Below are 56892 nucleotides of genomic sequence, written 5' to 3'. Positions count from 1 at the left end.
TCCTCGCCCTGCCCGCCCAGTGGCCCCGGAGTGGCGACGGCACTGTGGCGATGGCCGCGGCGCCCGCTCCCGTCCTGGAGATCACCAAATCCGTCTCCCCCGACCCGCTGATCATCGGCGCCGACGCCGTCTACACCGTCACGGTGGTCAACTCCGGCGACGAGGACGCCGAGGGCGTCACCGTGACCGACACCGTGGACGCCGACCTCACCGTGGGCGCGCTGCCCGCGGGCTGCTCGGCGGCCGGTCAGACCGTCACCTGCGGCGGTGCCGGCCTGACCGTGCCGGCGGGCGGGTCGGTGAGCTTCACCATCCCGGTCACCGTCCGCCCCGACCTGGCCGACGGGACCAATGTGGTCAACCGCGCCGAGGTCGAGGCCGAGGACGCGCAGGGCGCGTCCACCCAGTTGATCAGCCAGACGCGCACCGAGACCGATGTCGAGATCGTCAAGACCGGCCCGGCCGAGGTCGGCCCGGACGGGACCATCACGTACACGATCGCCGTCACCGACCACGGGCCCTCGCAGGCGGTGGACGTCACGGTGGAGGACCCGACGGACGGGCAGCTCACCAGGATCACCGAGCTGCCCGAGGAGTGCCCGCCCAGCGGCCTGACGGTCACCTGCCCGCTGGGCACGCTGGCGCCCGGGGAGACCGTCACCTTCAGCTTCACCGTGCAGGTCGACCCCGACCTTCCGGAGGGCACCGAGATCGACAACTGCGCGACGGTGTACACCGGCAGCCGCGAGGAGAACACCGGCAACAACGTCTCGTGCGTCACCACCGAGACCGACGGCACGCCGGAGCCCAGCCCGAGCCCTGAGCCCTCACCGAGTCCCAGTCCGGAGCCTTCACCGAGCCCGGAGCCGTCGCCCAGCCCGAGCGTGAGCCCTCAGCCCAGCCCGGACCCGGATCCCGAGCCCACCGACGAGCCGACGGACGAGCCGTCCCCGACCGGTGAGCCGACGGACGAGCCCACCGACGATCCCTCGCCCGGCCCCGAGCCGACCGGCTACCCCGAGTACCCGGGCTACGGCGGCGGCCCGACGCTGCCGGTGACCGGCTCGGCCGTGGGCGGGCTCGCGCTGGCCGGCGCGCTACTGCTCGCGACGGGCTTCCTGGTCCGCCGCTACGACGGCGGGCTGATGGACCTGCCCGGCGACCGCGCCTGACCCTCGCGGGGGGCCGGCGACGGCGCCGACCCCCCGCGGGCTCACCCCGTCCGCGCGGCCCGGCGGGCGCGGCGCCCCCGGGCCAGTACCACCGCCATCAGCGGGTACGCCAGCGCGAACACCGCGAACAGCATGCCGTGGCCCGCGGCGGCGGACGCGGCACCGTAGCCGGCGTACACCGCCAGCGTGGTCAGCTCGGTGCCCAGACCGGCCAGCGAGGTGACGGTCGCCCGGCTCGACCCGGTGATCCGGGCCTGGAGGCGCGCGTCGGCAACCACCGTGGCCAGCTGGAAGGCGCCGAAGGCCGCCGCGACGCCGAGGATCCCCAGCGGCGAACCGCTGACGGCGCCGGCGGCCATCGCGGCGCCGCCCGCCGCCAGCAGCGCGGCCAGACCCCGGTCCGTCAGCCGCTCACCCGCCCCGGCCAGCAGGCCGCCGACGGTGACACCGCACCAGATGACCAGGATCAGCACCGGCACCATCGAGGTCGGCACCTCGGTGTCGGCGGCCAGCAGCGGGACGAACTCGTCCAGTGCGCCCCACACCCCGTAGACCAGCGCCGACAGCAGCACGGCGCCGCGCACCGAGCGGTCGCGGCGCACCTCGCGCAGGCCGTCGCGGAGGGTGGCCAGGTAGCCGCGCTCCTCCTCCGCGCCATCGTCGCCGCCGGATCCGTACGGTGCGGCGGGGCCGCCGCGGTGCTCGGGCAGCGCCGCGGCGGCCAGCGAGCACAGCAGGCAGGCCGCGACGCTCGCCGCCCCCACCCAGGCGAAGCCGCCCGCCGCGTACACCGGGATGGCGGCGGCGGTGGCCACCGCCACGGCGACGATCCCGGCCGCCCGGGCCCGGCCCATGACGCGGGCGTACCGGTCGGCGGCGCCGACCCGGTCCAGTTCCTCGTAGACCAGCGCCTCCAGCGCGCCGGACTGCAGCGCGCCGCCCGCGCCCCACAGCACGAAGCCGAGCGCGAAGGCCGGATAGGAGGGGAAGAGCAGCCACAGCGCGAAGCCGGCCGCGGTGAGCAGCGGGCCGAGCACCAGCAGCAGCCGGCGCGACACCGCGTCGGCCCACACTCCGGAGGGCACCTCCAGCAGGAGGCCGGTGACGGACCAGATGGCGAACAGCGACGCGATCTGCGCCACCGACAGTCCGGAGTCGGCGAACAGCAGCGCGTACAGGGGGTAGAGCAGGACGAGTTCGTCCAGGGCGCAGTAGGCGTACAGCGCCGCAGCGACGCGGGCGGCGCGCGGATTCGCCGCGCCCGGATCGCGTGGATTCAGCAGCTTCGCAGGGTTCATTGAGGTCTTTCCGCCGTTCGGACAGGACTCGGGGGGCGCGGTGGCCCCGGGGGTCCTCGTCCGCCGTCAGCGGAGCGACCTCGGGTGCTGGATCAATGTCGCCAGGTCATGTCCGGAGTATACGGCCCGCGCGGCCGGCCCGCGCGGCACGGGCCGGCCCCGCCGGGCGGATCGCCCGGCGGGGCGGCCGGCGCCTCAGCCCGAGGAGCCGCGCATCGAGCGGATGCCCACCGCCAGCCCGACCGCGGCCAGCACGGCCGCCGCCAGGGCGCCCTGCCAGACGCTGGGCTGGGAGAAGTCGCCGGCGAACAGCGCTCGCTCGGCGTCGACGATGTAGGTGAGCGGGTTGAAGTTCGACAGCGCCCGCAGCCAGCCGGGCCCCGACTCCAGCGGCAGCATCATCCCGGACAGGATCAGCAGCGGGAACAGCAGCGTCTGCTGCACGCCGTAGAACAGCCATTCGCGGTTCTTGGCCGCGATCGCCAGCGCGTAGGACAGCGCGCCGATCCCGACGCCGAACACGGCCAGCAGCAGCATCCCGGCCAGCGCTCCCAGCGGGTAGAGCCGGAAGCCGAAAGGCATCACGCACACCACGATGATCGCCGCCTGCACGACCAGCGGCGCGATCTCCTTCAGCGCCCGGCCGACCAGGAGGGCGGCCCGGTTGAGCGGGGTGACCAGCAGGCGCTCGTGCGCGCCGGTCTGCATCTCCCACAGCAGGTTCGCGCCGGACATGGAGGTGCCGAACAGGCCGATCATGATCAGGATGCCGGGCACGAACCACTGCCAGACCGAGCCGCCCGCCGCCTGCTCCATGCCCGGTACGCCGGTGAGCAGCGGTCCGAACAGGGCGAGGAAGACCAGCGGCTGGCCCAGGCTGAAGATGAGCGAGAAGGGGTCTCGGATGACCGGGCGCATCTCGCGGACGAAGACGATCCCGGTGTCGGTGACGAGTTTCATCGCGGCCTTTCCTGGGGTGGCGGAGGGGGTGGGAGCCGGGTCGAGGACCGTCGCGGTCACGCCTTCCCCCCGTCCTGCTCGGCCGTGCCGCTCTCGCGCAGGCTGCGCCCGGTGAGCGCGAGGAAGACGTCGTCCAGGGTGGGCCGCCTGACCTCCGCGGTCAGCGCCTTGAGCCCGCCGGCGTCCAGCGCCCGCAGGTACTCCGGCAGCACCGCCTCGCCGCGGGTCACCCGCAGCCGCACGGCGGTGCCCTCGACGGTGACATCGTGCGGCGAGGCGATCCGCTCGGCGGTCTGCGCCGCCTGGGCCGCCTCCTCGCCGTCCTGGACGGTGATGGTGATCAGGTCGCCGGCCAGGTCGTCCTTGAGCCGGGCCGAGGTGTCGTCGGCGATGACCCGGCCGTGGTCGATGACCATGACCCGCTCGGCCATCGTGTCGGCCTCCTCCAGGTAGTGGGTGGTCAGGAAGATCGTGGTGCCGTAGTTCTCGCGCACCTGCTGGATGTGCTCCCACAGGTTGGCGCGGTTCTGCGGGTCCATCCCGGTGGACGGCTCGTCCAGGAAGAGCAGTTCGGGGTGGTGCATCAGGCCCAGGGCGATGTCCAGGCGGCGGCGCTGCCCGCCGGAGAGGTTGGACACCGTGCGCTTGGCCAGCGAGCGCAGATCCAGGGAGTCCAGCAGTTCGTCGGCGCGGGCGTGGCAGGCCGTGCGGTCCATGCCGTAGCTGCGCCCCTGGCAGATCAGCTCGTCGCGGACCCGCTGGCTGTGCCCGGCGCCGTTGCCCTGGCCGATGTAGCCGATCCGGCGGCGCACCCCGGCCGGATCGGCGACCACATCGCGCCCGACCACGGTGGCCGTGCCGGACGTGGGCGGCAGCAGGGTGGTCAGCATCCGCAGGCTGGTGGACTTGCCGGCTCCGTTGGGGCCGAGGAAGGCGACGAGTTCGCCGCGCTCGACGTCGATGTCGACGCCGCGCACGGCCTCCACGGTCTCCCCCTTGACCCGGAAGGTCCGGGTCAGACCCTTGGTATGGATCATGCTGCGACTCCTCTTGGGCATCGTGCTGGGCTGGGCGGGGACGGCGGCCCCGTGGCCGTCCCCGGCGGATGTCGGCGACCCGTCTTGACACAGGTCAACCGCTGGTTCGTCCCGAAGGTAACCAGGATGTAGGTCAGGTACTGTCCGGCTTCTACCGAGCGGCTCCACGAGCGCCAGAACGTCCGGCACCTCGACCGGAGCGGCGCTTACTAAAATTTGAGCCCCGCCCGAGTATGACCCACCGCCCCCCAACTATGCAAACTTGAATACCCCCGAACCGCCCCTCAGCCCGCCCCGGTCCCGCCGGTTCCGTCCCGGCGCTCGCCCGCCATGGTGAGGGCGCCGCTCTCCAGGCGCTCGATGAGGCCGCGGGTCCAGTCGGCGCCGGAGGCGGCCGAGCGGGCCCAGCGCAGGTAGAGCTCTCTGATGTGGGCCGGTTCCGTCCACGACGCGGCCAGTTCGTCCATGCGGGCCCGTTCGGCCTCCAGCAGCCGCAGGCGTTCCTTGAACAGGGCGACGGCCTCGTCCCTGCGCAGGGAGGGGAGCAGGGCGAGGCCGGCCGAGAGCAGGTCGAGGCGGTGCGCCGGCTGGCGGAGCGCGTCCTTGAGCATCCGGGCGTACTCGTCGCGGCCGCGGTCGGTCAGGGTGTAGTCGGTGCGCCCGCCCTCGTCCGGGCGCTCGACGGCGGTGAGCAGGCCCTCGGCGGTCATCTTGCGCAGGGCGTGGTAGATCGAGCCCCACTTGACGTTGGCCCACTCGTGGGCGTGCCAGGAGTGCAGCTCGACGCCGACGAGATAGCCGTGCGCCTGCCCGTGGCGCTGCACCACGCCCAGCACCAGCAGCCGCGTCGCCGACATCGACATCGAAGACCTCTGATCCGTTCGTCCTGGCCGAGCGCGTGACCGGTCGCGTCAGTGCCGCACAGGTTATCCGGGCCGCCGGGGCCGCCAGGCGAAGACACCCTACGGCCGCGCCACCGCGACCAGGCCCGACTCGTAGGCGTGGATCACCAGCTGCGCGCGATCGCGGGCGTCGAGTTTGGTGAGCAGGTGGCCCACGTGGGTCTTGACCGTCGCCATGCTCAGCCGTAGCCGGTCGGCGATCTCGCCGTTGGACAGGCCGCGTGCGATCAGCACCAGCACCTCGCGCTCGCGCGCGGTGACCCCCTCCAGGCCCCGGGCGGGCGGCGCCGGGGCCGGGCCGCGTGCGAACTCCGCGATCAGCCGCCGGGTGACCGACGGCGCCAGCAGCGCGTCGCCCGCCGCGACCACCCGCACCGCGGCGAGCAGGTCGGCGGGCGGCACGTCCTTGAGCAGGAAGCCGCTGGCGCCGGCCCGCAGCGCTGCGTAGACGTATTCGTCCAGGTCGAAGGTGGTGAGCATCAGCACCCGCACGTGCGGGGTGCGCGGCGAGCCGCAGATGCGGCGGGTCGCCTCGATCCCGTCAAGCACCGGCATCCGCACGTCCATCAGCACCACGTCGGGCTGCTCGGCGGCGGCCAGCTCGGCGGCCTCGGCGCCGTCGCCCGCCTCGCCGACGACCGAGAGCCCCGGGGCGGTCTCCAGCAGCACCCGGAAACTGCCGCGCAGCAGCGCCTGGTCGTCGGCGACCAGCACCCGCACCGGTTCGCCGCTCACCGCGCCGCCCCGCCGACGGCCGCCGCCTGGTAGGGCAGCCGGGCCGATACCGCGAAGCCGCCGCCGGAGCGCGGCCCGGCCGTGAAACTGCCGCCGTACACGGCGACCCGCTCGCGCATCCCGATCAGGCCGTGCCCGGGTCCGGCCGCGCGCTCGGGCGGGGCCTCGCGCGAGGGCCGGCCGCCGGGGCCGTCGTCGGCCACGTCCACCGCCACCTGCCCGGCGCGGGCCGCCACGGTGACCCGGCAGCGGGTGGGCGCGGCGTGCCGGACCGCGTTGGTCACCGCCTCCTGCACGATCCGGAACACCGCCAGCCGCAGGCCCTCGGGCAGCTCGGGCACGCGCACGTCCAACTCGACCCGGACCCCGGCCCGCGCGGCGCGCTCGGCCAGCTCCGGCAGGCCGTCCAGACCCGGCGCGGGCGCCAGATCGCCCCCCGGCCCGTCGGACTCCGAGCGCAGCACCCCCAGCATGTGCCGCATCTCGGTCAGCGCCGAGCGGCTGGCCGTCTCGATGACGCCGAGCGCGTCGGCCGCCTCCTCGGGCCGCTCCCGCAGCACGTGCCGGGCCACACCCGCCTTCACCGCCACCAGGCTCATGCCGTGGGCGACCACGTCGTGCAGTTCGCGGGCGATGCGCAGCCGCTCCTCGGTGACGGCGCGCTCGGCCAGCCGCTCCGCCAGCCGCTCGGCCGTGCGCTCCGCGTAGGCGCGCCGCTCGCGCACCGCGCGGCCGATGGTCCAGGAGCCGCCGATCAGCACCAGCCCGATCAGCACCATGCCGATGCCGCCCGTGCCGACCGGGCTGCCCATCGTCGTCATCGTGGCGGCCAGCACCACGCAGCCGACCGCGATCGCGACACTGGGCTCCCAGCGGCGGCGCGGGGTCGACAGCGCCACCGGGTAGAGCGCGAACGCGACCGCGAGGAAGGGCTCGCGCACGCCCAGCAGCGCGACGGACACCGCCGTCGCCGCCAGCACCGCGCCCAGCACGGGCAGCGGCCAAAGCCGCCGCACCGCGAGCGGCGCCGCGGTGGCGGCCACCAGGGGCCACACCGCCCACAGCGGCAGCTCGCCCCACGAGCGGGCCGCCAGGTCCTGGCTGAACGGGTAGGCCAGCAGCACCACCGGGTACGCGAGGGCGGCGAGCGCGTCCAGCGCGATCAGCTCCCGCCGCCGCAGCGGCCGGGCCAGGAACGCCGCCCGCCCGTCGTCGGTGTCATCGCCCGGGCCGGGCGCCGCCCCACGCTCATCCACGCGCTGACGATACCCGCCGGTCCGCGCCGCCGCCTCCGACCCGGGCACGTCATCCCGTGGTCGGAGGCCGGCCGGTTCGGAGCGCGGCGTGCGGCCCGGGGCTGAGGCGCGATCCCACGCCCCGGCCCGACGCGCGAGGGGGCGGCCGCACGGAAGCCTTGCGGACGCGATCCACGACCATCCGGCCGATCAGGCCAGTTTGGAGGAGCCAGTGCGCCGAACACTCGAACGGGCCGCCGCGGCGGGAATGCTCGCCGCGGCGCTGCTGCCGTTCTCGCTCGCGGCCGCGTCAGCGGCCGAACCGCAGGCGTCCGGGGGCGGGCGGCTCGACTGGGGCGCGTGTCCCGACGGCGATGCCGGCACCGGCATGGAGTGCGCCGAGCTGCGGGTGCCCGTCGACCCCGAGCGGCCCCGCGGACGGCACATCACCCTGATGCTGGCGCGGCTGCCCGCCACCGGCCCCGGCGGCGCCGAGGGCTCCGTGCTCATCAACCCGGGCGGACCCGGCGCCTCCGGGATCACCTACCTGCGCGACTACTTCGCCGAGCCGATGAGCGGGCTGCGCGAGCACATGGACCTCGTCACCTGGGACACCCGCGGCTACCCGGGCCTCAGCGACGAGCTGCCGTGCGACATGTACGAGCTGGTGCTGCCGCGCACGCCGGCGTACCCGGCCGACCAGGCGGGCCTGGACCGGCTGGCCGCCGAGAACCGGGAGCGGGCGGCCGCGTGCCGCGACAGGGACCCGGTGCTGTTCGACCACATGGACTCCGCGAGCCACGCCCACGACATGGAGGCGATCCGGCGCGCGCTCGGCGAGCGGCGGCTGAACTACTACGGCGCCTCTTACGGCGGCATATTCGGCCAGGCCTACGCGCGGCTGTTCCCCGACCGCATCCGCACCATGGTGCTGGACGGCACCGGCAACCACAGCACCGGCGACTGGGAGGCCGAACTCGACGCCATCGCACGCGACAACGAGTCGGCGCTGCAGCGCTTCTTCGACTGGTGCGCGGCCGACGCGTCCTGCGCGATGCACGGCCGCGACGCCGAAGCCGAATGGCGGGCCCTGGTCGCCGCCGCCGACATCGAGCCGATCCCCGCGCCCGCCCGCGACGTCAGCCTCACCGGCCGGGAACTACAGGCTCTTGAGCAGTCCATCCAGGGCCCCGCCGCCTGGCCCGCGCTGGGCGAGGCGCTGCGGCTGGCGGTCGACGAGGGCGACGCCTCGGGCTTCGCCCGCCCGCAGGGCAACCCGTATCCGATGATCGGCACGCCCGGGCTGACCGAGTGCCTGGAGTACCCCTACTACGACGACCACGAGGAGCTGGCGGCGACCGTGGAGCGGATCGAGCGGATCGCGCCGAACAACGGGGCGTCCTTCCCGCTCATCGCGCACGCCTCGACCGCCTGCGCGGGCTGGCCCGCCCCGGTGTCCAACCCGCCCGCGCCGCTGCCCGACGAGGTCCCGCCGCTGCTCGGCGCGGGCACCTGGCTGGACTTCGCCGGCACCGAGCGCGTCGTCGACCAGGTGCCGGGCAGCCGCACGGTCTACCACGACGGCCCCGGCCACGTGCTGTACGGCATGGGCAACGAATGCGCCATCGAGCACATCGACCGCTACCTGGTGACCGGCCGCCTGCCCGCCGCCGACACCGAGTGCTGAGTTGACCCCCTCCCCCCGCCGGGCGCGGCCCCACCGCACCCGGCGGGTCCATGCGGCCGTTATCCGATGGCATGATGTCTCGGTGCCTAGCGATGCCGGATCCTCATGGCGTCAGGTCGTCTCCTGGCTGGGTGTGCACGCCCCCGGCACGGCCGCATGCCTGCGACCGCCCGTGCGGCGCGCGGATCTGGACTTCGTCTCCGCCCTGCTGAACCGGCCGCTGCCGCCGGATCTGGTCGCGTGGTGGCGGATGTCGTGCGGGGTGACGGGCCATGTCGGCGGCCGCCTGATACCGCCCGGCTACGCGCCGCATGACATCGATGGCGTCGTCGACACCCGCGAGTCCCTGCTGGAGACGTGGATGGAGGGCGTGCCCGAGGACGACATCGCCGCGCTGCTCGCCCAACCCGCGGGCACACCGGTCGCCGGCTGGCTGCCGGTGTGGCTACCGGTCGCCGGCGACGGCGGCGGAGGCGAACTCTTCGTCGACCTGCGCTCCGGCCCGCTGAACGGATGCGTCATGCGGTGGGACAAGGTCGAAACGGCAGAGTTCGACCCCCTGTGGCCCAGCGTCTCCGCGATGCTCAGCGACATCGCCGACGCCCTCGAACGCGGCGTCGAGATCGACGGGGTGAGGGCCGTGGTGGTGGAAGACCGGACACTGGACTGGCACTGACCTCCGGAGAGGACCGGCCCCGCCTCACCGACCCCGTCGCAGCGCCGCGTCCAGGTCGGCGAGGTGGTCGGCCACCGGGCCCAGGGAGACCAGGCCGCTGCCCGCGCCGGCCAGTTCTCCGGCGGCCGGGGCGAGGGCGCTGCGGGCGCGCTCCATCAGTTCGCGGTCGCCGACGGCGATGGCGGCGCGGGCGGCCAGGCACCACATCGCCTCCAGCAGCAGGTCGTGCGGCGGGTCAGGGAGTTCGCGCAGCGCGGCGGCCGCCTCGGCGCGGCGGTCGGCGGCCAGCAGCAGTAGCGGGCGGGTCCACGGCTCGTAGGGGCCCCAGTCGGCGGGGCCGTCGGACGGGGCGCGGCCGCGGCGCAGGCGCAGGCAGAGCCGGGCGAGCGCGGGCAGGCCGCGCTCCAGGCCCGGCATGCCGGCGCCGTCCAGGAGGGCGATGGCGTCCCGGTAGGCGGCCTCGGGCTCGGCCGCCCGGTCGGCCTCGGCCAGGCGCAGTGCGCGGTACCAGCCGGTGAAGACGGCCACCAGCGGCAGTTCGTGCCGTTCGGCGAGGCGGTCGGCGGCGGCCGCGTGGGCGTCGGCGCCGTCGAAGTCCGCGAGCGCGCCGCGTGCCTGGAGGCGGACCAGGTGGCCCAGCACCTCGGCGGTGACCAGGCCGTGCCGCGCGGACAGCGCCACCAGTTCGGCGCCGATCGCGTCCCGCCGCGGGGCCAGGCCCGCCCGGTGGCAGCTCTGCATGAACCGGCCGTTGAGCGCGAAGGCCAGCAGCGCGGGGTCGTCCAGGCGGCGGGCGATCCGCTCGGCCTGCTCGGCCGCCTCCGGTCCGCGCGCCGCCCGAGTGCCGCGCGACTCCAGCGCGATGGTGGCCAGCAGCCGCGCCCGCTCCGCGTCGTGGCCGCCGGGCGGGAGGGCGGCCAGCGCCCGCTCGGCCGCGGCGACCACGCCCGCCGCGTGCTCGGGGTCGTCGGAGCGGGTCCAGATCGCCGGGACGTCGTAGGCCCCGATCACCCGGGCGGTCAGCTCCGCGTCGCCCAGTTCCTCGGCGGCCGCGATGGCCGCCGACCGGTGCCGCCGGGCCGCCTCCAGCCCGCCGCCCCCCGTCACGGCGAGGCTGCGCAGCAGGCCGACGGTCGACTCCAGCCGGGCCCGCGCGCCGGACGCCACCGTGCGGTCGTAGGCGGCGGCCGCCCGCGCCCACACCCGCGCCGCCGCCCCGCCCGGGCCGGACGGGTCGTCCAGGTGCGCGGCCTGGTGCAGGATGTCGTCCTCGGTCCGCCGCAGCGCGGGGCCCGGGTCCACGCCCAGCTGCTCGACCAGCAGGGTCCTGGCCCGGCGCAGCACGGCGAGCGCGTCGCCCTGCCGCCCGGTCCGGTACAGCGCGAGCGCCAGCAGCCGCCAGGCGTCCTCGCGCCACGGGTGCTCGGCGACGTGCGCGTCCAGATCCGGCACCGCCTCGGCCGCCAGCCCGAGGGCCAGCCGGGCCTCGGCGCGCCGCTCGACGCCGCGCAGCCGCAGCTCGGCCAGCCGGGAGCGCTCCGCGACCGCCCAGGGCGCATCGGCGAACTCCGCGTAGGCGGGGCCGCGCCACCAGTCCAGCGCCCGGTCCAGCCGCGCGAGCGCGTCGCCGGCGGGCAGGCTCGCCGCGGCCGCCACCGCCCGCTCGAAGCGCCAGGCGTCCACCGCGTCCGGCTCCGCGCGCAGCGCGTAGCCGGGGCCCTCGGTGGTCAGCAGCCGCGCCGAGGCGCGCGGCGCGCGCTGGGGTTCCAGGGCGCGGCGCAGCGCGGCCACGAAGGTGCGCACCGCCGCCACCGCGCCCGCGGGCGGCTCGGCCCACAGGTCGTCCACCAGCAGGTCGACGGGGACGACGCGGCGGCGGGCCACGATCAGCCGCGCCAGCACCGCGCGGTGCCGCGGCCCCTTGAGCGCGATCGGCTCCCCGGCGGCGTCCCAGGCCGCCACCGGCCCGAGCACACCGAACTCCACCCCCATCCCGCGCCCCCTTTCCGTCGCTTCGCCCCTGCTCGCGGTGGAGCGCTCATCGGATGCTCATCCGCGCCCGGCACGCTCGAAGCACCGGTCCACCGACGAAGAACGGACACGAACCATGGCACTTTCCATCCCCGGATTCGACTACCGGCGCGTCCCCGTCGCCGACGGCGTGTCGCTCAACGCGGCCGTCGGCGGCTCGGGCAGCCCGATCGTGCTGCTGCACGGCTTCCCGCAGACGCACCTGATGTGGCGGCACGTCGCCGCCGACCTGGCCGCCGACCACACCGTCATCTGCCCCGACCTGCGCGGCTACGGCGCCAGCGGCAAGCCCGCCGAGACCGACGGCACCGTCTACTCCAAGCGCACCATGGCCGCCGACACCGTCGCACTGGCCCGCGCGCTCGGGCACGAGCGCTTCGCGCTGGCCGGGCACGACCGGGGCGCGCTGGTCGCCTTCCGCGCCGGGCTCGACCACCCCGGCGCCATCACCCACCTGGCCTGCCTGGACGTGCTGCCCACCCTGGACATGTGGGAGGCGATGCGCGGTATCGGCGGCGCCGTCGGCTTCCACCTCTACCTGATGGCCCAGCCGCCCGGCCTGCCCGAGCGGCTGGTCGCGGCCGCCCCGGACGCCTTCTTCGGCCACTTCCTCGACATCTGGGCCAAGGACCCGGCCGCGATCCCGGCGGAGGTGCGCGCCGCTTACCTGGACGCCTGCCGCGCGGCCGTGCCGTCGATCGTCGCCGACTACCGCGCCTCGGCCGGCGCCGACGCCGAGCACGACCGCGCCGACCGCGCCGCGGGCAGGCGGCTGGCCATGCCCGTCACCGTCCTCCAGCAGGACTGGGGCGCCGCCCTGGGCTTCGACGCCGCAGCGCTGTGGGGCGCGTGGGCCTCGGACCTGCGCCACGGCACGGTCGACCACGGCCACTTCATGGCCGAGGAGGCGCCGGCCGCCATCGCCGCGGCCCTGCGCGAGCTGCTGGCCCGCTGAGCGGACCGGTCCCGGCGGACGGCCCCGCCGGGTGCGGCCGAAGCATTTATCCGGGCAGGTCGCAGCGGCTAGGGTCGGTGGGCATGGCCGTCCCCGCGCTGCGCGTCACCGCCGCAGGACCGGGCGAGCTCGACGCGCTCGTCGCCCAGGTGGCCGGGCTGTTCGCCGAGGACGGCGCCCAGCGCGACCCCTTCGCCGACCCCGGCTGGCCGCTGCGGCACGGCCACGCGTACTACGCGCCGCTGCTGGAGGCCGACGACGGCCTCGTGCTGCTCGCCCGCGCCCCGGAGCCGGTCGGCTACCTGGTCGGCCGGCTGCGCGGCGCCGATCCGCTGCGCCCGGGCGCCAGGGTCGCGGAGCTGGAGAGCATGCGCGTCGCACCCGCCCACCGCGGCACCGGCTTCGGGTCCGCGCTGGTGCGCCGCTTCCTGGCGTGGGCGCGCGCCAGGGGCGCCAATGAGGCGCGCGTGTCGGCCTTCGCCGCCAACACCGCGGCCATCGGCTTCTACCAGCGGCATGGTTTCGCCCCCGCCCGGGTCGAGCTGGCGAGCCCGCTGCACACGGGCCCGCCCGCCGGGCCAGGCTGAGCCGAAACCGTCGCCTGACGTCAGTATGGCACCACTCACGGATGACACTTGATTGCTGTGGTGCCATAACTGTGCCACAGTGGCGTCATGCACAGGCGGGCGCCTCTGGTCGGAGCGCCGCCGCCCGCGTCACTGCGATCGATGGCGGCGCGGCTCCCGCGAGCCCGCCGCCAGGAAATGAGGAACGGCCATGGGTGACCCCCTCCACACCGTGACGACGATGCCGACGTCCCGCCGGTCCGGCTGCCCCTTCGACCCGCCGGCGGAGCTGCTCGACGCCCGGCGGCACGGCCCCATCAGCCGCTATCCGTTCCCCGGCGGCCGGCCGGGCTGGCTGGTCACCGGGCACGAGCTGATCAGATCGGTCCTGGCCGACCAGCGGTTCAGCTCCCGCAAGGAGCTCATGCAGCACCCGACCCTCGACATCACCGGTATGGAGATCCCGGCGGCGCCGCCCGGGGAGTTCCTCCTGATGGACGAGCCGCTGCACAGCCGCTACCGGAAGCCGCTGGCCGGCCGGTTCACCGCGCGGCGGATGCGACAGCTCACCGAGCGGGTGGAGCAGATCACCGCCGACCGGCTGGACGCCATGGAGCAGGCCGGGCCGCCGGCGGATCTGGCGGCCGGCTTCGCCAAGCCCATCCCCGCCATCGTCATCTGCGAGCTGCTGGGCGTGCCCTACGAGGACCGGGACCTGTTCCAGCAGCAGATCGAGACCTTCCTCAGCGGGGAGGCGGGCGACGAGGAGCTGTACGCCGCCTACACCGCGACCCAGGAGTACCTCGCCGGGCTGGTGGCGGCCAAGCGCGCGAAGCCCACCGATGACGTGCTCAGCGAGCTGACCGGCACCGATCTGACCGACGAGGAGCTGAAGGGGATGAGCCTCATCCTGCTGTCGGCCGGCTTCGACACCACCGCGAACATGCTGGCGCTGGGCACCTTCGCCCTGCTGCGCAATCCGGAGCAGCTGGCCGCACTGCGCGCCGAGCCCGCGCTGATCGACGGGGCCGTGGAAGAGCTGCTGCGCTACCTGAGCGTCGTCAAGACGTCCATGCGGACGGCGCTGGAGGACGTCGAGCTGGGCGGCCAGACCATCGAGGCCGGTACGACGGTCATCCTGTCCTACAACACCGCCAACCGCGACCCCGAGCGCTTCGCCGACCCCCACGCGCTCGACCTGCGGCGGCAGGCCGGCGGACACCTGGCCTTCGGCCACGGCGTCCACCTGTGCCTGGGCGCGCAGCTGGCGCGCGTCGAGATGCGGGTCGCCTTCCCCGCGCTGTTCGACCGCTTCCCCACCCTGCGCCTGGCCGTGCCGGCCGACGAGGTCGACCTGCGCTCGGAGACCGCGGACGTCTACGGGGTGAAGAGCCTCCCGGTCACCTGGGACCGGTGACCGGGCCGGCAGCGGGCAAGTCCCCGATATCCGTCACGATCAAGGCTCCGCAGCAGCTCAGATCCCAATTGGAATTCATGAGTCATGCATGTTAGCCTGAAGTGTGGCTGATTCGGCTCGGACGGCGAACCTGCTGGGGGCGGCCGCGCTGGCGCTGACGGACCTGGCGCTGAGCGACGCCACCCGTACGGCGGGGGTGAGCACCAGCGCCGCCGCGGCGCTGGTCACCCTGGCCGCCGACCCCGGGGTGAGCGTCACGGAGCTGGGGCGCAGGGTGGGGCTCACCCAGTCCGCCGCGGCCCGGATGGTCGACGCGCTGGTCGCCGACGACCTGGTCGAGCGGCGCCCCACCACCGGGCGGTGGGTCACGGTCCACCCCACCCGGGCGGGCCGCCGGGCCGCCCGGCGGCTGCTCGCGGCGCGCGGCGGCCCGCTGGCCGAGGCCGTCGCCGCCCTGGACGACGACGACCGCCAGGCGCTGGCCGGGCTGCTGGCGAAGCTGCTCGCGCGCCTCTACGAGCAGGTCGGCGACGCCCAGTACCTGTGCCGGCTGTGCGACCGCGCCGCCTGCACGGCGAACGCGTCCTGCCCCGTCGGAGCGGCCGAGCGCCGCGACCGCGCGGCGCGGGAGGAGGCGCCCACCACCGAGCCCTGAGCCGGGGCGGCGCCCGCCGGCCCCGCGGAGCGCACCGGCCCGGCCGGACGGCCGGAGCCCGACGGGAGCAGGAGGCACGGGGACATGCGCGAATGGCGGCTGACCGCCCGGTACCCCAGCGGCTCGGGCGAGGTCCACTGGGACCGCTTCGGCGATCCGGACGGCGAGCCGGTGGTGCTGCTGCACGGCACGCCCTTCTCCTCCTACATCTGGCGCGGCACCGCCCGCGCGCTGGCCCGCCACCACCGGGTGTACGTGTGGGACATGCCGGGATACGGCGCGTCGGAGAAGTCCGCGGGCCAGGACCTCTCGCTGGCCGCGCTCGGCGGCGTCTTCGCCGCCCTCCTCGACCACTGGGGCCTGGAGCGCCCGCTGGTGGTCGCGCACGACTCCGGCGGCGCGGTGGCGCTCGGCGCCCACCTGCTGCACGGCGTGCCCTACCGCAGGCTGGCGCTGGTCGACGCCGTCGCCCTCTCCCCCTGGGGCAGCCCCTTCTTCCAGCTGGTCGGCGAGCACGCCGAGGTCTTCCGGCGACTGCCCGCCGCGCTGCACTCCGCCCTGCTCCGCGCCTATGTCGAGTCCGCCAGCGGCCCCGGACTCCACCCGTCCGTCCTCGACGCCCTGGTGCGGCCGTGGCTCGGCGCCGACGGCCAGGACGCCTTCTACCGCCAGGTCGGCGCCCGCCTGGGCGACCAGCGCTACACCGACGCGATGAGCGGCCGCTACGGCGGGATCGAGCCGCCCGTCCTGGTCTGCTGGGGCGAGGCCGACAGCTGGATCCCGGTCGACCGCGGCCGCGAGCTGGCGGCCCGCATCCCCGGCGCGCGGCTGCGCACCCTCCCGGACGCCGGCCACCTGGCCCCCGAGGACTCCCCCGCCGAACTCACCGCGCTGCTGCTCGCCTTCCTACGCGGCCTGGACTGACCGGGCGGCCCGGCGTCCACCGCGGGCTCCCGCCGTCCTCGCAGCGGCCGTCGCGAACACCGACGGTGACGACGGGCCGCCGGCCACGGGTGCCGGATCCGATCCGGCAGCGGCCCGGTCCGGACTTTTCCGCACCGCTCCCACCTGGGTTTCTACTGGGCGGCTGAGGCGGTCGGGAAGAACAAGACTGTTGTCCGCGAATTCCCTCGTGCACAGTTGTCGGCGTCTCCATCACTCTCCGACAGGAGATCCACCATGTCCGAAACCGTGCCGCTGCACCTGGCGGGCAACAACGCGCCGGTCTCCGAAGAGGTGACCCTGGAGCCGTCCAGGGTCGTCGGCGAGATCCCGGCCGAGCTCAGCGGGCAGTTCTTCCGCAACGGGCCCAACCCCCGCACCGGCTGGTCGCCGCACTCCTTCGCGGGCGACGGCATGATCCACACCATCGCGCTCGACGGCGGCAGGGCGCGCTGGTACCGCAACCGGTACGTGCGCACGCCGCTGTACGAGCACCCCGGCGAGTCGCGCTTCGCGCTCGCCTTCGACCAGGAGACGGGCCGGATCGACTACCGCGTCACCACCGCCAACACCCACCTGATCGCGCACGCGGGGCGGCTGTTCGCCCTGGAGGAGGGCGGCTTCCCCTACGAGCTGACGCCCGACCTCGCCACGATCGGGGCGTACACCTTCGACGGAGCCCTGCGCACGCCGATGACCGCGCACCCGAAGACCTGCCCGATCACCGGAGAACTGCTGTTCTTCGGCTACCGCCTGCGCCCGCCGTACCTGAGCTTCCACCGCGCCTCGGCCGCCGGCGAGCTGGTGCAGACCCGGGTCGTGGACGTGCCGCGGGCGACGATGATGCACGACTTCGCCATCACCCGCGGGCACGTCGTCTTCATGGACCTGCCGGTCGTGTTCGACGCCGCCCAGGCCGCGGCGGGCGGGCCGCCGTGGCGCTGGGACGACGCGCACCGCGCCCGGTTCGGCGTGCTGGCGCGGACGGCCGGCGAGGACGCGCCCGTGCGCTGGTTCGACGTCGCCCCCTGCTACGTGTGGCACACCATGAACGCCTTCGAGGACGCCGCGGGCGACACGATCACCGTCATCGGCACCCGCGTCCCCACGCTGTGGCGCGGCGGCGCCGACGACCTGGCGGGCGGGCTCCCGGTCGTGTACCGCTGGACGCTGGACCTCAGGTCGGGGGCGGTCGCCGAGGAGCCGCTCGACGACGCGCCCAGCGAGTTCCCCCGGGTGGCCGACTCCGTGCTCGGGCTCCCCCACCGCTACGGCTACACGACGAGCTTCAGCCTGGACGCCGAGCCCGAGCGCTCGCGGATCTACGCCTACGACCTCGCCGGCGGCGGCGTACGGGCCGAGCACCGGCTGCCCGCGGGCCACACCTGCGGCGAGGCCGTCTTCGCGCCCCGGGCGGGGACCGGTGAGAACGAGGGCTACCTGATGACCTTCGCCCACGACCGCGGCGCCGGCACGAGTTACCTGGCGATCCTGGACGCCGCCGACCTCGCCGCGCCGCCGCTCGCCGAGGTGCACGTGCCGGTGCGGGTTCCCGCGGGCTTCCACGGCAACTGGATCCCGGTCCCGGCAGCGGAGCAGCCGTCCGCCGAGCGCTGACCGCGCGCCGGGGGCGGGTCAGCGCCTCGCGGGCCGCCGCGCGGCTCGGACGAGGGCGTCGAGCAGCCCCGGGAAGGCCCGGTCCATCTCGGCGCGGCGCAGGGTGTTCATCCGCGAGGTGCCGGCGTAGTGCTGCCGGATCAGGCCCGCCTCGCGCAGCACTCTGAAGTGGTGGGTGGCCGTCGACTTGCTGACGGAGAGGTCGAACGAGCCGCAGGCGATGTCCTCCCCGGCGGCGTCGAGCTGGATGACGATGCTCCGGCGCACCGGGTCGACCAGGGCGTCGAGCACCCGCTGGAGGTCGAACTCCGAGACGTCCGGATGGGCCGGTGCGCGTTCCATGTCCACATAGTACGATCGCCGTCGAAGTTCGATGGTGATCGTACTATGTGGTCCCGGCGCCCGCGGGCGCCGAGGAGGGGGCGGGCGATGGCGAGGACCGTGCGGTTCCACCAGACCGGCGGACCGGAGGTGCTGCGGCTGGAGGACCTGGAGGTCGGCGAGCCGGGGCCCGGCGAGGTGCGGATCAGGGTCGACGCGATCGGGCTGAACCGGGCCGAGGCGCTGTTCCGCAGCGGCCGCTACATCGAGCCGGTCAGGAGCCTGCCCGCCCGGCTCGGCAACGAGGCGGCCGGGGTGGTCGAGGCGGTCGGCGCCGGGGCGGCGGGCCTGGCGGCGGGGCAGGCGGTCAGCGTCGTGCCGAACTTCTCGCACAACGACTACGGCGTGTACGGCGAGCGGGCGATCGTGCCGGCGTGCGCGCTGCTGCCGCGCCCGGACGGAGTGGACGCGGTGTCCGGCGCGGCCGTGTGGATGGCCCACCTCACCGCCTACGGCGCGATGGTGGAGCTGGGCGGGGTGCGCGCGGGCGACGTGGTCGTGGTGACCGCGGCGTCCAGCGGCGTCGGCCTGGCCGCGATCCGGACCGCCCGCCGGATCGGCGCCACGCCCGTCGCCGTGACCCGCACGCGCGGCAAGCGGGCGCGGCTGCTGGACGAGGGGGCGGCCGAGGTGGTCGTCTCCGACGAGGAGGACGTGGTGCGGCGCCTGGCGGAGATCACCGGTGGCCGCGGCGCCGAGTTCGTCTTCGACGCCGTGGCCGGTCCGGGCGTGGTCGAGCTGGCCCGGGCCACCGCCCCCGGCGGAACCGTGTTCCTGTGGGGCGCGCAGAGCGGGCGGCCCACGCCCTATCCAGGCTTCGACCTGGGCATGCCGGCGCTGAACCTGCGCACCTACACCATGCTGGAGGTGACCCGCGACCCGCAGCGGATGCGCCGCGCCGCGGCCTTCATCGGCTCGGGCCTGCGCGCCGGCTCGCTGCGCCCGGTGGTGGACCGGCTCTTCCCGCTGGAGCAGATCGTGCCGGCCCACCGGCACATGGAGTCCGGCAGGCAGTTCGGCAAGATCGTGGTCACCGTGGACCACTGAGCCCGGTGCGCGGGCGCGCCGGGGGCTCGGCCGCGGTCCCCGCGTGTCGGCCGCCGCGCCGCTCAGTCAAGGTCGCCGGCTCGGCCGAGCAGGTAGCGCTGCTCGACCCGGTTCGCGGTCAGGTCGGCCGCCTGGCGGTAGAGCGCGGCCGCCCGCGCGGTGTCGCCGGTCATCTGGAGCAGGTGGGCGCGGACCGCGTGCTCCCGCTGCCTGGTGAGCGGGTGCCGGTCCAGGTGGGGGGGCGACCGGAATACGTGACGAAGCGGCAACAGAGCTTATGTCCCCTGGTGAGGCTCCTCCACCGGCACGCCGTCCGGCTGGCCGTCGACGACGGTGAGAAGGGCACGACGTTGATCGCTGTTCAGCGGCGTGGAGCGCGCCGGTTGTACGGGTCGTGTTCGGCGGTGATCCGGGCAGCGGTCTCCTCGCCCAGGCGCACGTACTTGCCCAGGGTGGCCAGGTGGGCGTGGCGTGATTTGGCCTGGAGTTCGGGGGCGCTGCGGCCTTCGGCGGCCAGGTGCTTGAGGGCGGAGTGGCGCAGTTGGTGCAGCGTCCACCCCTGCCCGTGCGGGTCGTACTTCTTCGAGGCCTGCTTGAACAGGTACTCCGCGCGCGGGTAGGACAGCCGTCCCCGGCCGGTGGTGGGGTCGACGTCGGCCAGGGCGCGGGCTCGGGCGCCGGCGGTCGGGGAGCGGCGGTTGGAGCAGAACACCGGGCCTGTGGTGCGCCCGTTCAACAGCCGGGGCAGCAGGCGGGCGGTGGGGGTGGCCCAGTGCACGTACTCGATCGCACCGCCCTTGGAGCGAACCCGGGCCCGGCGCATGGCCATGTCCAGGTCACCCACGTCCAGGGTGAGGATCTCCTCAGCGCGGGCCGCGGTCTCGTACAGCATCCGCCACAGCACCTTCTCGCGCAGCCTCACGTCCGGGTCGGTGAACAGGGCTTCCAGCCGGGCGGCGGGGACGGACTTGTCACCGCGGCGGGGCTCCTTGCGCCGCTCCAACAGATGGGTGGGGTCGGTGGTGAGCCACTCCCGGCGCGCGCAGTAGGAGGCGAAGGAGCGCAGGGCGGCCAGGTGCTTGTTCCACGTGGCCGGGGCCGCGCTCTCCCAGCGGGCCAGGGCGGCGGCCGCCGCGTCGGGGGTGAAGGCAACCTCGACCGGCGCGGAGGGTCCGCACACGGCCGCCTGCTCCAGGGCAACAAGGGTCTGGGCGTAGGCGCGGCGGGTGTGCGGCTGGCCGCGGAACCGGTCCAGGAACTCGGCGCTCGCCTGGGCGAGGGTGAGGGCGCCGGGGCGGGGCAGGGGGTTGTGAATGTCCGTAGTCGCGTGCACGGGTGAGCTGGAGGTTCGCCGCTGAGTGCAGGGAAATGCGGGTTCCCCGGACATCCCGGACCCGCCTGCACTACGGTCGAATCGGCCGTAGTCGCGCGCACGGCGGAGGGCTTGGCGATGGCGGACGAACCGGTGACCGAACGCGGCGTCCTGACCGCTCCCGCCCAGGCATGGGAGACCGCAGTGAGGCAGGCCGAGGTGATCGGCCCGCTCGCGGAGAAGGGCACGGTGGGCCTGGCAGAGGCCGATAAGGCCGCGGCGACGCTGCGGATCTCCCGACGCCAGGTGTACGTGCTGCTCAGGCGGTGGCGCGCTGGCGAGAAAGTGGTGTCGGATCTGTTGCCGGGCCGCTCCAGCGGCGGTCGTGGGGGTGGGCGGTTGCCGCAGGAGGTCGAGGCGATCGTTCAGGAGGTGCTGCGGGAGCGGTACCTGACGCGGCAGCGCCGCACGGTCGTATCGATCTGCAAGGAGATCGCGCGCCGGTGCCGGGCCCGCGGTCTGCGGGTTCCCTCACGGGGGACGGTGCTGCGCCGGATCGCCCGGCTGGACCCGCTGACGGTCACCACCGCGCGGCAGGGAAGCGAGGCGGCCCGCCCGCTGCATTCGGCAGGCGGTGCCCCGCCCGTGGTCACTGGACTGTTGGAGCAGGTGCAGGTCGACCATACGCCGGTGGACGTGATCGTGGTCGACGAACAGCACCGGCTGCCGATCGGCCGACCGTACCTGACCGCGGCGATCGACGTGGCCAGCCGGTGCGTGGTGGGCCTGGTGGTGACCCTGGAAGCGCCATCGGCGACCTCGGTCGGGTTGTGCCTGGCGCACACGGCGACCGACAAGCGGCCCTGGCTGGAGCGGCTCGGGGTGGAGGCGCAGTGGCCGATGAGCGGCAAACCGTGCGAGCTGTACGTGGACAACGCCGCGGAGTTCAAGAGCGAGGCCCTGCGCCGCGGCTGTGACCAGCACGGCATCAAGGTGGGCTACCGTCCGCCCGGCAGGCCGCACTTCGGCGGGATCGTCGAGCGGCTGATCGGCACGACGATGCAGATGGTGCACGAGCTGCCCGGCACCACCTTCTCCAGCACCGCCGAGCGCGGAGCCTATGACAGCGACGGCACGGCCGCACTGACGCTGGCGGAGCTGCAACGCTGGCTGGCGTTGGCGGTCGCCTCCTACCACGGCCAGGTGCACGAGACGCTGGGCCGCACCCCGGCCGGGGTCTGGGCGGACAAGGCCGCAGCGGCCCCGCCGGTGACGGTGACCAGCCAGACGGCGTTCCTGGTGGACTTCCTGCCGGTGATCCGCCGGGCCCTGTCGCGGTCGGGGTTCGTCATCGACCACGTGCAGTACTACAGCGACGCGTTGAAACCGTGGATCGCCCGCCGCGAGAGGCTGGGCCGGTTCGTCCTGCGCCGCGACCCGCGCGACATCAGCCGGATCTGGGCCCTGTCCCCCGACGGCTTCACCTACGTGGAGGTCGGCTACCGGACGCTGGCGCGGCCGCCGATCACCGCCTGGGAACAGAAAGCCGCCATCGCGCGGCTGCGCGACCTCGGACGGGCCGAGGTGGATGAGAACGCGCTGTTCGCCATGGTGGAGCAGATGCGCGAGATCACCGATACCGCGTCGGCCTCCACCCGCAAGGCCCGCCGCGACCGCCAACGCCGCACCGAGGTACCGTCCCGGCCGCTGCCGACGAATCCGGCGGTACCGCCCTCTGCCCCGGCCGACGAAGCCGCGGCCAGACCGTTCGAGGTGATCGAGCAGTGGTGAGCGCCGATGAGCCGGTGGACCTGTCGCACCTGCATCCGGCCGCCCAGCAGATCGCGCGGCTACCGGACGCCGAGAGGCTGCGGTACGTGCGGGCCGACCGGTGGATCGGCTATCCCCGCGCCGTCGCGGCGCTGGAGCGGCTGGAGACCCTGCTGGCCTGGCCGTCCAAGCAGCGGATGCCCAACCTGTTGCTGATCGGTCCGACCAACAACGGCAAGTCGATGATCGTGGAGAAGTTCCGCCGCTCCCACCCGCCGGTGTCCCGCCCCGACCGCGAGGAGTTCCCGGTTCTGGTGGTGCAGATGCCCTCCGAGCCGTCGGTGGGCCGGTTCTATACGGCGCTGCTGGCCGCGCTCGGCGCGCCGCTGCGGGCACGCTACCGGGTGGCGGATCTGGAACAACTGGTGCTGCGGCTGCTGCGCTCGGCCGGGGTGCGGATGCTGGTCATCGACGAGCTGCACAACGTGCTCGGCGGCCGGGGCGATACCCGCCGGGAGTTCTTGAACCTGCTGCGGTACCTGGGCAACGAGCTGCGCATCCCGCTGGTCGGTGTCGGCACCCGGGATGCCTACCTGGCGATCCGCTCCGACGACCAGTTGGAGAACCGGTTCGCCCCGCTGACCCTGCCCCGGTGGGAGGCCGACGCCGACGCCCGCTCGCTGCTGGCCAGCTTCGCCGCGTCGTTCCCGCTGCGCAGGCCCTCACCGATCGTGTCCGCCGAGATGGCCACCTACCTGCTCACCCGCAGCGAGGGCACGATCGGCGAGCTGACCCACCTGCTCACCGACGCAGCCGTGGCCGCGATCGAGTCCGGTGAGGAGGCCATCAACCAGCGCACCCTGGGGCTGGCGCCGTACGCCGGGCCGAGCGAGCGGCGCCGGCAGTTCGAGCGCGAGCTCACGTGAGCTCACCGCGGCGATGGCCGCTGCACCCCCGGCCCGGCCCACTGGAGTCGCTGTCGTCCTGGCTGGAACGGCTCGCCGAGTTATACGAGATGCCGGTGCGGGACCTGCTGACCCGAAACCTCGGCCTGGTCGACCTGTGGGTCCCCGACGACCTCGATTACGACCCGCCCCAGGCGATGCTCGCCGCGCTGGCCGAGCGCACCGGTGTGGATCTGGCCCGGCTGAAGGCGATGACGTGGGTCGGCTGGCAGCCATGGCTCTTCGACATGCTGCCCGTACCGCTCCAGGCCTCCCAGCCGGTGTTTGACACCTACGTCCGCGACAGCTCCGTGCTCCTGGCCCCCGGCGAGGCCGGCGTCAACAACGTCCTTCACCACGGGCAGCGCTGGGCAGGGCCGTGGTACCCGTATCGGCCGTTGCGCCGGACCTGTCCGCTGTGCGCTGCTGATTCCGAGCGTGGCCGCGCCCTGGTGTGGCGGTTGCCGCTGATGACCAGCTGTGTCGAGCACAGGTGCCGGCTGGAAGACGCCGGTGAGGTCGCCGTGTCGATCACTCTGGGACGCCCGGGGCCGGGGCCGGTACTTCCAGCGGCGCCGCTGTTCACCGTGGACGGCTACACCTACGAAGCGCTCACCACCGGCCGGGTCGCACTGCCGGGCCGCAGCGTGCACGCCGGGGTGTGGTTCCGGCTGCTGCGCGGCCTGCTGGACGAGGTCAGCCTCGCCTTGACCAGCCGCAGCGTCCACGGCCGGGCCGTGCTGGAGCGGATCTGGCAGGCGACCGGCCGCGAGGAGCGCGCCGGGCTGAAGGTCTGGCGGCCCTACGAGCACCTGAAACCGGAGATCCAGGAAGAGATGCTGCATGCCGCCGGCACCGCGTTGCACCTGGCCGCCGATGGGGCGATCACCGCCCGCGGCAGATTCGCCTCTGCCCTGCGGCCCCCGGCAGAGCGACACGTCTACGACGGTGATCGGCCCTCCCCACACCGCACCGCCTGGCAGGAGGCCGTTACCGAGTTGGAAGCGGCACTCACCTTGGCGCGCACCGACCGTGACACAGCCCGGCAACTCTTGGCCCTGCTCACCCTCGGCTGTCGCACGCTGGACCGGTTCGAACAGGAGCGTGCCTACCTGTTCGGCGCCGGGGTCCCCGCCGAGTTCTTGCCCGGCGCCCGGGAACTCGGCCGCGAGGACCTGACGTGAGAAGCGTTCCACATCCTTGGAAGTGGAACGACTCGGGTAGTGCGGCGCCCGGTAGGCGCATCTTGGGAGGATCACCCCGCCGATCGTTCCATAAGTCGTTCCACAAGAAGCGTTCCGGAAGTCGAGTACGGAGATGATTTCCGGTACGGTTCGGCCATGGGAACCGACGACCGACATCCTGTCCAGGGGCTCGAACTCGGGTACGCCCGGGTCTCCACCACCAAGCAGCACCTGGAGCGCCAACTCGACGCCCTGACCGAGGCCGGTATCCCCGTCGAGCGCATCTATGTGGACAAGAAGAGCGGGGCCACCGTCGAGCGCCCCGGCCTGGCCGACCTGCTCGCCTACGCCCGCCCCGGCGACACCGTCGTCGTGCACACGCTCGACCGGCTCGGCCGCAACCTGCGCGAAGTCCTCAACCTCGTCCACGACCTGGGTGAGAAGCACATCGGGGTGCGCTCGCTGGCCGACCCGATACCGATCAACACCGCCGACGAGGGCATGGGCCGTATCGCCTTCCTGCTGCTGGCGCTGTTCGCCGAGATGGAGCGCACCTTCACCGCCGAACGGGCCGCCCACGCCCGCGCCGTCGCCGAGGCCGCGGGCCGCCGCATTGGCCGTCCCGTCGCCCACCCCGCTGACAAGATCGAGTACGCGCGCCTGCTCAAACGGCAAGGCAGCAGTCTCGGCGAGATCGCCGCCAAGACCGGGATCCCCAAGACCTCCCTACACCGCTACCTTGCAGCGCAAAGCGTTAGCGAAACGTCGAACCCCACCCACTGATAGCAAGAGTGGCACCTCGAAGGCCGACCGGGCGCAAGGGGGCGCACTCCTATGAAAGACGGCCCCGGACCTCGACGCCTCCAACTTTACAATGCCCAGACGAGGATTTTCCCATGTGGAATATTATTGAAGCTGCATCATGGATGGGTTCGATTGTTATCGGATTGGCTGCTATCCTTTTTTCCGCGAAAGCCCTCGGTTTCGACTGGGATAAAGCGGGGTGGCTGACAGCAGGTGTCGCAGTTCTGACTGCCGTGGCGTTCGCTGTCTGGTCGATTTTCTTTGGCCTTCCGGGAAGTGACGATGGCCCGCCAGCTGTCGAAGAAGCTTCTATGGAGGATCATTCCTCTACTTCAACAGCTTCTGCCGACCCTGAGGCATTTGATGGCGCCTCGTCTACGCCATCCTCGCCGGAGCGGGTATGGCAGGTGGTGTGGGAGGGCCAAGTGTTCAGCTTCCCGCCAGCGGAGGCGTCCAGGGTGAGGCTGATTAACTTCGACACCGAAGAGGTTCCTGAGGTGTGGGACATGGGCAGCGATGATTTCGGAAGGACTAGGGGAGCAGCGGCCGAAGGCAGTCATATCGACTTTCCCGCAGATATTGCATACACGAACTCATATCACGGGCGTCTGTCGTTGATGCCGAATCGGCGCCTGGGGATGTCGGAAGTCAACCAGCCCTCCCCGGAGGAGTGTTGGAGCCACGCCACGAGCCGTTCCATTGATATCTCCGACAGTGAATTCACTGATGACGATCTGTCCACCAACCGGATTCAGGTGGGCGATGGGATGTGCCTGATCACAGACCAGGAAAACCTGGTCTGGTGGCAGGTCACGGAAACCATCGACAACGATCCACACCCCTTCAACACGATGGGTGGTCACACCATTGAAGGTGTGGCCACCCTGTGGGAGCGGTCTTAACTGCGAGTGGGAACCGATCTCGGGAGCGGTGGCCTACAGGTCAGCCAGGAGTAAACCGGTCACAGATCTGGTCGCCAGCGAGGGAAGATTCAGCTACTTGGGCCGACGGTTCGGAGCCGATGTCTCACGGTTTTTCCGGTATCTGACACGGCCGGAGGGCAGCTCCATCGCGGGGTGTAGGGGACTACGAGCATTCGCGCAAACGACTTGGAAAGCTGACAGGGGTGGACGGTCACAACACCTCCCGGCTGGTGTGACAGAGAATGTTACGGAGTCACCTGCGGCCGGCGAACACCTCGACGCAGGCCGCGCGGGGCACACCCGGATCCGTGTGACAGAGAATATTTGATTCTCTGTCACACGGCTTGTCGGTGTCAGCGATGCAGCATCAGGGCTGGAAGTGCGTGCCGTCATGCTCACATGTCTTTGCGGTTCGTCGCGCCTCCGGGATTTCAGGTCAGTGCGCTGACTTCCACGTGCCAGGACGTCTCTGCCGGTGCACGCGCAGCCGTCGGTGGAGTCCGTCTGGCCCGGTTCACAGCGGCAGCAGGGTGCTGGCCAGGCCCAGGGCGGCGCATACGCCCAGCACCCGCAGGATCGGCCAGCGCAGGGCGAAGGTCAGCATGAGCGCGATGAGGGTGATGACCACCGCGACCGGGCTCACCGAGGCGACCTCGGGCACGGTGATGTGCAGGGGGCCCCAGTCCCAGGTGCCTGTGGTGGTGAACAAGGTGTTGAGGGCGAAGTACAGGGCGAGGTTGGCGATGACGCCGACCACGGCGGCGGTGATACCGGTCAGCGCCGCCGAGATCGCGGTGTTGTGGCGCAGGCGTTCGACGTAGGGGGCGCCCAGCAGGATGAACAGGAAGCAGGGCACGAAGGTCACCCACGTGGTCAACAGCGCCCCCAGGGTCGCGGCGGCCCAGGGGTCCAGGGTGCCGGGGTCGCGGTAGGCGGCCAGGAACGCCACGAACTGCACGACCATGATCAGCGGGCCCGGGGTGGTCTCGGCCAGGGCCAGGCCGCGCACCATCTCTCCCGGCGCCAACCACCCGAAGGTCTGCACGGCCTGCTGGGCGATGAAGGACAGCACCGCGTAGGCGCCGCCGAAGGTCACCACCGCGGTGAGGGAGAAGAACAGGCCCTGGGTGGTGAAGATGCTCTCGGATCCCAACAGCAGGGCCACTACGGCTACCGGCGCCGCCCACAGCCCCAACCCGATGGCCAGGATCCTGGTGAAACGGCTCGCGGTGGGCCGGTCGTGGTGCAGGGCCTCGTCGGAGATCAGGGGCGCGGGCCCGTCAGCGGCGTCGCCCACGCGGGCGGGGCGGGCGAAGTCGGGGTCGCGGCGTGAGAGCAGCCAGCCGACCAGGGCGGCCAGGGCGATCACCAGTGGGAAGGGCACGGCGAACAGGGCGAGTGCGGCGAAGGCGGCCACGGCCAGGGTGATCAGGGCCGGGTGGGTGAGTGATCGTTTGGCCACCCGTAGGACGGCTTGGGCGACGATGGCCAGCACGGCCGGGGCGAGTCCGGCGAAGGTGGCGGTGACGGCGGTGGTGTCGCCGAAGGCGACGTAGATCGCCGACAGGGCGCCCAGGGCCAGGATGCCGGGCAGCACGAACAGGGTGCCGGCCGCGATGCCGCCGCGGGTGCCGTTGAGCAGCCAGCCGAGGTAGATCGCGAGCTGTTGGGCTTCGGGGCCGGGCAGCAGCATGCAGTAGTTGAGGGCGTGGTTGAAGCGCTGCTGGCCGATCCAGCGCCGCTCCTCGACCAGGGTGCGCTGCATGACGGCGATCTGCCCGGCCGGGCCGCCGAAGGTCTGCAGGGAGACCAGGAACCACACGCGCAGGGCCGTGCGGAAGGGGACCAGGTCGCCCACGGGCGCGGCGTCTCTCCGCGCTTCCCCGGCGCCGCCGGGGGCGTCGTCGGATTCGGTGGTGGGGTGGTGGGGGTCGGTGCTCATGCGGGTTCCCGTCCCAGGAGGCTCTGGCGCCGGTAGTACTCGTACAGGCCATCGAAGAGGGGACCGGTGACGGCCAGGGTGCGCTCGTCGCTACCGGTCATCGACAAACCGCGCAGGACCACGTCCAAGCCGGGGGCCTCGGGGGCGTCGTAGCGTTCGTCGTCCAGGTCGGCCTCGTGGACGACCTCGGCGATCTTCCACAGCGCCGCGTCGGTGAGGTCGTAGCGGCGCAGGATGGTCTCGAAGCTGCAGTCGCCGCCGTGGTGGCCCAACTCGACGCCGCGCATGTCGAAGGCGGTGGCCTGCTCGGGCACGTCGGCGGGGTCGGTGACGAACACGAACTCGGCCTCGGGGTCGATGCGGCGGCGGATCAGCCAGGCGCAGGCGGCTCGGTCGATGTGGATACCGGCGCGGGTGGACCACTTCATGCGCTCTCCTGTTCGGTGTGGTCTGGATGTAGGGCCTCGACGGCCTCGCGTGCGGTGCGGCGCTCGGGCGGGGGGAAGTAGTCGCGGCGGGCGATGCGGCGCAGTTGGGTACGCAGCCGGCGCATCGCCCGGAGGCGTTCGGGTTCGGGCAGGCTACGGGCGTGGGCGGCCTCGGCCCGCACGGCGCGGTATTCGGCCGCGCGGGCCTGGGCCATGGTCTGGGCCAGGTGATGTTCCTGGGCCCGGGCGGTGGGCCGGGCCAGCCACACGGTGGCCGTCCCTCCGGCCTCCACGACCTCCTCGGCGATCCAGTCCAGGTGTTCGCGGGTGCGCGCATCGGCCGGCAGCGCGACCAGGCCGTCGCTGATCTGGGCGGGGCCGAGCTGTTTGAGTTTGCGCCACACGCTGATGCGGGGGGTGGAGGGCTCGCGCGGGATCCGGTAGCTCAACAGCACCCACTCGCCCGGCCCCTGCGCGGCGGGCTCAGCGTTCATTGCCGGGCCCGTCTGCCCACACCGATCACGCGGGCGATCCAGTACAGTCCGGCTGCGGCGATGAGGATGAACACCGTGTCGTCGAGTGGGTCGGCGATGGGTTCGAGCAGGCGGTCCAGCACGTTGACGTCGGTGACGAACGCCCCCCAGGCGAACGCGCCGATCAACAGCAACACGAAAGCAACCCAGTCCAGCGCGTTTTGCGGTCGCAACGCAGGGACTCCTCTCCTGGTGTGGTCCTCGATCGATCGGAAGTGGCCGCTAGCCGGTGGGCTCGACCTGGTGCTGGTCCACCGCGTTCCTCAACGCCCTGGCGAGCGTGGCCGCGTCATCGTTGGCCCAAAAGTGCATGTAGAACAGACGCGGTTGGTCGTTGAGGGCGTGGTTGTGCAGCGCGACGATGTCGATGCCGCCCTCCCGCAGCGCCTGGATCACCCCCTGGACCTCGTCAGCGGTCATGACGAAGTCGCCGTTGACCGCCGCCTTACCCCCGCCGGTGGGCTGGAAGTTGATCACCGTGGCCACCCCCATGCCTGAGGGCAGCACGTGGTCACCGGAGGTGACCTGGCCGGTGCGGGCGAAGGAGAACTTGTACACCCCGCCCTGGGCGCGGCCCTGGGTGCCCATCGCCTCATCCACGGCCGCGGTGTCCAGATCCAGCTCCTGCGACGGCCCGTCCTGGGCCTCGCGCGGGGTGGCGGTGGCCTCCAACGCCTCGTCGACCCCTTGTGCGAGCGCGGCCGCGTCCTGGCCGTGGGCGTGGAAGTGGGTCCACCACACCGCGGGCTCGTGGTCGAGCAGGTGCTGGTGCACCGCGGTCTGGTCGATGCCGTTGTCCTGCAGGGCGTCGGTGACCCCGGGCAGCTCCTCCTCGGTGACCACCAGATCGCCCATCATCATCGTCGTGCCGTCCTCATAGCGGGTGAAGGCCGCGTAGGAGCCCAGGGCGAACCCCGCTCCGATCTGCACCCCCCGGGAGGTCACGTCCAGGTCGGAGCGGGGAAAGCCCACCCGGTAGACCGTGTCATCGGAGAGCTGTCCCTCCCGTCCCAGCGCGTCGGCCACCTGCGCCCAGTCCTGGGCCTGTGTGGTGGCCGGCTCGACCAGGGCCTCGGACGATTGCTGGTCCTGCTGTTGCTGGTCCGCCTGGCCCGCCGAGCAGGCACTCAGCACAACCACCAACCCCAGCGCCAGGGCCGCCTTCGACCTGCTGTGGTGCGTGATCACATCCACTCCTTCCCCCGTACCTCCACCGAACATGTAACCATGGTTTCATAACTATCCGTATGTGGGGTGTAGGAAACAGGGAGTGTGCGGGCGTGGTGTTCTCCATGACCGGTGTCGGATTCGACCAGCAGGGGGCTCCCCTCCTCGACGGGATCGACGCCGAGGTCGGCCAGGGGCGCCTGACCATCGTCACCGGCCCCAGCGGCGCCGGGAAGACCACACTGCTGCGCCTGCTCAACCGTCTGGCGGAGCCCACCCGCGGGCACCTCGCCTTCCACGGCCGCCCGCTGGCCGAGACCGACGTGCTCGCCCCGCGCCGCCGTGTGGTGCTGGTCGCCCAGCACCCGGTACTGCTCACCGACAGCGTCGCCGCCGAACTGCGCGTCGGGCGCCCCGACCTCGGCCAGGCGGCTGCCGCCGATCTTCTGGGTCGCCTCGGCCTGCCGACCGGTCTTCTCCACCGCCCCACCGCGGGCCTGTCCGGAGGCCAGGCCCAGCGCCTGTGCCTGGCGCGTGCCCTGGCCCTGCAGCCCGAGGTGCTGCTGTTGGACGAACCCACCAGCGCGCTGGACGGGGCCGCCGCCCGGGTCGTGCCCGAGGTGGCCCGCACCCTCACGGCTGCCGGAACCAGTGTGCTCGCCGCCACCCACGGCCGCTCCTGGATCCGCGCCGCCGACGCCGTACTCGTCCTCGACCACGGCCGCCTGGCCGCACACGGGCCACCCCAGAGCCTGGACTACCTGATGGAGGGACCATGACCGCGGCACCGTCATGGGGCGTGGTCGCGCTGTGCACCGTCTTCGTCGCGCTGGCCCTGGCACTGGCCCATGCCCAGCGTCTGGCCCTGAGCCGGGATCTGCTGTGGGCGGCGGTCCGCGCCGCGTTGCAACTGGCCGCTGTCGGCGCGGTGCTGGGTGTGCTGTTCGCCGTGGCCGGGCACCGCCCGGTCGGCGGCCTCGGCCGGGCGCTCGCTGATCATCACCATGTTCTTGGACATGCGGGGCTGGCGGGTGCAAGCGGAGCGGCGGGGCCGGCGCATGGTGCGTCCGGTGCGCAGCAGCTTGGCCAGGTCGCGGCGCAGCTGGCCGCGGCCCTGGACGTAGAGGGCCTGGTAGATCGTCTCGTGGCCCACGCGCATCTCCTGGTCGTCGGGGAAGTCCCGGCGGAGCAGGTGAACGATCTGCTCGGGGCTCCAGCGCTGATCCAGGCGCTGTTGGACATACTCGCGCAGCCGCGAGTTGGCGTCGAGCTTGCGGGTCTTGGGTCGCTTCCTGCGCTCGTCCGTGCGGACCTGGGCGGCGTAGGGGCCGTACCGGTGTTTCTTGATGGAGGCGTAGTAGGAGCGGTTGCGGCGGACCTCGCGGCTGATCGTGGACGAGGCCCGGTCCAGCTCGGCGGCGATCGAGCGGATCGAGGACCGCAGACGCAACATGTCGGCGATCTGCGTCCGCTCCTGCTGGCTCAGGAAACGCGAAGAGCCCGGAGAGGCCCCGGGGCCCCTGAGGGGTGCCACGGGCCTCTCCAGGCTCTTGTGCGCTCTGCGACCGTTGCGCCAGACCTTGCCGGTACGCCGGTTGATGCCGACGATCCGGCAGGCCTCTCTGCTGCTGTAGCCCTGGTCCGTGAGCCGGAAGTATTCCTCCCGCTCACGGACGAGCTTCTTGCGCCCCTGCGGTATCCGGCGTTCTTTGCGGATCTCGTCGTCCATCGCACCCCTTCAGAGATGGGGTGTTGCAACGACCACTAGAACTCAAGGGCCAGCTAGGGGGCGTTTCTCTAGGCGGTGACGTTCCCTCAGGCCAGCGGGACGTGGACTGAAGGTCAAGGACCTGTGAAGCTGGCCGCGGTGGCCTGAGGGCCTCACGGCGTGTCACCGCTCCGGCTTGACAACTCCATCGGGAATCTCCTCGACTCGTGATCGATGACCGGGACGGGCACCCCGGTCGCCTGCCCTGATGCGCTGGGTGATGCGGTGCACGGAAAGGCGATCACCCTTCCGTGGTCTTCAGCGGCCCGACGATTCCTCGTTCTCGGTCATCGACGTACCAGTGCTCGGTGATCAGCCGCGGATACCGGGCCTGTAGCGCCGCCATGCTCGTCTCCACGGCATCGTCCTCGGCGAATACGGGAACGAACGCCTCCGGAACGGCCGGTTCGGGCGCTGCGTCCGCCACCAGGGCATCGAGGATCCGGTTGCGCAGCTCGAACGGGTCCTGTGTTTCCCGCAGGGCGGGCCCGTCCGTCCAGCACAGGGTCCAGATGCCCGCCAGCGAGAACGACCTCTCGATCCCCACCGCTTCAGAGGGCGGTTGAGTGGGGGTGACGTCAGCGGCGCCAGGGAGCAGGACGGGCAGCCCGGCTTCGAGCTCGGGGCGGATCCACAGTCCGAGCAGCCGGTTCGATCCCGGTTCATCCCCGAACTGCCGTCGATGGTTGACCAGATAGTCGCTCACGTTCTCGACCGCGGACCTGACGTCGTCCACGCTTCGAACCAACAGGAGCATGTTCATCGGGTACTTCCCTTTCCTGGAGTGAAGTGGCGCTGCACGTGCCCGGTCGTCATGTGCTCAGCGGTGCGGACGGACAGCTGCCCTCGGGGGTGACCGTGGCCGGAAGCCAGGGCCGCCAACCGGTGGAGGTGTAACGGAGCCAGGGTTCATCGGGGCGCTCGCGTGCGGCGAGACCGACCCAGTCGTGGTCGAACATGTGGCGCAGCACGGTGTGACGCGCAATGAGGGTGTCCAACCGCTGCAAGGGTGCCTGCACGATGGCGAGCAGGCGTTGCGGTTCGTGCCTGGTGTGGTGGCCGTCGGTGAGGGACTGCCAGGGCAGGCCGGACCGAAGGTCGCCGGTGTGACCGGTCATGACACCGAGGCCACCGCCGACGACATTGTGGAGGGCCTTGCTGCCGGCGCCGAAGGCCTGGGGGTCGGTGGCGGCGAAGTAGTACTGGCTGTTGATCCAGTGCGCGACGACGAGCGGCGCCGTGAGTATGGTCTCCAGGACGGTGCCGGCCGGGTCGAGGTCGGGGTCGTAGTCGTGGAGGAACAGACGGCCGTGCAGGTCGATGCCCCGGGTGAGGGCGCGGGGTGCGATGAGGAAGGCCGCGTTGTCGGCCAGACCCCATTCGGGGAAGACCTGGGCCCAGTCACGGGCGCGTGTGCGGGTGTGGCGCGCCGCGTGCCGTGGGCGGGGCCGGGAAGGTGCGCCCGGTAGGGTGGCGCAGCGCTCGGCGGCCAGGTGTGCGCCGGCCGTGCGAAGATCGGCGGTGAGCCGGTCGACGTCCCGGCGGTGGGTGTCGGGCAGGAGGTGGGTGTCCAACAGGCGCACGGTGTCGGTGGTGGTGTCGTGTTCGGCCGGAACGAACCGGGTGTCGTCGGGAATGCCGATGCCGCGTTCGGCGAGATGTCGGCGAACCTGCGGATCGTTGAGCAGGGCGGCGGCGGCGCGGGCGTTGGGACCGCCGGGGTGCCCCCCGCATGCACCGCAGTCCAGCGCGGCCTGGTAGGGGTTGTTGTCGGTGTGGGCACGGTGCCCACAGAATACGACGAGGCGTGCGAACCCCTGGGTCAAACCCATCAACGTGAGAATGCCTTCGGCGGTCGCGGTGCGCTCCTCGGAGGTGAAGGCGTCCTCGAGGGAGATCTCGGTCGCAGGGTCGGGGGTGATACGGCGGGTCCACCACGCGCGGGCGGCGCCGACGGCACCGGGAGCGAAGGTCTTGGCCGCGGCCAACGGGCCCAGGAGCCAACCGGCCGATTCGGCGAGCACGAACGGCGCCACCAGGTCGTCCTTGGCGGCGTGCAGGGAGTGGTCGGCCGCGGCCAGTACCCGGCGGCCGGTCAGCGACCGTTCGGCCGCGCGCCGTCGACCCTCGCTGGGGCGTTCGGTGACGGTGTGCCGGGGCGTGATCGGGCCCGGGCACTGGGCACGAGCGGTTCCTCCGGCGAGGTCGCGGTAGCGCATGGCGACGGCGAAGAATCCGGCGAAGCCCAGGGTCTGGTAGTCACCGAGCGCTTCCAGGTGGCGGCGCAGTCCCTCGGAACGGGGATCGATGCAGCACACCACCTGTGCCCGCGGAGGGGCGTCGGTCCACTCGGGCACCGAGCGGCTCAGGGTGCGCAGCAGTCGGCTCCGGTAGTGGTCTTCGTAGGCGTCCAGCCAGACGAGGGCTCGTTGCTCCACCGGGAGTCGGTCGAGGAACCGCGCCAATTCGGTGCGCTGTGCCGCGTCGGTGTCGGTGATCTCCAGGGCCGCCAGAAGGTGGCGGGCCCGATCGTCGGGTTCGGTGGTGGCCTGCCCGGTGTCGAGCAGGTCGGCGGAGGCCGAGTTCCACGCCGTACCGTGGGTATGGGTCTCGGTGAGCGCGGCGGCTTCGGTGGTCAACCGCAGGGCGAGGTAGGCGACCAGGTCGATACCACTGCCCTGCAGTTCGCCCCGCCAGCGGATGTGGGCGGCGAATCCGGGAAGGCATGCCAGATGGGCCTGGAGATAGCGGGTGCGCTGGTCGTCCGGGACACCGAGGGCGGCCAGAGCCTCCGCAACGGCCTGCTCGGCCCGTTCGGGCAGGTCCCGAAGACGTGTACGCACGCGCCGCGGCAGGGTCGTGTCGTGTGCGGCCAGAGCCCGCCACGCGTGGTAGAAGCCTCGGTCGCGGCCGGGCATCCGCCAGGTGGACTGGCCCTCGTCCAAATAGGCCGAGCACCACTGGATCGTGTGGGTGTCGAGGAGGGCGGCCATGTCCGGGGCCAGCGCTTCAGTCGCTGTGCGTGCCTGGCGGATCGGCGGGGGGTTGGTGATGCCCTGGTGCAGATCGGCCGACAGGAGTTCGACCGGGTCGTAGGGCCGGCCGCCGAGGGTGAGCGGTCGGCATCGCAGCACCTCGGGGTGGCGGCGGATCAGCGCGGCACGCACGTCGTCGTCGGTGATCCGCCCGTGCCGCCAGGCCGCCCGCAGCCAGCTCTCGTCCGGGGTGACCCGCGCTCCGAGCAGGTCCGCGGCGGTGATGGCCGCGTCCGCGAACGGGCGGTCCACCAGGCCGGACAGTGGGTTGACCGCGATGAAGTCGGCGAGCGGCCAGGTCGGCGCCAAGAACGCGGCGGCATCGGCGATCACGGCACGCACGGCGGCCGCCGAGGTGGCGGTCTCGGGAGCGGCCTTGGTGATGGGTCCGATGGTCATGGGTTGCGACTCCTCCTGCTGTGATGACGGTGGCGGAACGCGCGACCGCGTGAAGCCCTGGGTCCGCGCTTCCGGGAGGCCCGGGTGGCTCCGGTCAGAGCGCCGGACGCCGTCCGGCGGTCCCGTCGAGGGGCCGGCGATCACGCCCCGGCTCCCTCAGGTAGGGGCACCGGCCGTGGGTGCGGTGCGGGCACCGCACGTGACGGGAGACCCGGAGTGGTGTGCGTGCGCTGCTGTCCGGCGGACAACGCCAACACGTAGAGGCGGTCGCGCCAGCGGCCGAGACCGAGTGCGGATGCCCGGTGGACCAACAGCGCTCCGATCACCGGCACCGCCACCACGATCGCCGGCAACCAGGCCGGAACTGCGGCGGTGGCGGCAACGGGCACGCTCGGGGCCAGGAACTCCGTAACCACGGCCACCACGCCCAGGTAGCCGATCACCGCACCCGGCAGCACGACCACCACGGTGGCCAGCGCCCCCACGGTCGGGTGGCGCCGCAGCCATCCCCACGCCAGCCGTGCGGCGGTGGCCGCGGCGAAGATCAGTAGCGCCGAGCCTCCGGCGTGCGGAGGCAGCCACCAGATCGCGACGGCCACGGCCGCAACCGCGACGGCTCCGGCGAGGACGGCCACCTGCGCCGAACGCGCGGGGGTCGACCGGGGCGCGGGCGGAGCCAGGATGCGGTGGGTGTGGCGCTGCACCGCCGACCCCGAGCCCAGGAACAAGGTGGCTTTGAACAGTCCGTGCGCCACCAGGTGCACCACCGCCGCCGCGTAGAGGCCGAGCGCGCAGGTCATGAGCATGAACCCCATCTGCCCGATCGTGGAGTGCACCAGCGAGCCCTTGACGTCGGGGCGGGTCAGCATGATCGCCGTGGCGGCCACAGCGCTGACGGCGCCGATGGCGAACGCCAGGTGTGTCGCCGCCGGGGCTGCACCGAAGATCGGCGACAGCTTCACCAGGAGCACTCCGCCCGCGTTGACCACGCCGGCGTGCAGCAGCGCCGAGACCGGGGTCGGCGCCGCCAAAGTCGCCGACAGCCACCGGTGCCAAGGCAACTGCGCACACCGTGCGGCTGCGGCGATCACCAGCGAGCAGGCCACCGCCGTGCCCACCGCGCCGCCGAAGGCTACGCCGTTCTGGTCGCGCAAGTCGAGATCGCCCCAGGCGGCGACCGCGAGAACCACCCCGGACCACAATGCGACGTCTCCGATGATGACCACACGTGCGGTACGGCGGGAGGCGTCGATGGCCGAAGGGGCGGGTCGGTACATCCCCACGAGTCGCCACAGGGCGACACCGGTCAGCGACCACGCCACCGCCAGGGTGACCATCGTGACCGCGGCCACCATCACCGCGGTCGCGGCGGTCAGCGCCCCGGCCGTGATGGCGAACCCGGCCGCGGCCGGGTCGCCGCGCAGGTAGCGCAGGGCGAACACCTGGACCACCGCGCTGATCGCGCACACCAACAACAGCACGATCGCCTCGAGGCGGTCGGCCGCCAACCCGGTCCAGACGTGCCCGTCCGGAGCGGCCAACACCATCGCCACCGGTCCGCCGAGGGCCACCGTCACGGCCAGAGCCCCGGCCAGTGCGGTCGTCGACAGTGCCGCGCCCGCGCCCAGCGCGGGTGCCAGGGGTCGCAGGCTCCGGATCGATCCGGTCATCGCCGCGACGGCGGGAAGGGCCGCCAAGGCCACCAGCATCATCCCCGTCACGCGGCCGCACCTTCCGTCTCAGCGCCCTTCGCGGCGCGACCCGAGACCGGGGTCGCGGTGACGTCGGCGGCGATGGTTTCCGAGGGATGTGCGGGCAGGGCACGTCCGTGGAAACCACTGATCCGCACCCGTGCCGACTCACCGCGGGTCACGCGGCGGAGCGGCCGTCCCCGTCCCGCTCCGGGGGCACCGATGGAGCCCGGCGAGCCGGTGTTGATCGTCGCGTCCGGTGACGGGGACCACCGGTGCATCCGACCCCGCGAAGCCTCGTCGGCCGTCGGCTGACCAACGGTCGGCACACGCGCCATCTCGATGCCACCCATGACACTCACCTCCCAAGCACGTCACTGATAACGCGTGTTAGTATACACGACATGGATCGTACGACATCAATAGCGCGTAATGAAAATCGTGCTATCAGTCACCTGCCACGGGGTGCCATGGTGGATATGCAGGAGTGGACGTTTCTCACCAACCACGCCCACGTACTGCTGTGCGTGGTGCGGGATCCCCAGGCCCGGTTGCGGGATGTCGCCGAGCAGGTCGGCATCACCGAACGGGCCGCACAGCGCATCGTGGCGGACCTCGTCGAAGCCGGGTACCTGGAACGAGAGCGCGAAGGGCGCCGCAACCGGTACCGGATGCACCCCGAGTTGCCGCTGCGCCATCCGATGGACCGCGACACCGCCATCGGAGAACTCCTGGCCGTGCTCATCGGCACCCGCAACGGCCCTGACGAGGCCCTGTGACCACCACCGCCCACCCCTACGCGGACGCACGCGTCGCACTGGCCACCAGACACGCCAAGGAGAGGGTCCTGGGCCCGGCCTTGGCCCGCATCCCGGGTCTGCGCCTGGTCCTCGCCGACGACGTCGACACCGACGAGCTGGGCACTTTCACCGGTGAGGTCCCACGCGCGGCATCGCCGTCCGTGACCGCCGTGCGCAAGGCACGCCTCGGTCTACGGTCGACCGGCCTCGGGCTCGCCGTGGCCAGCGAAGGCTCCTTCGGTCCGCATCCCATGGCTCCGATGCTCAGTGCCGGCGACGAGATCCTCGCCTTCCTCGACACCACCCGGGACCTGTGCATCGTGGAGCGCCGCCTGGGCCTCACGAACTTCGCCCACACCACCGCCCGACGCCTCGATGAGACCACCGAGGCGTTCTTGGGCCGAACCGGTTTCGGCCCCCACGCGATGATCGTGCGCCCCCACACCCCAATCGATCCGCAGGACCCCGGCCCTATCAGCAAAGGCATCCGGACCCGCGCCGAACTGGCCGCCGCGATCAACGAGTGCGCCCTACGGTCGGCGGACGGCCTGGCCCGGCTGGAGACCGACATGCGCGCCCACCTCAATCCCACGCGCATGCGCGAGATCGGCCTGCTCGCCGACCGGCTCACCGACCGCCTCGCCACGCTGTGCCCCGCCTGCGGCACCCCCGGATACGGCCAGGTCGACCGAGAACCCGGCCTTCCGTGCGACAGTTGCTCTGAGCCCACATCACAGACCCTCGCCGTCATCCACGGATGCCAGCGGTGTCCTCATCGCAGCAGCCACCCCAGAGACGACGGTCGGGTCAGCACCGACCCCACGTTCTGCGACGGGTGCAATCCGTGATCGAACCCCGCGGTCCGACATCACCGACGCGACCGTCGGCAGGGCCCACCGGCGCAGACCAGACCCCAGCACGAAAGGACTGACGTGCTCGACATCGGCCTTACCACGTGGATCGTCACGATCGCCGTCATCGTGGCCCTGCTCGCCGCAGACCTGACCATCGCCGCGCTGAAACCGCACCGCGTCGGGTTCCGGGAGGCGACCGCGTGGTCGGTCTTCTACATCGCGGTGGCCCTGATCTTCGGCGTGTGGTTCACCCTGGCTCACGGCGGTGAGCTCGGCACCGAGTACTTCGTCGGCTACCTGGTGGAGAAGAGCCTGTCCGTCGACAACCTCTTCGTCTTCGTCATCATCATCACCACCTTCGCGGTACCGGTCGAGCATCAGCACAAGGTGCTGACGTTCGGCATCGTGCTCGCCCTGGCCATGCGGGCGGTGTTCATCGCACTCGGAGCCGCGCTGTTGGCACTGTTCTCCTTCATGTTCCTCGTGTTCGGCCTGCTGTTGATCTACACGGCGATCCAGTTGTTCCGGCACCGCAACGAGGACCCCGCGATCGAGGACAACTCCGTGGTGCGTCTGGCCCGGCGGGTCCTGCCGGTCACCGACGGGTTCGTCGGTGGCAGGATCTTCACCCGGGTCGACGGCCGCCGTGTGGTCACGCCGATGCTCATCGTGCTGATCGCGATCGGCACCGTCGACCTGCTGTTCGCCGTGGACTCGATCCCGGCGATCTTCGGGATCACCCAGGAGCCCTACATCGTGTTCACCGCGAACGCGTTCGCCCTGCTCGGGCTGCGCGCACTGTTCTTCCTGGTGAAGGGCTTGCTCGACCGGCTGGTGTACCTCTCGACCGGGCTGGCGCTCATCCTGATGTTCATCGGCGCGAAGCTGCTTCTGCACTGGGCCCACGTGGACCTGGACGAACGGGTCCCGGAGATCCCGACGCTGGCGAGCCTGGTGGTGATCATCGTGATCCTGGTCGTGGTCACCGTGGCGAGCCTGGCCAAGACCCGCCGCGACCCTACGGCCAAGGCCCACGCGGGCTCACTTCGCGCGCACGACGCCGAGGCCGGGCGCGAGGACACCACCGAAGAGCCGTGAGCCGGGCCGAGCGTCAAAGAACATCCATCGCCGGCCAAGGCCTGCCGCCGGCGCGGTCACGAGCCCGAGCCGGCGCGGACGACACCACGAGTCCGGCGTCGTGGGGCGCGAATTCCAGGGCATCCAACACGGGCGGCGACGCCACCGACGTCTCGACCTCGACCCCGGGTTCCTGAAGGGCGACCGACGACGGGCCTCCGCCAGTGCGGTCTTCGCACGTTCCCGAAGAACAGCCGAAGATGGCACGACGTCCGGTTCACCGAAGGAGCGGATGGTGCGCGGCACATGCGAGGCGTTCATCAGGCGCAGATTCGAGCGACGCGAACGGACCTCCGCGGCGGCCCAGCCGAGGGCGACCACAGAGCCGGACGAGTTATACGACATGAAATACGCGTGCCGAAAAACGCGATACGCACTACGGGAAGGTGGGGTAAGGTACTGGCATGCAGGAGTGGACGTTTCTCACCAACCACGCCCACGTACTGCTGTGCGTGGTGCGGGATCCCCAGGCCCGGTTGCGGGATGTCGCCGAGCAGGTGGGCATCACCGAGCGGGCCGCACAGCGCATCGTGGCGGATCTCGTCGAAGCCGGGTACCTGGAACGAGAGCGCGAGGGGCGCCGCAACCGGTACCGGATGCACGCGGAGTTGCCGCTGCGCCATCCGATGGACCGCGACACCGCCATCGGAGAACTCCTGGCCGTGCTCATCGGCACCCGCATCGACCCTGACCAGGTGGCGTGACCGCCACCGCCCACCCCTGTACGGACGCACGCGTCGCACTGGCCACCGGACACGCCGAACAGCGGACCCCGGGCCTGGTCCTCGCCGACGACGTCGACACCGACGGGCAAGAGCCTTCGCGCGCAGGAGTCCAACCACGTGATACCTCTGACCGCAACCGCCATCGCCGAGGCCACTGGAGGTCGCCTGACCGCCGGCACCGACCCCCTCCTGTGGGTCACGGCACCCGCAAGCATCGACTCACGCCGGGTCCACCCCGGCGGCCTGTTCGCCGCGCTCTCCGGCCGGCACACCGACGGGCACGACCACGCCCCGGCCGCCATCGCCGCGGGCGCGGCGCTGGTGCTCGCCTCACGGCCGGTGGCCGCCCCGGCCGTCCAGGTCGCCGATGTCACCGTCGCGCTCGGCGCGCTGGCCCGCCACGTGGCGGGCCACCTGTCGGCGACCGTCATCGGCATCACCGGATCGAACGGCAAGACCAGCACCAAGGATCTCGCCGCCCAGGTGCTGGCGCACCACGGACCCGTCACCGCCACCGGCGGTTCGTACAACAACGAACTCGGCTTCCCCCTCACGATCCTGCACGCCACCCCCGACACGCGCTACCTCGTCCTGGAGATGGGTGCCCGGGGCCGCGGGCACCTCGGCTACCTGTGCGACCTGGTCACGCCCCATGTAGGCCTGGTGCTCAACGTCGGCACCGCCCACATCGGCCAGTACCCCGACGGACAGGCCGGGATCGCCGTGGCCAAGAGCGAACTGGTCGCCGGACTCCCCGACGCCGACCACGGCGGCCTCGCCGTCCTCAACGCCGACGATCCGCTCGTCTCAGCCATGGCGGACCGCACCCGTGCCCGCCCTCTGTGGTGGAGCCACCACCCCCATCCGACGCGCGTGCACGCCCGCGACGTGCGCCTCACCCAGGACGGTCGCGCGGGATTCACCCTGTGCACCCCCGAGGGCACCGCGCCCGTCACGCTCTCGCTCACCGGTCGGCATCACATCGGCAACGCACTCGCCGTCGCGGCGACCGCTCATGGCCTGGGTCTGGACACCGCGATGATCGCCCAGGCGCTGACCGAGGCACGGCCCAGGTCCGCCGGACGTATGCAGACCATCGTCCGGGATGACGGTATTACCCTCATCCACGACGCGTACAACGCGAATCCGGACTCGATGTCGGCCGCTCTCACCGCGCTGACCTCGGTGACCGCGCGTCGCCGCATCGCGGTCCTGGGAGAGATGGCCGAGCTCGGAGAGCACGCCGCTCAAGCCCATCGCCACCTGGGCGTGCTCGCCGCACAGGCCGCTCTCGACCTCCTGGTCGTGGTCGGCGATGACCACGCCGCCCTGATCGCCGACGCCGCCCGCGCCGCATGCGACCACCTCGACATCGTCTCCGTCCGTGACGCACGGCAGGCCCACGACGTCCTCCACCGCGGCCTTCACCCCGGCGACCTCGTCTTGATCAAGGCCTCCCGGGCCGCCCGCCTCGAAGACCTCGTCGCCGCCCTCAACGACCGCTGAACCGGCCGGAGCCACGACTCGCCTGATCGCGGGGCCCGGCCGCCCGGCCGAGCCGGTCCGCGATCGCCGATCCGATCCCCTCCAGGGCGGGAAGTGATGCCACGATGACCTCGCATCCGTGCCGGTCGAAGTCATGGAGGAACCCATAGAGCCGCTGCGCGTACTGTGCGGCCGAGTCCGGTACCGCGATCACGTGCTGCGCGGAAGACGACACGGCATCACCCGCGAACTCGGGGGGAAGAAGGACACCGACCCGTTGCCCTTGCGCCGCCAGCAGTTCGGCTTCGTCGAGGACCCGGTCCGGTTCGACCAGGAGCACCCGGGCCCGCGGCGCGTAGTGCGACGGGAACTGGCCTGGAACCCGGACAGCGCTCTTGGCCCGCACCGACACGGCACGGCCCAGTACGTGCTCGAGGTCCTCTCGACTCACACCACCGGGGCGCAGGATCGCCGGCTCACCCGTGAGATCGACGATGGCGGACTCGACGCCGACCGAGCACGGGCCACCGTCGAGCACATAGTCGACGTCCGCGCCCAATCCCGCATGGACATGACGGGTCGTCGTAGGGCTGACCTCGCCGAAGCGGTTGGCCGAGGGCGCCGCCACCCCGCCGCCGAAAGCCGTCAGCATCTTCAAGGCGACCGGATGGTTCGGCACCCGCAGCGCGATGGTGTCGAGGCCACCGGTGACCACACGGGGAACACGGGCCGCCCGCCGAAGCACCAGCGTCAGCGGGCCCGGCCAGAAGCGTTCGGCGATGAGGTGCGCCGTGTCGGGCACGTCGGCCGCCCATTCAGCGAGCTGGTGCGCGCCGCCGAGGTGCACGATCAGCGGATGCGTCGTCGGCCGCCCCTTCACCGTGAAGACACGTTCCACGGCGCCGACATTCTCGGCATCGGCGCCGAGCCCGTACACCGTCTCGGTGGGGAACGCGACCAGACCGCCCGCACCCAAGGTGCGAGCGGCGCACTCGATGCGGTCGAGTACGAGTTCGGGTTGGTCCGAAATCACCGTTCACCCCTCGTAACAACAATCTGACACACCGACATTCAGCGTGATCGGTTACCGTGCTGTATGCCGTCGGCTCTCCCGGGGAGTAGCGCTCTCAGCCTATCCTCGCTGGGCGCTGCAGCGTCCAGACGGACGACGGCCCCGCCCCTGCGCTCCGGCGACACCGAAGCCGACGCGCCCAAGAAGTGACAGAGGCCGCGCGGGGGCCGCCGACCTGTCGGGCCGCCTCACGACTCGGGGAGCCCTGCATCTTCGGGGTGTGAGTCTTCACCGCGTGCTCTCTTGTGTCTGGTCGGTCTCGTCCAGTTCCAGGTGGGCCTGGGCCGCGCCGGGCGGGGACACATCGAGCACGTAGTCGCCGAAGCGGCGGATGTGCGCGCTCATGTACGGGGCCAGACAGGCCACGTCGGGCCCGTAGACGCGGTGGCCCTCGTTCCTGAGCTGGGTCAGGGCCGCGGTGATGGCCACGGCGTTGTAGAAGATCACGCAGTTGGCCAGCAGTTCGTTGAACTTGACCAGCAGCTCCATGTGGTCGGGGTCGTTGTCGGCCAGGGTGCCGTTGTTGCCGAACCGCAGCCAGGAGGAGAACCCGTGGAAGGCCTCCACCCGGTTGGTGACGGCGGTGATGCCCTCGCGCAGCTCGGGTTCGTTGAGGTAGCGCAGCAGCACGGTGGTGCGCATCGCCCGCCCCAACTCACGGAACGCCCGGTACAGCCGGTTCTTCTTGGACTCGTTGCTCAGGCGGCGCAGCAGCACCGAGCTGGACAGCCGTCCCTCCTTGATGGACAGCACGGTGCGCATCAGGTCGATCCAGTGGGTGCGTATGAGTTTCCAGTTGATGACCGCGTCCTCGCCGAACAGCGCATCGATGTGGCGGTAGCGGGCGTTGGCGCTGGGGCGGTAGAAGACCAGGTCCTTCCAGTTGCGGATACGGGGCAGCAGCTCCACCCCCAGCAAAGCGGCCAGTCCGAAGGCCGGCAGGGACTGGCCCTGGGTGTCGGCGTGGAGCGTCTCGGGCTCCAGGCCGCTCTCCTGGCGCAGCAGTCCCTCGAAGATGTAGACGGCCTCCCACACCCCGCACGGAATGAAGTGGGAGAACAGCGCGATATAGGAATCGGCGATGTGCCGGTAGGCGATCCCCCCGTACCCGCCATACCGCACGCTCGTCTCCGCCAGGAGGTTGTCGTCCCAGGTGTCGATCTGGGTGCCGTCCGCCCCCACCCGTGAGCCATCGCCCCACCAGTAGGTGACGTCCAGGCAGCTGAAGGCGTTGACCACATCGGCGCTGGCCCGGTTCAGCTTGTGCGCGGTGACGTGCTCGCGGGCGGGCCCGGCGATCTCGTGCGGCGAGAGCCCGCCGCGCAGGTGACGCGACATCTGGTGCGGCCCCAGGTTGGTGCCGTAGGTGAAGCCGATGACCGAGTAGCGGCCCAACGGGTCCTTGATCTTGGGGTCCGACCCCGACAAGGGCCCGAAGTGGCGGTACCAGCCGATCCAGTGCGCGGTCCGGGTGACGATGTCCAACAGCCCGACCTCGTCCATGCGCTCGGTGACCGCGGCCTCCAGCGCGAGCGCGGAGGCGGTGCGCTCGCGGCCGCGGCGCCGCTTGAGCGTGGGCACCCCGTCCTCGTCGATCGCCAGGTCGGCGTTGTCAGGGTAGGCGGCGTCCGTGCGCGCGGCGTGCGCGTCCAGCAGGCCCCGGACCATGTCGCACAGCCCGTCGGCCGTGTCGGGGATGCCCGCCTCGGCGCAGTAGGCGGCGATCTTGCCCTGGGCCTCCTCGGCGCTCATGAGCTGGTCCAGGAAGCTGGCGTAGGAGTCGGCCCCCACCACAGCCACGTCCCCCGTGCGCAGCTCCGAGGCCAGGTAGGAGAACACGCACACCTCCAACTGGCGGCGCACGAAAACCCCCGGCCGACCGCGCTCGCGGATCGTCTTGGCCCAGTGCTCGGAGACGAAGGAGGTATCCAACGCCTCGCAGCCCTCCAGATGGTCAGGGACATACTCACCGCGTAGGTGCCGGTTGGCGCGGATGAACGCCACCGCCCGCAGCACCGAGTCATCAGCGCTGGTGGGCTTGAGCTCCAACACCTCCAGCAGCTCGAACAGCGCTGCCCGGTGGGAGCGGTAGAACCCCGCCATCAGGCCCGTGTAGTTGTTGCCGTGGTGGGCGGAGATCTCCTCGTGCTCCTGCGAGACCTTGGCGACGCCGCCGGCGTCGGCGAGCGGTTTGAGCATCAGCTCCCCGGCCCGCTCGCACACCGCCGACTCCGCCCACGCGGCGGCCTCGCCGTGGGCGTGGGCCTCCCGGGCTCCCGAGAGCATACGGCCGAACACGCCCCACAGCCGTTCGGTCTCGGCCCGCTGGCGTTCGCGGATCTCCTGCAGGCGCTCGCGCCCCTTCTTGTGGATCGCCGCCATCCGGCGGCAGAACATGCCCGCGACCTCATCGCGAGCCCGCACCCGGGCCACGTGGACCAGGCTGACCACCAACGCGATCCGCTTGTCATCGTTGAACTTGCGCAGTTGGGAGATATCCAGCACCCGCGCCTCAGCGGCGAAGTGCTCGACCTTGGCCTTGGGAACCTCTTCCAGCCACACCTGGGTCGGCCCGAGCAGGTCCAGGTCGCGCAGGTGCCGCAGGTGCTGCTTGAACCGCGACAGCGACGGGCGGCGCGCGGACTGTTTGAGGTCGTCGGCCGGGGAGGTGCGCCGTCCCGCAGGGACCTGGAGCAGCCCTTCCATCCGGGCGATGTCGTCGTCCCCCATGCGCTTGGTGATGCCGAAGAAGAACTCGTAGTTGACCTCGGCTCGCACCCGCGCGGCCATCTTGTCCAAGACGGTGAACCCGGGCAGCTCGAAGCTGTTGCGCGTCAGCTCCTCCAAGGCGACGTTGATCAGGTCGGCCGGGTTGTCCTTGACCCGCGCCTCGGCGCGCATGGTCTCCTCGGCCAGGACACGTGCGGCCTCGCGGTCGCTGTTGACGCCCTGGCGGTCGCGGACCAGTGCCCGGTGGTGGCGCCGGGTCCGGTCCGAATCGTGGGCACACTCCACATCGGCGGCCAGATCCAGGCGGCTGCGCACATGACCAACTACAGCGTCGGGGACCTCGTCCATGCGGGGGAAGTACCCCAGCCGTTGGAAGGCCTTGAGCTGGACCACCAGCGCGAGCAGGTGCTCATCGGAGCGGGTGGCGCGCTGGGCCCACTCGATCTCCTTTGGTGAGGGGGTGAAGACGTCGTACAGCTCCTGGGGCGGCACGCTCTTCTTGAACCGGGGGTAGGCGGTGCGGTCGATCGACGCCATCGGTCCTGCCTTGACTACGAAGCGGAAGTGGCGCGGACAACCTAGCGCTACTCGGTGCAGCGTGTCCGGGAAGTAGTCAAACCGTCACCATCAGGTTCAAGCCCAGGGCCTATTGCCGATCCGTCACGTATTCCGGTCGCCCCCCAGGTGGTGGCGCTGGTCGAGCTCGTCCAGGAGCGCCAGGCCGCGGGCCGGCCGGGCGTGGGCCACCGCCACCACCCGGCTGAGCTGGACCGGTGCGGTGGGGGCGAGCCGTTCGAGCCACAGGTACAGCACGGCGATCTGCGCCCAGTCGGTCTGGTCGGGCGAGGACGCGGCGGCGTGCACGGCGGCGATCGCGGCCTGCAGCTGGTAGGGGCCCGGCCGCTCGCGGTTCCAGACGCCGTCGATGAGAGCGGTGCCCTCGTCGATCAGGTCCCGGTCCCACCGGCCGCGGTCCTGCTCGTCCAGGGGCACCAGGTCACCGCCGTCGGTGCGGGCGGCGCGCCTGGACTCGGTGAGCAGCATCAGCGCCAGCAGGCCGGTCACCTCGGCGTCGTCGCCGAGCGTCGCGTGGAGCATGCGGGTCAGCCGGATGGCCTCGCCGGTCAGGTCGACGCGGGCGAGCCGGTCGCCGGCGGTGGCGGTGTAACCCTCGTTGAAGACCAGGTAGAGCACCCGCATCACGGCGGTCATCCGGCTGTCGCGGTCGGCGTCGGTGGGCGGGGTGAAGCGGGCTCCGGCGCGGACCAGCTGCTGTTCGGCGCGGCTGATCCGGGCGCCCATGGTGGACTCGGTCGTGCCGTGGGCGTGCGCGATCTCGGCGGTGGTCAGGCCGCCGACCGCGCGCAGCGTGAGCGCCACCTGGGAGGTGGGCTCCAGCGCGGGATGGCAGCACAGCGGCAGCAGGGTCAGGCTGTCGTCGGTCTCGGGTGCGGGGTCGGCCCGGCGCTCGGGCTCCTGCATGGCCAGTAGGGCCACTCCGGCCTGCTGCTCGCGGCGGTGGCGGGCCTGGTCGGAGCGGATCAGGTCGACCATGCGCCGGAGGGCGGCTTCGACGCCGGCGACACCACGCTTACCGGTGAGTGGGTCTACCCCGGCGGCGGGTACGCCTCCACCGCGACCCGCGTCTGACCGAGGGGCCGGTCTCCCGCCCGGGAGAAAACGCGTGGCGGCGAGCCGTTCCCAACGGCTCGCCGCCACCGATTCGGCCGGCCGGGCCGGGGCGGTCCTGGTACCGCCGTTGCCTGGATCGGCCCCGCGGCCTGGCGCAGGCTCGGTGCCATGGACAACACACCCACCACCGACACATCCACCCGTGCCCCGGGCCTGCTGGCCGGCAAGGTCGTCTTCGTCACCGGCGCCGGGCGCGGCATCGGCGCCGCCGCCGCGCGGCTGTTCGCCCGGGAAGGCGCCCGGGTGCTGCTGGCGGCCCGGACGGAGGCGCAGCTGAAGGCGGTGACCGAGGAGATCCGGGCGGCCGGCGGCACCGCGGACCACGCGGTGTGCGACCTGGCCGACGGGGCCGCGGTGCGCGCCGCCGTCGACCGCGCCGTGGAGCGGTACGGGCGGCTCGACGCCGCCTTCAACAACGGAGCGACCGCCGTGCCGCCCGGCCCGATGGACCAGGTGCCCGAGGCCGATTTCGACCACGTCTACGCCGTGAACCTCAAGGGCACCTGGGCGGCCATGACGGCCGAGGTGGCCGCGATCCGGGCCACCGCCGGCAGGGGCGCCATCGTCAACACCTCATCCGTCGGCAGCCTGGGCGGCAATCCGGTGCTGCCCGCCTACGGTGCGATGAAGCGGGCGGTCAACAGCCTCACCGAATCGGCGGCGGCCACCTACGGCCCGGAGGGCATCCGGGTCAACGCCATCGCCCCCGGCACCACGCTGACCGACATGGTGCGCGCCTGGAACGAGGTCTCGCCCGGCATCGTGGACCAGCTGAACGAGCGCACCCCGCTGCGCCGCGCCGCCGAGCCCGAGGAGATCGCCCAGGCCGCCGCCTGGCTGCTCAGCGACCGCTCCTCCTATGTGACGGGCACGGTCCTGCCGGTCGACGGCGGCATGCTGGCGGCCTGAGCGGGGCGGGGCGCCGCCGCGCCCCCGGCCCGGCCCGCACTGGGCCGGGCCGGGCCGCCCTCAGGGTGCCGGCACCCGCTCGGGCGGAACGGCGGCGATGCGCAGCGCGGTGACGAGCTCCTGGTAGAGGGCGTCGGTCGCCAGGAGTTCGGCGTGGGTGCCGGTGGCCCGGCAGCGGCCCGCCTCCAGCACGATGATCTGGTCGGCGTCGACCACCGTGGACAGGCGGTGGGCGATGGTCACCACGGCGCCCCGCTCGGCGAGCTCGCGGATGGCGCGCTGGACGGCGGCCTCGGTGAGGCCGTCGAGCTGCGCGGTCGCCTCGTCCAGCAGCAGGATCGCGGGCTCGGCCACCAGGGCGCGGGCGATCGCGATCCGCTGCCGTTCGCCGCCGGAGACGACGTCGGCGGAGAGCGGGGTGTCCAGGCCCTGGGGCAGGGAGCGGGCCCGCTCCGCCAGGCGGACGGCGCGCAGCGCCGCCCACAGCGCGTCGTCGGGGGCGTCGGGCCGGGAATAGCGGAGGTTCTCGGCCAGGGTGCCGGGCAGCAGCGGGGTGTCCTGCTCGACGTAGGCGATCCGGCCGCGCAGCGCGTCCAGCGACCACGTCTCCAGCGGCCGGCCCTCCAGGGTGATCTCGCCGGCCCGCGGGTGCAGGAAGCGCAGGATCAGCGAGAACATCGTGGTCTTGCCCGCACCCGAGGGGCCGACGATCGCGGTGTGGCCGATCCGCGGAACCTGGATCGAGACGCCCGCGAGCGCCGGCGGCGCGTCCGGCCGGTAGCCCGCCTCGACCTCGTGGAAGGCGAGCACCGGCGCCTCGGGGGCGGCCGGCCCGCCCTCCTCCGGAGCACCGCTGTGCGCGGTGGCGGGCGGCCCGGCCGCCGGCTCGTCGTGCTCGACCTCCAGCCGCTGCACCTCTGCCACCCGCGCCGCGGCGGCGATGCCGGACTGGAACTGGGTGATGACCGTGGACAGCTCCATGGCCGGGCCCATGAGCTGGAAGGCGTAGAGCAGGAAGGCGACCAGGGCGGAGACGGCGAGCACCCCCGCGCCGACCCGGTAGGCGCCGATGCCGAGGATCAGCATGATGGCGAGCGAGATGCCGCCGCCGGTGGCGGTCCAGGCGATCGCCTCGACGCGCACCGCGCGCACGCTCTGCCTGGCCGCCTCGCGCGCCTCGGTGATGACCCGCTCGGACTCGCGGTGCTCGGCGCGGGCGGCCTTGACGGTGCGGATGGCGCGCATGCCCCCTTCGAGCGCGCCGCCGAGCCGGCCCAGCGCCGCCTGCGCCGCCTCCTGCGCCCGCGCCAGCGAGGGCATCAGCAGCGCGACCACCGTGCCGATCACCACCAGGGTGCCCAGCGTGGCGGCCAGCAGCACCCAGTCGAGCAGCGCCATCAGCGTCAGCGCCCCGACCAGCCCGACGGTGCCGTTGACCAGCTGGACGATGCTGGAGGCGACGGTCTCGCGCATCAGCACGGTGTCGGAGGTGACCCGGGTGACGAACTCACCGCTGGAGCGCCCGGCCAGCTGGTCGACCCTGAGCCGGAACAGCCGGGCCACCATCGAGGTGCGGACGTCGAGGATGACGCGCTCGCCCAGCCGCCCCAGCATGATCCACTGCACCAGGCCGATCCCCGCGCCGACCACGAGCAGGCCGGCCAGCACCGCGATGGCCGGGGCTACCGGGGCGTCGGCGGCCATGGCGTCCAGCACCCACTTGGCCACCAGCGGGGTGGCGAGGTCGGCGCCGGTGGCGACCAGGCCGAGCAGCACGCCCAGCCCCAGCACGGCGCGGTGCGGCCGGACGAAGGCCCACAGCAGCCGGATGTTGGCCCCGCGCGCCGGTGCGGCCCCTTCGGGCGCGGGTCTCTCCTCGGTGGCGGGTCTTACCTGCTGATCGACGGCCATGCCGCACTCCCCCGGTCTGGTAGCTCGATGACTGAACTACAGACTACCACTCTGGGACATCAATGTCCCATAGCGGTGTCGCAGGGACTCACAATGGGGTGATGGTGCTACGTTCCTTATATGAGCGGCCCCAGGTCATCGAGTGTCGGCATTCCGGGCACCCGCGCCCGCACCCGCAACGCCATCCTGAACGCGGCCGCGAAGGTGCTGGCCCGCGACCGCAAGGCCACGCTCGCCGACATCGCCAAGGAGGCCGAGGTCGGCCGCAGCACCCTGCACCGCTACTTCGCCGACCGCGAGGAGCTGGTCAACGAGGTCGTCGAGGACTCACTGCACCTGATCGGCCAGGCGGTCGAGGACGCCGCGCTCGACCGGGGCGAACCCATGGAGGCGCTGCGCCGGGCCGTCAGCGCGATGGTCGCCGTCGGCGACCGCCTGCTGTTCCTCTTCCACGACCCCACGCACTTCGACAAGCTGGAGGACACCGAGCCCGACGCCACCGACCTGGCGCTGCGCGCCCTGATCGAGCGAGGGCAGGCCGACGGCGTCTTCGACCCCCAGGTCGCCCCGGACTGGATCGAGAGCGTGGTGTGGGCGCTGGTCTACTCCGGGTGCGAGGCGGCCGGCAGCGGCGCGCTGCCCCGCCACGGCGTGACGGAGGCGGTCATGCGCACCCTGGAGAACGGCGTGTGCGCGCGGTGAGCCCCGCTCTCGCGGCCGCGCCGCACGCGGCGGTCCGGGCATACCGCACGGAACACCAGGTGTGCTCGGGACAGGACTCTCAGGTCCAGAAGGTGTCGTGCCGCAGGCAGAACTCCGACCACTCCTCGGGGGTGAACTGCCGCCCGGCGGCCAGTTCCTCGAAGTACTCCTCGCGCGGCGCGCCCGGGGTGAACAGGATGAGCATGGACGCCTCGACGCCCGACTCGTTGCGGAAGCCGTGCACGCCGCCCTGCGGCACGTAGAGGAAGTCGCCCTCCTTGGCGTCGATCCACTTCTCGCCGTTGAACAGCCGCACCGTGCCGGAGATGATGAAGAACGACTCCGTGATGGAGCGGTGGAAGTGCGGGCTGGGGCCGCTGGGCTCGGCGGGCATGTCCCACCGGTAGAGGCCGAACTGGCCCTGGGTGCTCGCGCCGGTGGCCAGGTAGCCGCCCCGGGTGCCGCCGCGCGAGTGCAGGTCGGGCTCGGCGTCGGCCGGCCGGAAGACGGACGACACCGCGCCCTGCTCGGCCAGGTAGCGGGGTTCGGGGTAGGACATCGGGCGCTCCTCTGCGCTAGGCCGCCGCGGCGGCCCGGGCTGATGATCAGCACCGGGCAGCCGACTATAGCGGTCCGCCCGGCCGCCGCCCGGCCCTCGCCGCTCAGCCCCCGCCCGGCACGGCCGAGTCGGGCAGCGCCTCCAGCGCGGCGAGCAGTTCGCGCTCCTCGTGGTCGAAGTGCTCCTCCAGCCGCGCGGCTAGCACGCCGAGATCGGCGCGCAGCCGCACGGGATCGGCCGCCGCGGCGCCCTCCACCAGCGCGCGCAGCTCCGCGGTCAGCTTCGCCACCACTCGGTGCTCCTCGCGCAGCCGCTCGATCGCCGGCTCCAGCTCCGGGAAGTGGCGCAGCACGATCGGGAAGCCCGCGGCGTCCTCACCGCCGTGGTGGGCGTGCAGGTGCTCGCAGTAGGTCAGGCAGTGGCCGCGCAGGTCCAACCGCGCCGAGGCGCCGGCGGCGCCGTCCGCCTCCGGCGCCTCGGCCGCCTCGCGCAGCCGCGCCAGCTCCGCGCGCAGCCCCGCGTGGATCCGCACCAGTTCCGCGGCGAGCGCGCGCCCCCGCGACGCGTCCGCCGCGGGCGCGGGCGCCAGGGCGACGACCGGGATGACGCGCTCGGTGCCCGCCTGGTACCCGGCGAAGGCCGGGATGTGCTCGGCGATCCGCGCGAAGACCGCGTCGCGCCGCTCGCCGGACAGGACGGTGGCGGTCACCTCGACCGAGCGCACGGTGGTGCCGTCACCGACCTCGACCACGGCCTGCGGTCTGGCCAGCAGGTTGCGGTACCAGGCCGGGTGCTCGTCGGCGCCGCCGTTGGAGGCGGCCACCATCCACCGCTCGCCGGCGGCGAGGTAGGCGGCCGGGGTGGTGTGCGGGCGGCCGGTGCGCGCACCGGTGGTGGTGAGCAGCAGCAGGGGCGAGCCCGCGAACATGCCGCCCACCCTGCCGCCGTTCGCGCGGAACTCGGCGATGAGCCGCCGGTTGAACTCCCTGGGGTCGTCCGGGCGCGCGGACGCGGCGCCCGTTCCGTCGTTCTGGGCCATCAAGCGGTCCTTCCGGTGGGGTGAGGACACCGGCCCCGCGCGGCGGCTCGGATACGCTCTCACCAGCGAAGATGATTTGCTTTGCAAGCAAATATATTTTGGAGTGCAAGCTATGTCAAAGGAGTCCCCGGACGGGCTGAGCGTCGAGGACGGCGTGCGGACGATGCTGCTGCTGATGCCGCGTATGGTCGGACGCGCCAAGCGGCTGCCCCCGCCGGAGGCGCTGCGCTCGCTCAACCTGGCCCCGCGCCACCTCTCGCTCCTCGCCTACCTCCTCTTCGACGGCGCGCTCGGCGTGAATGAGCTGGCCGCGCGGCTGGAGGTCGCCCCGGCCACCGTCAGCCTGATGGTCGCCGACCTCAGCCGCCGCGGCGTGGTCGAGCGCCGCGAGGACGACGCGGACCGGCGGCGCACGATCGTCAGCATCACGGCCGAGAGCAGGCCCGACGTGGAGGGCTGGCTGGCCGCGGGCGCCACCGCCTGGCGGACCGCGCTGGAGCCGCTGTCCCCCGCCGAGCGCCGCACCGTGGTGGACGCCCTGCTCGCCTATGAGCGCGCGGTGGGCGAGGAGGTCGGCCGGCAGGACTGAGCGGGCGGTCGACACGAAGGCGATGTTGCTTGCAAATCTAAATCAAGGATTCTATTGACAAGTTCGAGTTGATTCAGCAAGCTACAGCTGTGTCCGGGACGCCGCCGACCCGGCCCGACCGCCGAACAGCCAATGGGAAGGAAGCCCGACCATGAAGCTCACCACCACCACGTTCGTCTCCATCGACGGCGTGATGCAGGGACTCGGCGGGCCGGACGAGGACCGCGCCGGCGGATTCGAGCGCGGCGGTTGGGCCCTGCCGCTCTTCCGCGCCGACGACGCGGCCGCGGCCCGGTTGAACCGGATCTACGGGCGCGCCGACGCCTTCCTGTTCGGCCGGCGGACCTATGAGATCTTCGCCGCCTCCTGGGGAGCGATGCCGAACCCGGCCGGCAACCCCATCGCGGGGCCGCTGAACTCCCGCCCCAAGTACGTCGTGTCGACCACCCTCACCGAACCGCGGTGGGCGCGCACCACCGTCCTGTCCGGCGGGCTCGCGGCCGCCGTCGGCGGGCTGAAGGCCGAACGGGACGGGGAGTTGCAGGTGCACGGCAGCGGCGCGCTGATCCGCGGGCTGCTCCAGGAGGGCCTCGTCGACGAGATCAACCTGTTCGTCTGCCCGCTGATCATCGGCCAGGGCACTCGGCTGTTCCCCGAAAGCGGCCCGGACGCGGCGCTCGATCTGGTGGAGACGCGGACCACCCCGAAGGGCATCACGATCCAGACCTACCGGCCCGCTGGCCGGCCCGAGTACGAAGCCGCCACTTCGTCCTGAGGGCGCCCGGCGCCGGCCTCAGCGCCCCGGCTTGGCCGGGCAGGTGGTCTCGTGGTCGTCGACGACCCCCACCGCCTGGAGGTACGCGTAGACGATCGTGGTGCCGACGAAGGTGAAGCCGCGCTTCTTGAGGTCCTTGCTGATCCGGTCCGACAGCGAACTGCTGGCCGTGGGCGGCTCCCCCGGCGCCGGGCGGTTCACCACCGGCCGCCCGCCGACCCAGCCCCACAGGTAGGCGTCGAAGGAGCCGAACTCCTCGCCCACCGCCAGGAAGGCGCGGGCGTTGGCGGCGGTGGAGCGCACCTTCAGCCGGTTGCGCACGATGCCGGGGTCGGCCATCAGCTCCGCCAGCTTCGACGGGCCGTACCCGGCGACCGCGCGCACGTCGAAGCCGTCCAGGGCGGCGCGGTAGTTCTCCCTCTTGTTCAGCACCGTCGACCACGACAGCCCCGCCTGCGCGCCTTCGAGCAGCAGCAGTTCGAACAGGTAGCGGTCGTCGTGGTGCGGACGGCCCCACTCGGTGTCGTGGTAAGCCGCCATCAGCGCGGAGCCGCCGTCGGCCCACGCGCAGCGGCGCCCGGCCGCGCCGCCGCCTGAGTCAGGGTCCGCCAAGGCCACCACTCCCCCGAGTGCTCCGTCCGCGTCGCGCCCGCGGTGCGGAGCGCCCCACCTTTCTAGCAGCAGCGGCACCCGCCGTCGGAGCGCACCGGGTGAATAACCGCTTGTCCGGCGCACCCTCGGTCTGCTGTACTCCCGGCGACGGAGACCGCCCACCACAAGGAGCGACGATGAGGACTTCCATGTCCCACCACCAGGCGATACCCATCGGCCCCAAGGACATGGAACTCCGTGCACACTCTCAACCTGGGAATCCTGGCGCATGTCGACGCCGGTAAGACGAGCCTGACCGAGCGGCTGCTGCACGCCGCCGGAGTCATCGACGCGGTCGGCAGCGTCGACGACGGCAGCACCCAGACCGACACCCTGGCGCTGGAACGGCAGCGCGGCATCACCATCAAGTCCGCCGTCGTCTCCTTCGCCGTCGACGGCACCACCGTCAACCTGATCGACACCCCCGGCCACCCCGACTTCATCGCCGAGGTCGAACGCGTGCTGGGCGTGCTCGACGGCGCGGTGCTGGTCGTGTCCGCCGTGGAGGGCGTCCAGGCGCAGACCAGGGTGCTGATGCGCACCCTGCGGCGGCTGAGCATCCCCACGCTGGTCTTCGTGAACAAGATCGACCGGCGCGGCGCCGACGACGGACGCGTGCTGCGCGCGATCGCCGAGAAGCTCAGCCCGTCGGCGGTCGCGATGGGCTCGGTCGCCGCCATCGGCACCCGCGGCGCCGCCTTCACCCCGTACACCGCCGCCGACACCGCCTTCACCACCCGCCTGGTCGACGTGCTCGCCGACCACGACGACGCCTTCGTGGCCGACTACGTCGCCGACGAGGCGGCCGCCTCCTACCGGCGGCTGCGCGCCGGGCTCGCCGCCCAGACCGCGCGCTCGCGGGCGCATCCGGTCTTCTTCGGCTCGGCGATCACCGGCGCGGGCGTGGCCGCGCTCACCGAGGGGATCCGCGAGCTGCTGCCCGCCGCCCGGGGCGACGCCGACGGCCCGCTGTCCGGCGCCGTGTTCAAGGTCGAGCGCGGCCCGGCCGGGGAGCGCATCGCCTACGCGCGGATCTTCTCCGGCACGCTGCGGACCCGCGAGCGGGTGGAACTCGGCCCGACCGAGGCGAAGGTCACCGCGATCAGCGTCTTCGAGCAGGGCGCCGCGGTGCCGCGCCCCTCGGTCCCGGCCGGCCGGATCGCCCGGCTGTGGGGCCTGGGCGAGGTGCGCGTCGGCGACCCGATCGGCATCCCGCGGCGCGCGGACACCGGCGTCCTCCACTTCGCGCCGCCCACCCTGGAGACCGTGGTCGTGCCGCGCTCCCGCGCCGACCGGGCCCGGCTGCACCTGGCGCTCACCCAGCTGGCCGAGCAGGACCCGCTGATCGACCTGCGCCGCGACGACGTGCGCCAGGAGCTGTCCGTCTCGCTCTACGGCGAGGTGCAGAAGGAGGTGGTGCAGGCGACCCTGGCCGATGACTTCGGCATCGACGTCGGCTTCCAGGAGACCACCACGATCTGCGTCGAGCGGCCGGCCGGCACCGGAGAGGCGGCCGAGGCGATGGGCGAGGACGCCAACCCCTTCCTGGCCACCGTCGGCCTGCGGGTGGAGCCCGCGCCGGCGGGCGCCGGCACCTCCTTCCGGCTGGGCATCGAACTGGGCGCCCTGCCGCTGGCCTTCGTCAAGGCGATCGAGGACACCGTGCGCGAGACCCTGTGCCAGGGCCTGCACGGCTGGGAGGTGGTCGACACCGTCGTCACGCTCACCCGCTCCGGCTACGCGCCGCGGCAGAGCCACGCCCACGCCCGCTTCGACAAGAGCATGTCGAGCACCGGCGAGGACTTCCGCAAGCTGACGCCGCTGGTGCTGATGGCGGCGCTGCGCCGGGCCGGCACCCGCGTGCACGAGCCGCTGCACCGCTTCCGGATCGAACTCCCGGCCGACACCGCCGGCCCGCTGCTGCCGCTCCTGGCCCGCCTGGGCGCGGTCCCCCGCCCGCCGGTGGTCCAGGGCCCGTCGGCCGCCGTGGAGGGTGAGATCCCGGCCGCACGCGTGCACACCCTGGAGCAGCGCCTACCGGGCCTCACC

Annotated in this window: 51 protein-coding genes and 2 pseudogenes (2 of these 53 cut by a window edge); 27 read left to right on the top strand and 26 right to left on the bottom strand. The window is 72.4% G+C overall.

The window, feature by feature from the left end; translation table 11 throughout:
* On the top strand, positions 1 to 1172 hold the 3' portion of the coding sequence (locus CLV72_RS16415) for a DUF7507 domain-containing protein (protein WP_170140999.1). 166 nt of this gene lie to the left of the window's left edge; only the last 1172 of its 1338 coding nucleotides appear in the window; its start codon lies beyond the left edge, outside the window; its stop codon occupies positions 1170 to 1172.
* Positions 1173 to 1213: 41 nt separating this feature from the next.
* Here the strand turns inward: CLV72_RS16415 and CLV72_RS16410 are convergent, their stop codons facing one another.
* The 6 genes from CLV72_RS16410 to CLV72_RS16385 form a co-directional block, all read right to left on the bottom strand.
* Positions 1214 to 2470, bottom strand: coding sequence for an MFS transporter (locus CLV72_RS16410; protein ID WP_106246700.1), 1257 nt, complete (start codon positions 2468 to 2470; stop codon positions 1214 to 1216).
* Positions 2471 to 2665: 195 nt separating this feature from the next.
* Positions 2666 to 3490: an ABC transporter permease gene (locus CLV72_RS16405; protein ID WP_245930239.1), complete on the bottom strand. Its 825-nt coding sequence runs from the start codon at positions 3488 to 3490 to the stop codon at positions 2666 to 2668.
* Positions 3487 to 4467, bottom strand: a complete 981-nt coding sequence (locus tag CLV72_RS16400) for an ATP-binding cassette domain-containing protein (RefSeq protein ID WP_106246696.1) — start codon at positions 4465 to 4467, stop codon at positions 3487 to 3489. The genes CLV72_RS16405 and CLV72_RS16400 overlap by 4 nt, the downstream gene beginning before the upstream one ends.
* Positions 4468 to 4751: 284 nt before the next feature.
* Positions 4752 to 5330: a PadR family transcriptional regulator gene (locus CLV72_RS16395; RefSeq protein ID WP_245930238.1), complete on the bottom strand. Its 579-nt coding sequence runs from the start codon at positions 5328 to 5330 to the stop codon at positions 4752 to 4754.
* 99 nt (positions 5331 to 5429) lie between these two features.
* Complete coding sequence (locus CLV72_RS16390) at positions 5430 to 6104, bottom strand: response regulator (RefSeq protein WP_106246693.1); 675 nt, start codon at positions 6102 to 6104, stop codon at positions 5430 to 5432.
* Positions 6101 to 7360 carry a sensor histidine kinase gene (locus tag CLV72_RS16385; RefSeq protein WP_211302884.1) on the bottom strand — a complete coding sequence of 420 codons (1260 nt, stop codon included), beginning with the start codon at positions 7358 to 7360 and terminating at the stop codon, positions 6101 to 6103. The genes CLV72_RS16390 and CLV72_RS16385 overlap by 4 nt, the downstream gene beginning before the upstream one ends.
* Before the next feature lie 211 nt (positions 7361 to 7571).
* Between CLV72_RS16385 and CLV72_RS16380 the strand changes: the two genes are divergently transcribed.
* Positions 7572 to 9026 carry an alpha/beta fold hydrolase gene (locus CLV72_RS16380; protein WP_146159461.1) on the top strand — a complete coding sequence of 485 codons (1455 nt, stop codon included), beginning with the start codon at positions 7572 to 7574 and terminating at the stop codon, positions 9024 to 9026.
* Between the two features lie 82 nt (positions 9027 to 9108).
* Positions 9109 to 9702, top strand: coding sequence for an SMI1/KNR4 family protein (locus CLV72_RS16375; RefSeq protein WP_170140998.1), 594 nt, complete (start codon positions 9109 to 9111; stop codon positions 9700 to 9702).
* 24 nt (positions 9703 to 9726) lie between these two features.
* On the opposite strand, the gene CLV72_RS16370 is transcribed toward CLV72_RS16375, so the two are convergent.
* Complete coding sequence (locus CLV72_RS16370; protein ID WP_106246687.1) at positions 9727 to 11694, bottom strand: ATP-binding protein; 1968 nt, start codon at positions 11692 to 11694, stop codon at positions 9727 to 9729.
* Positions 11695 to 11809: 115 nt separating this feature from the next.
* On the opposite strand from CLV72_RS16370, the gene CLV72_RS16365 reads away from it, so the two are divergent.
* The 6 genes from CLV72_RS16365 (at position 11810) to CLV72_RS16340 (ending at position 17885) form a co-directional block, all read left to right on the top strand.
* Positions 11810 to 12688 (top strand): alpha/beta hydrolase, encoded by an 879-nt coding sequence (locus CLV72_RS16365; protein ID WP_106246684.1) that lies wholly within the window; start codon positions 11810 to 11812, stop codon positions 12686 to 12688.
* Positions 12689 to 12771: 83 nt separating this feature from the next.
* Complete coding sequence (locus tag CLV72_RS16360; protein ID WP_106246682.1) at positions 12772 to 13275, top strand: GNAT family N-acetyltransferase; 504 nt, start codon at positions 12772 to 12774, stop codon at positions 13273 to 13275.
* 190 nt (positions 13276 to 13465) lie between these two features.
* A complete protein-coding gene (locus CLV72_RS16355; protein WP_106246680.1) occupies positions 13466 to 14671 on the top strand; it encodes a cytochrome P450 in 1206 nt (401 codons plus the stop codon).
* Between the two features lie 103 nt (positions 14672 to 14774).
* The gene (locus tag CLV72_RS16350; protein WP_106246678.1) at positions 14775 to 15326 is read left to right on the top strand and encodes a MarR family winged helix-turn-helix transcriptional regulator; all 552 of its coding nucleotides are present in this window, start codon (positions 14775 to 14777) and stop codon (positions 15324 to 15326) included.
* Between the two features lie 84 nt (positions 15327 to 15410).
* Positions 15411 to 16250 (top strand): alpha/beta fold hydrolase, encoded by an 840-nt coding sequence (locus CLV72_RS16345; protein WP_106246676.1) that lies wholly within the window; start codon positions 15411 to 15413, stop codon positions 16248 to 16250.
* A 255-nt stretch (positions 16251 to 16505) separates the two neighbouring features.
* Positions 16506 to 17885 (top strand): carotenoid oxygenase family protein, encoded by a 1380-nt coding sequence (locus tag CLV72_RS16340; RefSeq protein ID WP_106246674.1) that lies wholly within the window; start codon positions 16506 to 16508, stop codon positions 17883 to 17885.
* A gap of 18 nt (positions 17886 to 17903) precedes the next feature.
* Here CLV72_RS16340 and CLV72_RS16335 read toward each other — a convergent pair whose 3' ends face one another.
* A complete protein-coding gene (locus CLV72_RS16335) occupies positions 17904 to 18227 on the bottom strand; it encodes an ArsR/SmtB family transcription factor (RefSeq protein WP_106246671.1) in 324 nt (107 codons plus the stop codon).
* Between the two features lie 87 nt (positions 18228 to 18314).
* On the opposite strand from CLV72_RS16335, the gene CLV72_RS16330 reads away from it, so the two are divergent.
* Positions 18315 to 19313 (top strand): zinc-dependent alcohol dehydrogenase family protein, encoded by a 999-nt coding sequence (locus CLV72_RS16330; protein ID WP_106246669.1) that lies wholly within the window; start codon positions 18315 to 18317, stop codon positions 19311 to 19313.
* 62 nt (positions 19314 to 19375) lie between these two features.
* Here CLV72_RS16330 and CLV72_RS16325 read toward each other — a convergent pair whose 3' ends face one another.
* Positions 19376 to 19582 (bottom strand): hypothetical protein, encoded by a 207-nt coding sequence (locus tag CLV72_RS16325; protein ID WP_245930237.1) that lies wholly within the window; start codon positions 19580 to 19582, stop codon positions 19376 to 19378.
* Positions 19583 to 19674: 92 nt separating this feature from the next.
* Positions 19675 to 20646: a tyrosine-type recombinase/integrase gene (locus tag CLV72_RS16320; RefSeq protein WP_245930236.1), complete on the bottom strand. Its 972-nt coding sequence runs from the start codon at positions 20644 to 20646 to the stop codon at positions 19675 to 19677.
* Positions 20647 to 20763: 117 nt separating this feature from the next.
* Between CLV72_RS16320 and CLV72_RS16315 the strand changes: the two genes are divergently transcribed.
* From CLV72_RS16315 to CLV72_RS31785, 5 genes are all read left to right on the top strand, one after another.
* Positions 20764 to 22416, top strand: a complete 1653-nt coding sequence (locus CLV72_RS16315; protein WP_106246665.1) for a Mu transposase C-terminal domain-containing protein — start codon at positions 20764 to 20766, stop codon at positions 22414 to 22416.
* The gene (locus CLV72_RS16310) at positions 22413 to 23321 is read left to right on the top strand and encodes a TniB family NTP-binding protein (RefSeq protein WP_106247097.1); all 909 of its coding nucleotides are present in this window, start codon (positions 22413 to 22415) and stop codon (positions 23319 to 23321) included. The genes CLV72_RS16315 and CLV72_RS16310 overlap by 4 nt, the downstream gene beginning before the upstream one ends.
* On the top strand, positions 23318 to 24523 hold the full coding sequence (locus CLV72_RS16305) for a TniQ family protein (RefSeq protein WP_106246663.1): 1206 nt from the start codon (positions 23318 to 23320) through the stop codon (positions 24521 to 24523). The genes CLV72_RS16310 and CLV72_RS16305 overlap by 4 nt, the downstream gene beginning before the upstream one ends.
* 156 nt (positions 24524 to 24679) lie before the next feature.
* Positions 24680 to 25306 (top strand): recombinase family protein, encoded by a 627-nt coding sequence (locus CLV72_RS16300; RefSeq protein ID WP_106246659.1) that lies wholly within the window; start codon positions 24680 to 24682, stop codon positions 25304 to 25306.
* 113 nt (positions 25307 to 25419) lie between these two features.
* Positions 25420 to 26229, top strand: coding sequence for a hypothetical protein (locus tag CLV72_RS31785; RefSeq protein ID WP_146159460.1), 810 nt, complete (start codon positions 25420 to 25422; stop codon positions 26227 to 26229).
* Positions 26230 to 26764: 535 nt separating this feature from the next.
* Here the strand turns inward: CLV72_RS31785 and chrA are convergent.
* The 5 genes from chrA to CLV72_RS16270 are packed head-to-tail and all read right to left on the bottom strand — an operon-like array spanning position 26765 to position 30293.
* Entirely contained in the window at positions 26765 to 28192 is a 1428-nt protein-coding gene (gene chrA / locus CLV72_RS16290) for a chromate efflux transporter (protein ID WP_061081137.1), read from the bottom strand.
* The gene (locus CLV72_RS16285; RefSeq protein ID WP_061081138.1) at positions 28189 to 28620 is read right to left on the bottom strand and encodes a chromate resistance protein ChrB domain-containing protein; all 432 of its coding nucleotides are present in this window, start codon (positions 28618 to 28620) and stop codon (positions 28189 to 28191) included. The genes chrA and CLV72_RS16285 overlap by 4 nt, the downstream gene beginning before the upstream one ends.
* Positions 28617 to 29114: a Chromate resistance protein ChrB gene (locus CLV72_RS16280; protein ID WP_061081139.1), complete on the bottom strand. Its 498-nt coding sequence runs from the start codon at positions 29112 to 29114 to the stop codon at positions 28617 to 28619. Before CLV72_RS16280 ends, CLV72_RS16285 begins: the two co-directional genes overlap by 4 nt.
* Complete coding sequence (locus tag CLV72_RS16275) at positions 29111 to 29326, bottom strand: DUF378 domain-containing protein (protein ID WP_168443873.1); 216 nt, start codon at positions 29324 to 29326, stop codon at positions 29111 to 29113. The genes CLV72_RS16280 and CLV72_RS16275 overlap by 4 nt, the downstream gene beginning before the upstream one ends.
* Before the next feature lie 49 nt (positions 29327 to 29375).
* Entirely contained in the window at positions 29376 to 30293 is a 918-nt protein-coding gene (locus CLV72_RS16270; protein WP_211302883.1) for a DUF1259 domain-containing protein, read from the bottom strand.
* A 152-nt stretch (positions 30294 to 30445) separates the two neighbouring features.
* Here CLV72_RS16270 and CLV72_RS16265 point away from each other — a divergent pair, with 152 nt between their 5' ends.
* Together CLV72_RS16265 and CLV72_RS33935 are read left to right on the top strand one after the other, a co-directional pair.
* Positions 30446 to 31099, top strand: a complete 654-nt coding sequence (locus CLV72_RS16265) for an ABC transporter ATP-binding protein (protein ID WP_106247094.1) — start codon at positions 30446 to 30448, stop codon at positions 31097 to 31099.
* Positions 31096 to 31215 (top strand): annotated as a pseudogene (locus tag CLV72_RS33935) (hypothetical protein); the annotation flags it as partial. The gene CLV72_RS16265 and the pseudogene CLV72_RS33935, both read left to right, overlap by 4 nt.
* Before the next feature lie 48 nt (positions 31216 to 31263).
* On the opposite strand, the pseudogene CLV72_RS16255 reads toward CLV72_RS33935, so the two are convergent.
* The 4 genes and pseudogenes from CLV72_RS16255 to CLV72_RS16240 form a co-directional block, all read right to left on the bottom strand.
* A pseudogene (locus CLV72_RS16255) lies at positions 31264 to 32049 on the bottom strand (IS30 family transposase); the annotation flags it as partial.
* 280 nt (positions 32050 to 32329) lie between these two features.
* A complete protein-coding gene (locus CLV72_RS16250) occupies positions 32330 to 32851 on the bottom strand; it encodes a hypothetical protein (protein ID WP_061081143.1) in 522 nt (173 codons plus the stop codon).
* A 49-nt stretch (positions 32852 to 32900) separates the two neighbouring features.
* Positions 32901 to 35666 (bottom strand): DUF2309 domain-containing protein, encoded by a 2766-nt coding sequence (locus CLV72_RS16245; protein ID WP_245930235.1) that lies wholly within the window; start codon positions 35664 to 35666, stop codon positions 32901 to 32903.
* Entirely contained in the window at positions 35663 to 37234 is a 1572-nt protein-coding gene (locus CLV72_RS16240; protein ID WP_061081145.1) for a proton-conducting transporter transmembrane domain-containing protein, read from the bottom strand. Before CLV72_RS16240 ends, CLV72_RS16245 begins: the two co-directional genes overlap by 4 nt.
* 458 nt (positions 37235 to 37692) lie before the next feature.
* Here CLV72_RS16240 and CLV72_RS16235 point away from each other — a divergent pair, with 458 nt between their 5' ends.
* The 5 genes from CLV72_RS16235 (at position 37693) to CLV72_RS16215 (ending at position 42235) form a co-directional block, all read left to right on the top strand.
* Positions 37693 to 37992, top strand: coding sequence for a winged helix-turn-helix domain-containing protein (locus CLV72_RS16235; RefSeq protein WP_061081176.1), 300 nt, complete (start codon positions 37693 to 37695; stop codon positions 37990 to 37992).
* Positions 37989 to 38861: a DUF6671 family protein gene (locus tag CLV72_RS16230; RefSeq protein ID WP_061081146.1), complete on the top strand. Its 873-nt coding sequence runs from the start codon at positions 37989 to 37991 to the stop codon at positions 38859 to 38861. Before CLV72_RS16235 ends, CLV72_RS16230 begins: the two co-directional genes overlap by 4 nt.
* A gap of 84 nt (positions 38862 to 38945) precedes the next feature.
* On the top strand, positions 38946 to 39965 hold the full coding sequence (locus CLV72_RS16225) for a TerC family protein (protein WP_061081147.1): 1020 nt from the start codon (positions 38946 to 38948) through the stop codon (positions 39963 to 39965).
* Between the two features lie 443 nt (positions 39966 to 40408).
* Positions 40409 to 40708: a winged helix-turn-helix domain-containing protein gene (locus tag CLV72_RS16220; protein WP_061081148.1), complete on the top strand. Its 300-nt coding sequence runs from the start codon at positions 40409 to 40411 to the stop codon at positions 40706 to 40708.
* A gap of 138 nt (positions 40709 to 40846) precedes the next feature.
* Positions 40847 to 42235, top strand: a complete 1389-nt coding sequence (locus CLV72_RS16215; protein ID WP_061081149.1) for a UDP-N-acetylmuramoyl-tripeptide--D-alanyl-D-alanine ligase — start codon at positions 40847 to 40849, stop codon at positions 42233 to 42235.
* On the opposite strand, the gene CLV72_RS16210 is transcribed toward CLV72_RS16215, so the two are convergent.
* The 3 genes from CLV72_RS16210 to CLV72_RS16200 all read right to left on the bottom strand — a co-directional run bounded on the left by CLV72_RS16210 (position 42222) and on the right by CLV72_RS16200 (position 47570).
* Positions 42222 to 43247, bottom strand: coding sequence for an L-threonylcarbamoyladenylate synthase (locus tag CLV72_RS16210; RefSeq protein WP_061081150.1), 1026 nt, complete (start codon positions 43245 to 43247; stop codon positions 42222 to 42224). The two genes, CLV72_RS16215 and CLV72_RS16210, sit on opposite strands and share 14 nt — an antisense overlap.
* A gap of 267 nt (positions 43248 to 43514) precedes the next feature.
* The gene (locus CLV72_RS16205) at positions 43515 to 46553 is read right to left on the bottom strand and encodes a Tn3 family transposase (RefSeq protein ID WP_061081151.1); all 3039 of its coding nucleotides are present in this window, start codon (positions 46551 to 46553) and stop codon (positions 43515 to 43517) included.
* 123 nt (positions 46554 to 46676) lie between these two features.
* The gene (locus CLV72_RS16200) at positions 46677 to 47570 is read right to left on the bottom strand and encodes an RNA polymerase sigma factor (protein WP_245930234.1); all 894 of its coding nucleotides are present in this window, start codon (positions 47568 to 47570) and stop codon (positions 46677 to 46679) included.
* Between the two features lie 246 nt (positions 47571 to 47816).
* On the opposite strand from CLV72_RS16200, the gene CLV72_RS16195 reads away from it, so the two are divergent.
* On the top strand, positions 47817 to 48617 hold the full coding sequence (locus CLV72_RS16195; protein ID WP_106246651.1) for an SDR family NAD(P)-dependent oxidoreductase: 801 nt from the start codon (positions 47817 to 47819) through the stop codon (positions 48615 to 48617).
* A gap of 60 nt (positions 48618 to 48677) precedes the next feature.
* Here the strand turns inward: CLV72_RS16195 and CLV72_RS16190 are convergent, their stop codons facing one another.
* A complete protein-coding gene (locus CLV72_RS16190) occupies positions 48678 to 50528 on the bottom strand; it encodes an ABC transporter ATP-binding protein (RefSeq protein WP_106246649.1) in 1851 nt (616 codons plus the stop codon).
* A 120-nt stretch (positions 50529 to 50648) separates the two neighbouring features.
* Between CLV72_RS16190 and CLV72_RS16185 the strand changes: the two genes are divergently transcribed.
* Positions 50649 to 51230 (top strand): TetR/AcrR family transcriptional regulator, encoded by a 582-nt coding sequence (locus CLV72_RS16185; RefSeq protein ID WP_106246647.1) that lies wholly within the window; start codon positions 50649 to 50651, stop codon positions 51228 to 51230.
* A 79-nt stretch (positions 51231 to 51309) separates the two neighbouring features.
* Here the strand turns inward: CLV72_RS16185 and CLV72_RS16180 are convergent, their stop codons facing one another.
* Together CLV72_RS16180 and CLV72_RS16175 are read right to left on the bottom strand one after the other, a co-directional pair.
* Positions 51310 to 51789, bottom strand: a complete 480-nt coding sequence (locus CLV72_RS16180) for a cupin domain-containing protein (protein WP_106246645.1) — start codon at positions 51787 to 51789, stop codon at positions 51310 to 51312.
* A 103-nt stretch (positions 51790 to 51892) separates the two neighbouring features.
* The gene (locus CLV72_RS16175) at positions 51893 to 52828 is read right to left on the bottom strand and encodes a nitroreductase/quinone reductase family protein (RefSeq protein WP_106246643.1); all 936 of its coding nucleotides are present in this window, start codon (positions 52826 to 52828) and stop codon (positions 51893 to 51895) included.
* A 112-nt stretch (positions 52829 to 52940) separates the two neighbouring features.
* On the opposite strand from CLV72_RS16175, the gene CLV72_RS16170 reads away from it, so the two are divergent.
* Together CLV72_RS16170 and CLV72_RS16165 are read left to right on the top strand one after the other, a co-directional pair.
* Positions 52941 to 53417 (top strand): MarR family winged helix-turn-helix transcriptional regulator, encoded by a 477-nt coding sequence (locus tag CLV72_RS16170; protein WP_106246641.1) that lies wholly within the window; start codon positions 52941 to 52943, stop codon positions 53415 to 53417.
* Positions 53418 to 53568: 151 nt separating this feature from the next.
* The gene (locus CLV72_RS16165) at positions 53569 to 54192 is read left to right on the top strand and encodes a dihydrofolate reductase family protein (RefSeq protein WP_106246639.1); all 624 of its coding nucleotides are present in this window, start codon (positions 53569 to 53571) and stop codon (positions 54190 to 54192) included.
* 18 nt (positions 54193 to 54210) lie between these two features.
* Here CLV72_RS16165 and CLV72_RS33285 read toward each other — a convergent pair whose 3' ends face one another.
* Entirely contained in the window at positions 54211 to 54804 is a 594-nt protein-coding gene (locus tag CLV72_RS33285; RefSeq protein ID WP_281262421.1) for a DNA-3-methyladenine glycosylase I, read from the bottom strand.
* 237 nt (positions 54805 to 55041) lie between these two features.
* On the opposite strand from CLV72_RS33285, the gene CLV72_RS16155 reads away from it, so the two are divergent.
* On the top strand, positions 55042 to 56892 hold the 5' portion of the coding sequence (locus tag CLV72_RS16155) for an elongation factor G (protein WP_106246637.1). 153 nt of this gene lie beyond the right edge of the window; the window shows 1851 of its 2004 coding nt (coding positions 1-1851); it begins with the start codon at positions 55042 to 55044; its stop codon lies beyond the right edge, outside the window.

This window comes from Allonocardiopsis opalescens (assembly GCF_003002095.1).
In the GTDB taxonomy this organism is placed as follows: domain Bacteria; phylum Actinomycetota; class Actinomycetes; order Streptosporangiales; family Streptosporangiaceae; genus Allonocardiopsis; species Allonocardiopsis opalescens.
This window is presented reverse-complemented; position numbering and strand designations above follow the sequence as displayed.

Bases quoted from the DNA above. Each gene is read 5' to 3' on its own strand.
- CLV72_RS16410 (WP_106246700.1), bottom strand. From the start codon at position 2,470: ATGAACCCTGCGAAGCTGCTGAATCCACGCGATCCGGGCGCGGCGAAT.
- CLV72_RS16400 (WP_106246696.1), bottom strand. From the start codon at position 4,467: ATGATCCATACCAAGGGTCTGACCCGGACCTTCCGGGTCAAGGGGGAG.
- CLV72_RS16395 (WP_245930238.1), bottom strand. From the start codon at position 5,330: ATGTCGATGTCGGCGACGCGGCTGCTGGTGCTGGGCGTGGTGCAGCGC.
- CLV72_RS16370 (WP_106246687.1), bottom strand. From the start codon at position 11,694: ATGGGGGTGGAGTTCGGTGTGCTCGGGCCGGTGGCGGCCTGGGACGCC.
- CLV72_RS16365 (WP_106246684.1), top strand. From the start codon at position 11,810: ATGGCACTTTCCATCCCCGGATTCGACTACCGGCGCGTCCCCGTCGCC.
- CLV72_RS16360 (WP_106246682.1), top strand. From the start codon at position 12,772: ATGGCCGTCCCCGCGCTGCGCGTCACCGCCGCAGGACCGGGCGAGCTC.
- CLV72_RS16355 (WP_106246680.1), top strand. From the start codon at position 13,466: ATGGGTGACCCCCTCCACACCGTGACGACGATGCCGACGTCCCGCCGG.
- CLV72_RS16345 (WP_106246676.1), top strand. From the start codon at position 15,411: ATGCGCGAATGGCGGCTGACCGCCCGGTACCCCAGCGGCTCGGGCGAG.
- CLV72_RS16340 (WP_106246674.1), top strand. From the start codon at position 16,506: ATGTCCGAAACCGTGCCGCTGCACCTGGCGGGCAACAACGCGCCGGTC.
- CLV72_RS16335 (WP_106246671.1), bottom strand. From the start codon at position 18,227: ATGGAACGCGCACCGGCCCATCCGGACGTCTCGGAGTTCGACCTCCAG.
- CLV72_RS16330 (WP_106246669.1), top strand. From the start codon at position 18,315: ATGGCGAGGACCGTGCGGTTCCACCAGACCGGCGGACCGGAGGTGCTG.
- CLV72_RS16315 (WP_106246665.1), top strand. From the start codon at position 20,764: ATGGCGGACGAACCGGTGACCGAACGCGGCGTCCTGACCGCTCCCGCC.
- CLV72_RS16300 (WP_106246659.1), top strand. From the start codon at position 24,680: ATGGGAACCGACGACCGACATCCTGTCCAGGGGCTCGAACTCGGGTAC.
- CLV72_RS31785 (WP_146159460.1), top strand. From the start codon at position 25,420: ATGTGGAATATTATTGAAGCTGCATCATGGATGGGTTCGATTGTTATC.
- chrA (WP_061081137.1), bottom strand. From the start codon at position 28,192: ATGAGCACCGACCCCCACCACCCCACCACCGAATCCGACGACGCCCCC.
- CLV72_RS16285 (WP_061081138.1), bottom strand. From the start codon at position 28,620: ATGAAGTGGTCCACCCGCGCCGGTATCCACATCGACCGAGCCGCCTGC.
- CLV72_RS16280 (WP_061081139.1), bottom strand. From the start codon at position 29,114: ATGAACGCTGAGCCCGCCGCGCAGGGGCCGGGCGAGTGGGTGCTGTTG.
- CLV72_RS16265 (WP_106247094.1), top strand. From the start codon at position 30,446: ATGACCGGTGTCGGATTCGACCAGCAGGGGGCTCCCCTCCTCGACGGG.
- CLV72_RS16250 (WP_061081143.1), bottom strand. From the start codon at position 32,851: ATGAACATGCTCCTGTTGGTTCGAAGCGTGGACGACGTCAGGTCCGCG.
- CLV72_RS16240 (WP_061081145.1), bottom strand. From the start codon at position 37,234: ATGATGCTGGTGGCCTTGGCGGCCCTTCCCGCCGTCGCGGCGATGACC.
- CLV72_RS16235 (WP_061081176.1), top strand. From the start codon at position 37,693: ATGCAGGAGTGGACGTTTCTCACCAACCACGCCCACGTACTGCTGTGC.
- CLV72_RS16220 (WP_061081148.1), top strand. From the start codon at position 40,409: ATGCAGGAGTGGACGTTTCTCACCAACCACGCCCACGTACTGCTGTGC.
- CLV72_RS16205 (WP_061081151.1), bottom strand. From the start codon at position 46,553: ATGGCGTCGATCGACCGCACCGCCTACCCCCGGTTCAAGAAGAGCGTG.
- CLV72_RS16200 (WP_245930234.1), bottom strand. From the start codon at position 47,570: ATGGTCGACCTGATCCGCTCCGACCAGGCCCGCCACCGCCGCGAGCAG.
- CLV72_RS16195 (WP_106246651.1), top strand. From the start codon at position 47,817: ATGGACAACACACCCACCACCGACACATCCACCCGTGCCCCGGGCCTG.
- CLV72_RS16190 (WP_106246649.1), bottom strand. From the start codon at position 50,528: ATGGCCGTCGATCAGCAGGTAAGACCCGCCACCGAGGAGAGACCCGCG.
- CLV72_RS16185 (WP_106246647.1), top strand. From the start codon at position 50,649: ATGAGCGGCCCCAGGTCATCGAGTGTCGGCATTCCGGGCACCCGCGCC.
- CLV72_RS16180 (WP_106246645.1), bottom strand. From the start codon at position 51,789: ATGTCCTACCCCGAACCCCGCTACCTGGCCGAGCAGGGCGCGGTGTCG.
- CLV72_RS16175 (WP_106246643.1), bottom strand. From the start codon at position 52,828: ATGGCCCAGAACGACGGAACGGGCGCCGCGTCCGCGCGCCCGGACGAC.
- CLV72_RS16170 (WP_106246641.1), top strand. From the start codon at position 52,941: ATGTCAAAGGAGTCCCCGGACGGGCTGAGCGTCGAGGACGGCGTGCGG.
- CLV72_RS16165 (WP_106246639.1), top strand. From the start codon at position 53,569: ATGAAGCTCACCACCACCACGTTCGTCTCCATCGACGGCGTGATGCAG.